The organism is Paenibacillus sp. JT22N7 (assembly GCF_059383875.1).
Genome location: NZ_JBXENY010000003.1, coordinates 1 through 57671 on the forward strand (window position 1 = coordinate 1; position 57671 = coordinate 57671).

Annotated in this window: 55 protein-coding genes and 1 pseudogene (1 of these 56 running past the window's edge); 40 read left to right on the plus strand and 16 right to left on the minus strand. The window is 47.9% G+C overall.

What is annotated here, in order from left to right:
• Window positions 1-114 precede the first annotated feature (114 nt).
• The 3 genes from AC50Y5_RS08305 to AC50Y5_RS08315 are packed head-to-tail and all read right to left on the minus strand — an operon-like array spanning window position 115 to window position 1730.
• Window positions 115-555, minus strand: coding sequence for an HIT family protein (locus AC50Y5_RS08305; protein WP_494859765.1), 441 nt, complete (start codon window positions 553-555; stop codon window positions 115-117).
• Window positions 515-1075 carry a methylated-DNA--[protein]-cysteine S-methyltransferase gene (locus AC50Y5_RS08310; RefSeq protein WP_494859770.1) on the minus strand — a complete coding sequence of 187 codons (561 nt, stop codon included), beginning with the start codon at window positions 1073-1075 and terminating at the stop codon, window positions 515-517. The genes AC50Y5_RS08305 and AC50Y5_RS08310 overlap by 41 nt, the downstream gene beginning before the upstream one ends.
• Window positions 1059-1730: a bifunctional transcriptional activator/DNA repair enzyme AdaA gene (locus AC50Y5_RS08315; protein ID WP_494859773.1), complete on the minus strand. Its 672-nt coding sequence runs from the start codon at window positions 1728-1730 to the stop codon at window positions 1059-1061. The genes AC50Y5_RS08310 and AC50Y5_RS08315 overlap by 17 nt, the downstream gene beginning before the upstream one ends.
• 230 nt (window positions 1731-1960) lie before the next feature.
• Between AC50Y5_RS08315 and AC50Y5_RS08320 the strand changes: the two genes are divergently transcribed.
• The 15 genes from AC50Y5_RS08320 to AC50Y5_RS08390 all read left to right on the plus strand — a co-directional run bounded on the left by AC50Y5_RS08320 (window position 1961) and on the right by AC50Y5_RS08390 (window position 20000).
• Window positions 1961-3943: an ABC transporter substrate-binding protein gene (locus tag AC50Y5_RS08320; protein WP_494859775.1), complete on the plus strand. Its 1983-nt coding sequence runs from the start codon at window positions 1961-1963 to the stop codon at window positions 3941-3943.
• Between the two features lie 252 nt (window positions 3944-4195).
• Complete coding sequence (locus tag AC50Y5_RS08325) at window positions 4196-5752, plus strand: ABC-F family ATP-binding cassette domain-containing protein (protein ID WP_056028269.1); 1557 nt, start codon at window positions 4196-4198, stop codon at window positions 5750-5752.
• Window positions 5753-5911: 159 nt separating this feature from the next.
• Window positions 5912-6370 (plus strand): OsmC family protein, encoded by a 459-nt coding sequence (locus tag AC50Y5_RS08330; RefSeq protein ID WP_494860670.1) that lies wholly within the window; start codon window positions 5912-5914, stop codon window positions 6368-6370.
• Window positions 6371-6537: 167 nt separating this feature from the next.
• Window positions 6538-6954 carry an RrF2 family transcriptional regulator gene (locus AC50Y5_RS08335; RefSeq protein WP_056028266.1) on the plus strand — a complete coding sequence of 139 codons (417 nt, stop codon included), beginning with the start codon at window positions 6538-6540 and terminating at the stop codon, window positions 6952-6954.
• A gap of 102 nt (window positions 6955-7056) precedes the next feature.
• The gene (locus AC50Y5_RS08340) at window positions 7057-7926 is read left to right on the plus strand and encodes an aldo/keto reductase (protein ID WP_494859778.1); all 870 of its coding nucleotides are present in this window, start codon (window positions 7057-7059) and stop codon (window positions 7924-7926) included.
• A 169-nt stretch (window positions 7927-8095) separates the two neighbouring features.
• Window positions 8096-10042, plus strand: coding sequence for an AraC family transcriptional regulator (locus AC50Y5_RS08345; protein WP_056028261.1), 1947 nt, complete (start codon window positions 8096-8098; stop codon window positions 10040-10042).
• A 139-nt stretch (window positions 10043-10181) separates the two neighbouring features.
• Window positions 10182-10598: a GNAT family N-acetyltransferase gene (locus AC50Y5_RS08350; RefSeq protein WP_056028259.1), complete on the plus strand. Its 417-nt coding sequence runs from the start codon at window positions 10182-10184 to the stop codon at window positions 10596-10598.
• Between the two features lie 205 nt (window positions 10599-10803).
• Window positions 10804-11865 (plus strand): HD-GYP domain-containing protein, encoded by a 1062-nt coding sequence (locus tag AC50Y5_RS08355; protein WP_494859780.1) that lies wholly within the window; start codon window positions 10804-10806, stop codon window positions 11863-11865.
• 117 nt (window positions 11866-11982) lie between these two features.
• The gene (locus AC50Y5_RS08360) at window positions 11983-12867 is read left to right on the plus strand and encodes a GNAT family N-acetyltransferase (RefSeq protein ID WP_327204884.1); all 885 of its coding nucleotides are present in this window, start codon (window positions 11983-11985) and stop codon (window positions 12865-12867) included.
• Between the two features lie 100 nt (window positions 12868-12967).
• On the plus strand, window positions 12968-13657 hold the full coding sequence (locus tag AC50Y5_RS08365; protein WP_056028255.1) for a response regulator transcription factor: 690 nt from the start codon (window positions 12968-12970) through the stop codon (window positions 13655-13657).
• 193 nt (window positions 13658-13850) lie between these two features.
• Window positions 13851-14819 (plus strand): ETX/MTX2 family pore-forming toxin, encoded by a 969-nt coding sequence (locus tag AC50Y5_RS08370; RefSeq protein WP_494859782.1) that lies wholly within the window; start codon window positions 13851-13853, stop codon window positions 14817-14819.
• A gap of 168 nt (window positions 14820-14987) precedes the next feature.
• Entirely contained in the window at window positions 14988-15329 is a 342-nt protein-coding gene (locus tag AC50Y5_RS08375) for a hypothetical protein (protein WP_155972687.1), read from the plus strand.
• An 88-nt stretch (window positions 15330-15417) separates the two neighbouring features.
• Window positions 15418-15978: a GNAT family N-acetyltransferase gene (locus tag AC50Y5_RS08380; RefSeq protein WP_056028247.1), complete on the plus strand. Its 561-nt coding sequence runs from the start codon at window positions 15418-15420 to the stop codon at window positions 15976-15978.
• A 94-nt stretch (window positions 15979-16072) separates the two neighbouring features.
• Window positions 16073-19189, plus strand: a complete 3117-nt coding sequence (locus AC50Y5_RS08385) for a hybrid sensor histidine kinase/response regulator (RefSeq protein WP_494859785.1) — start codon at window positions 16073-16075, stop codon at window positions 19187-19189.
• A gap of 40 nt (window positions 19190-19229) precedes the next feature.
• On the plus strand, window positions 19230-20000 hold the full coding sequence (locus AC50Y5_RS08390) for a uracil-DNA glycosylase family protein (RefSeq protein WP_494859786.1): 771 nt from the start codon (window positions 19230-19232) through the stop codon (window positions 19998-20000).
• Here the strand turns inward: AC50Y5_RS08390 and AC50Y5_RS08395 are convergent.
• Window positions 19997-20770 (minus strand): siderophore biosynthesis protein, encoded by a 774-nt coding sequence (locus AC50Y5_RS08395; protein ID WP_494859788.1) that lies wholly within the window; start codon window positions 20768-20770, stop codon window positions 19997-19999. The genes AC50Y5_RS08390 and AC50Y5_RS08395 overlap by 4 nt on opposite strands.
• Before the next feature lie 230 nt (window positions 20771-21000).
• Here AC50Y5_RS08395 and AC50Y5_RS08400 point away from each other — a divergent pair, with 230 nt between their 5' ends.
• The 3 genes and pseudogenes from AC50Y5_RS08400 to AC50Y5_RS08410 all read left to right on the plus strand — a co-directional run bounded on the left by AC50Y5_RS08400 (window position 21001) and on the right by AC50Y5_RS08410 (window position 23284).
• Entirely contained in the window at window positions 21001-21609 is a 609-nt protein-coding gene (locus AC50Y5_RS08400; RefSeq protein ID WP_494859790.1) for a DUF2087 domain-containing protein, read from the plus strand.
• A 103-nt stretch (window positions 21610-21712) separates the two neighbouring features.
• Window positions 21713-22051, plus strand: a pseudogene (locus tag AC50Y5_RS08405) (GNAT family N-acetyltransferase); the annotation flags it as partial.
• Between the two features lie 96 nt (window positions 22052-22147).
• Window positions 22148-23284, plus strand: coding sequence for an SGNH/GDSL hydrolase family protein (locus AC50Y5_RS08410; protein ID WP_494860672.1), 1137 nt, complete (start codon window positions 22148-22150; stop codon window positions 23282-23284).
• Here AC50Y5_RS08410 and AC50Y5_RS08415 read toward each other — a convergent pair.
• The 5 genes from AC50Y5_RS08415 to AC50Y5_RS08435 form a co-directional block, all read right to left on the minus strand.
• Window positions 23274-24368, minus strand: a complete 1095-nt coding sequence (locus tag AC50Y5_RS08415) for a GerAB/ArcD/ProY family transporter (RefSeq protein ID WP_494859792.1) — start codon at window positions 24366-24368, stop codon at window positions 23274-23276. The two genes, AC50Y5_RS08410 and AC50Y5_RS08415, sit on opposite strands and share 11 nt — an antisense overlap.
• A gap of 28 nt (window positions 24369-24396) precedes the next feature.
• Window positions 24397-24651: a hypothetical protein gene (locus AC50Y5_RS08420; protein ID WP_155972681.1), complete on the minus strand. Its 255-nt coding sequence runs from the start codon at window positions 24649-24651 to the stop codon at window positions 24397-24399.
• A 13-nt stretch (window positions 24652-24664) separates the two neighbouring features.
• A complete protein-coding gene (locus AC50Y5_RS08425) occupies window positions 24665-25819 on the minus strand; it encodes a Ger(x)C family spore germination protein (protein ID WP_056028229.1) in 1155 nt (384 codons plus the stop codon).
• A gap of 32 nt (window positions 25820-25851) precedes the next feature.
• On the minus strand, window positions 25852-27405 hold the full coding sequence (locus tag AC50Y5_RS08430; RefSeq protein WP_235532996.1) for a spore germination protein: 1554 nt from the start codon (window positions 27403-27405) through the stop codon (window positions 25852-25854).
• A 118-nt stretch (window positions 27406-27523) separates the two neighbouring features.
• Window positions 27524-28468 (minus strand): serine hydrolase domain-containing protein, encoded by a 945-nt coding sequence (locus tag AC50Y5_RS08435; protein WP_494859794.1) that lies wholly within the window; start codon window positions 28466-28468, stop codon window positions 27524-27526.
• A 282-nt stretch (window positions 28469-28750) separates the two neighbouring features.
• Here AC50Y5_RS08435 and AC50Y5_RS08440 point away from each other — a divergent pair, with 282 nt between their 5' ends.
• Together AC50Y5_RS08440 and AC50Y5_RS08445 are read left to right on the plus strand one after the other, a co-directional pair.
• Complete coding sequence (locus tag AC50Y5_RS08440; protein WP_081418542.1) at window positions 28751-29272, plus strand: PadR family transcriptional regulator; 522 nt, start codon at window positions 28751-28753, stop codon at window positions 29270-29272.
• A gap of 16 nt (window positions 29273-29288) precedes the next feature.
• The gene (locus AC50Y5_RS08445) at window positions 29289-30806 is read left to right on the plus strand and encodes a DHA2 family efflux MFS transporter permease subunit (RefSeq protein WP_056028224.1); all 1518 of its coding nucleotides are present in this window, start codon (window positions 29289-29291) and stop codon (window positions 30804-30806) included.
• 267 nt (window positions 30807-31073) lie between these two features.
• On the opposite strand, the gene AC50Y5_RS08450 is transcribed toward AC50Y5_RS08445, so the two are convergent.
• Window positions 31074-31607, minus strand: coding sequence for an Asp23/Gls24 family envelope stress response protein (locus tag AC50Y5_RS08450; protein WP_056028220.1), 534 nt, complete (start codon window positions 31605-31607; stop codon window positions 31074-31076).
• A 482-nt stretch (window positions 31608-32089) separates the two neighbouring features.
• Here AC50Y5_RS08450 and AC50Y5_RS08455 point away from each other — a divergent pair, with 482 nt between their 5' ends.
• Both AC50Y5_RS08455 and murI read left to right on the plus strand, forming a co-directional pair.
• Window positions 32090-33685 carry a M4 family metallopeptidase gene (locus AC50Y5_RS08455; protein WP_494859797.1) on the plus strand — a complete coding sequence of 532 codons (1596 nt, stop codon included), beginning with the start codon at window positions 32090-32092 and terminating at the stop codon, window positions 33683-33685.
• A gap of 195 nt (window positions 33686-33880) precedes the next feature.
• Window positions 33881-34681, plus strand: coding sequence for a glutamate racemase (murI, locus tag AC50Y5_RS08460; RefSeq protein ID WP_056028214.1), 801 nt, complete (start codon window positions 33881-33883; stop codon window positions 34679-34681).
• Window positions 34682-34784: 103 nt separating this feature from the next.
• Here murI and AC50Y5_RS08465 read toward each other — a convergent pair whose 3' ends face one another.
• Window positions 34785-35132, minus strand: coding sequence for a hypothetical protein (locus AC50Y5_RS08465; RefSeq protein ID WP_494859799.1), 348 nt, complete (start codon window positions 35130-35132; stop codon window positions 34785-34787).
• Between the two features lie 252 nt (window positions 35133-35384).
• On the opposite strand from AC50Y5_RS08465, the gene AC50Y5_RS08470 reads away from it, so the two are divergent.
• Window positions 35385-35699 carry an ArsR/SmtB family transcription factor gene (locus AC50Y5_RS08470; RefSeq protein ID WP_494860674.1) on the plus strand — a complete coding sequence of 105 codons (315 nt, stop codon included), beginning with the start codon at window positions 35385-35387 and terminating at the stop codon, window positions 35697-35699.
• Between the two features lie 61 nt (window positions 35700-35760).
• Here AC50Y5_RS08470 and AC50Y5_RS08475 read toward each other — a convergent pair whose 3' ends face one another.
• Complete coding sequence (locus AC50Y5_RS08475) at window positions 35761-36549, minus strand: M15 family metallopeptidase (protein WP_494859801.1); 789 nt, start codon at window positions 36547-36549, stop codon at window positions 35761-35763.
• 199 nt (window positions 36550-36748) lie between these two features.
• Here AC50Y5_RS08475 and AC50Y5_RS08480 point away from each other — a divergent pair, with 199 nt between their 5' ends.
• From AC50Y5_RS08480 to AC50Y5_RS08490, 3 genes are all read left to right on the plus strand, one after another.
• Window positions 36749-37891, plus strand: coding sequence for a winged helix DNA-binding domain-containing protein (locus AC50Y5_RS08480; protein WP_494859803.1), 1143 nt, complete (start codon window positions 36749-36751; stop codon window positions 37889-37891).
• A gap of 269 nt (window positions 37892-38160) precedes the next feature.
• Window positions 38161-39084 carry a sulfate adenylyltransferase subunit CysD gene (gene cysD / locus AC50Y5_RS08485; protein WP_494859805.1) on the plus strand — a complete coding sequence of 308 codons (924 nt, stop codon included), beginning with the start codon at window positions 38161-38163 and terminating at the stop codon, window positions 39082-39084.
• A gap of 1 nt (window position 39085) precedes the next feature.
• A complete protein-coding gene (locus AC50Y5_RS08490; protein WP_494859807.1) occupies window positions 39086-40735 on the plus strand; it encodes a GTP-binding protein in 1650 nt (549 codons plus the stop codon).
• Between the two features lie 295 nt (window positions 40736-41030).
• On the opposite strand, the gene AC50Y5_RS08495 is transcribed toward AC50Y5_RS08490, so the two are convergent.
• Window positions 41031-42947 (minus strand): glycosyl hydrolase family 18 protein, encoded by a 1917-nt coding sequence (locus tag AC50Y5_RS08495; RefSeq protein WP_494859809.1) that lies wholly within the window; start codon window positions 42945-42947, stop codon window positions 41031-41033.
• A gap of 172 nt (window positions 42948-43119) precedes the next feature.
• Between AC50Y5_RS08495 and AC50Y5_RS08500 the strand changes: the two genes are divergently transcribed.
• The 9 genes from AC50Y5_RS08500 (at window position 43120) to AC50Y5_RS08540 (ending at window position 50323) form a co-directional block, all read left to right on the plus strand.
• Window positions 43120-43977 carry a methyltransferase domain-containing protein gene (locus AC50Y5_RS08500; RefSeq protein ID WP_494859811.1) on the plus strand — a complete coding sequence of 286 codons (858 nt, stop codon included), beginning with the start codon at window positions 43120-43122 and terminating at the stop codon, window positions 43975-43977.
• Entirely contained in the window at window positions 43970-45289 is a 1320-nt protein-coding gene (locus AC50Y5_RS08505) for an FAD-dependent monooxygenase (RefSeq protein ID WP_494859812.1), read from the plus strand. The genes AC50Y5_RS08500 and AC50Y5_RS08505 overlap by 8 nt, the downstream gene beginning before the upstream one ends.
• Before the next feature lie 49 nt (window positions 45290-45338).
• A complete protein-coding gene (locus tag AC50Y5_RS08510) occupies window positions 45339-45956 on the plus strand; it encodes an SRPBCC family protein (protein ID WP_494859814.1) in 618 nt (205 codons plus the stop codon).
• Entirely contained in the window at window positions 45949-47184 is a 1236-nt protein-coding gene (locus tag AC50Y5_RS08515) for a beta-ketoacyl-[acyl-carrier-protein] synthase family protein (RefSeq protein WP_494859816.1), read from the plus strand. The genes AC50Y5_RS08510 and AC50Y5_RS08515 overlap by 8 nt, the downstream gene beginning before the upstream one ends.
• Window positions 47185-47340: 156 nt before the next feature.
• On the plus strand, window positions 47341-48567 hold the full coding sequence (locus AC50Y5_RS08520; protein WP_494859817.1) for a M20 metallopeptidase family protein: 1227 nt from the start codon (window positions 47341-47343) through the stop codon (window positions 48565-48567).
• Between the two features lie 85 nt (window positions 48568-48652).
• On the plus strand, window positions 48653-48922 hold the full coding sequence (gene rpsN / locus AC50Y5_RS08525; RefSeq protein ID WP_494859818.1) for a 30S ribosomal protein S14: 270 nt from the start codon (window positions 48653-48655) through the stop codon (window positions 48920-48922).
• 54 nt (window positions 48923-48976) lie between these two features.
• Window positions 48977-49309, plus strand: coding sequence for a DUF3024 domain-containing protein (locus AC50Y5_RS08530; protein WP_494859820.1), 333 nt, complete (start codon window positions 48977-48979; stop codon window positions 49307-49309).
• An 83-nt stretch (window positions 49310-49392) separates the two neighbouring features.
• Window positions 49393-49728, plus strand: a complete 336-nt coding sequence (locus AC50Y5_RS08535; protein WP_494859822.1) for a hypothetical protein — start codon at window positions 49393-49395, stop codon at window positions 49726-49728.
• A gap of 103 nt (window positions 49729-49831) precedes the next feature.
• Complete coding sequence (locus AC50Y5_RS08540) at window positions 49832-50323, plus strand: hypothetical protein (RefSeq protein WP_494859824.1); 492 nt, start codon at window positions 49832-49834, stop codon at window positions 50321-50323.
• A gap of 119 nt (window positions 50324-50442) precedes the next feature.
• Here the strand turns inward: AC50Y5_RS08540 and msrA are convergent, their stop codons facing one another.
• Together msrA and AC50Y5_RS08550 are read right to left on the minus strand one after the other, a co-directional pair.
• Window positions 50443-50958: a peptide-methionine (S)-S-oxide reductase MsrA gene (gene msrA / locus AC50Y5_RS08545; protein WP_056028160.1), complete on the minus strand. Its 516-nt coding sequence runs from the start codon at window positions 50956-50958 to the stop codon at window positions 50443-50445.
• 109 nt (window positions 50959-51067) lie between these two features.
• On the minus strand, window positions 51068-51529 hold the full coding sequence (locus tag AC50Y5_RS08550) for a 2-thiouracil desulfurase family protein (protein WP_494859826.1): 462 nt from the start codon (window positions 51527-51529) through the stop codon (window positions 51068-51070).
• Between the two features lie 219 nt (window positions 51530-51748).
• Between AC50Y5_RS08550 and nikA the strand changes: the two genes are divergently transcribed.
• The 4 genes from nikA to nikE are packed head-to-tail and all read left to right on the plus strand — an operon-like array spanning window position 51749 to window position 56637.
• On the plus strand, window positions 51749-53278 hold the full coding sequence (gene nikA / locus AC50Y5_RS08555; RefSeq protein ID WP_494860676.1) for a nickel ABC transporter substrate-binding protein: 1530 nt from the start codon (window positions 51749-51751) through the stop codon (window positions 53276-53278).
• A complete protein-coding gene (nikB, locus tag AC50Y5_RS08560) occupies window positions 53275-54213 on the plus strand; it encodes a nickel ABC transporter permease (RefSeq protein WP_494859828.1) in 939 nt (312 codons plus the stop codon). Before nikA ends, nikB begins: the two co-directional genes overlap by 4 nt.
• The gene (gene nikC, locus AC50Y5_RS08565; protein WP_494859830.1) at window positions 54210-55013 is read left to right on the plus strand and encodes a nickel transporter permease; all 804 of its coding nucleotides are present in this window, start codon (window positions 54210-54212) and stop codon (window positions 55011-55013) included. Before nikB ends, nikC begins: the two co-directional genes overlap by 4 nt.
• A 13-nt stretch (window positions 55014-55026) precedes the next feature.
• Window positions 55027-56637, plus strand: a complete 1611-nt coding sequence (nikE, locus tag AC50Y5_RS08570; RefSeq protein WP_494859831.1) for a nickel ABC transporter ATP-binding protein NikE — start codon at window positions 55027-55029, stop codon at window positions 56635-56637.
• Here the strand turns inward: nikE and AC50Y5_RS08575 are convergent.
• Window positions 56594-57484 (minus strand): LysR family transcriptional regulator, encoded by an 891-nt coding sequence (locus AC50Y5_RS08575; protein WP_494859833.1) that lies wholly within the window; start codon window positions 57482-57484, stop codon window positions 56594-56596. The two genes, nikE and AC50Y5_RS08575, sit on opposite strands and share 44 nt — an antisense overlap.
• 118 nt (window positions 57485-57602) lie before the next feature.
• On the opposite strand from AC50Y5_RS08575, the gene AC50Y5_RS08580 reads away from it, so the two are divergent.
• Window positions 57603-57671: the beginning of an amidohydrolase gene (locus tag AC50Y5_RS08580; protein ID WP_494859834.1), read on the plus strand. It continues 1158 nt past the right edge of the window; only the first 69 of its 1227 coding nucleotides appear in the window; the start codon lies at window positions 57603-57605; the stop codon falls past the right edge of the window.

A 57671-nucleotide genomic window follows, 5' to 3' on the forward strand; every position in this document is an offset into this window, starting at 1 on the left:
GAAAAACCTTCCAGCAACTGCAGAGAAGGTTCTTTAGCACGCCTATTTTTAGTATACTGCCAACGCCAAATAAATTTAAGAGAAAAATGTTGACAAGATATTAGCTGGTTTAGCTTAATCGATTATCTGATTATTTTTAAATAAGTACCTAATCCCTTTTCCAGCCATCTTCTCATTGGAATAACGAGGAATAACGTGTAGATGAACATGAAAAATATGTTGACCACCGACATCTCCACAATTCCATCCGATATTGTACCCATCAGGTGAATAATTTTGGTCCACATACTGCTTTACCTTGATAAGCAAGTGATATGTAGCATTCCATTCTTCTTCCGATAAATCAAATACCGACTCCCTGTGTATATGCGGTACAATGATTCCGGCACCTCTTATTTCTTGATTTTCTAAAAGAGAGTAGGTACAGCTATCATTTTTAATTATTATTTCGTGTTTATCTCCATTGTTTGAGATATCGCAATATGGGCATTTTGTCATAATTAACACCTCATTTCTAAAACGATATTGTGCCATGTCGAATGTTCTTTTTCCCATTGATGCGGAGACCCTCCAGCTCCAGTAATCTTGTTTTCATCGCTATTCCACCACGATAGCCAGTAAGTGTCCCATTTTTGCCGATTACGCGATGGCACGGAACGGTAATGAGCACTGGATTTGCGCCAATGGCCGCACCAACTGCTCGAACCGCTGCAGGCTTCTGAATATGGTTGGCAATATCTGAATAGGACCAGGTATGCCCATATGGAATGCTGCAAAGAGCCTGCCATACGGCCTCTTGAAAAGGCGTTCCTTGAAATACGGTAGGAACCGTAAAGTTTTCAAGCGCTCCTTGCAAATATTGGGCTAGCTCAGCCTTATACGGAAGCAGCTTTTCATCATCATGGATCAAAGGGCTATGTGAAAACCGCGATGCAGCCCATTTCGCCAACTCTTCAAATGGCTGGTTTTGTGAACCGACAAAGCAAAGCCCTTCGTCGGTAGCAGCGACGTGCATATTCCAATCTTCATAACTAAACAGCGACCAGTATATGGCCCTGTTAATTGAATTCGTCATTTTGGAGGATCTCCTTTATTTTTGTTATGGCATCTTTACTATGCTGCTGTCGATAGCTTTCGGGTGTGTATCCGGTTTTCTGCTTGAACAGGGTAATAAAATATGGCGTATTGGACAAGCCAACACATTCGCCTACTTCTGCTATGGATACAGGAGAAGATAGAAGCATCGCCTTAGCCTTTTCGATTCTTATTTGCTGGATATAGTCGACGGTTGTTTTGCCCGTTACTTTTTTGAAGGTTCGGTGCAAATGATACGGCGTGCCATGACAAATGGCTGCAAGCGCAGCCAGCGTTAGCTTTTCTTTGTAGTTTCGATCTATATATTCGGTCACCATCGCGATCCATTCTTCATCAGGCAGCCTTTGCCCAGTAGGTTTGCAGCGTTTGCAGGGACGAAATTGGGCAGCCAGCGCTTGTTCAGCGGTTCGGAAAAATCCGATATTCTCTCTATTGGGCGGTCTAGATTTGCAGGATGGCCGGCAAAAGATGCCCGTCGTTTTGACAGCATAATAAAATTGGCCATCATATGAAGGGTCATTTCCTACAATGGCTCGCCATTGTTCTTCAGACACAGGTGCAGGAAGGATTGGCTCGTCCTTATCGCGCAGACTGCGAGGAATCTGATCCAGATTCGCTTTCCATTCATCGGACATGCTCGTTCACCTCTAAGATTAGTATAACCGTGAGCGGGGGTATTTGTGTGTAATTTGGAATGGAATAGCAAGATAACGAAATGACAAGGAGATAGGGGGTCTTTTTTCGTTTGCACCCAGCCAAATCCATTGAGGTTTGCGGATAAATGAATTATAATTTTCGTTGTTGATAATAGTTCTCAATAATTAAAAATGCGGCATAAGATTCTACATAAAAAGGGGCTTATCACTTGACTGTCACGATCAATGAGGAAGAGCATATCCAGCTATGGAATGCTGCTGCTATCAAGGTTATTGACGTAAGGCACTTCACCATGATGCATGGCGAGGAATTGCGGTCGTACCTATTTCCGTCAAGTGTCTTCCTATATGCCATTCGCGGCGAGGCTCAGGTGCTGCTGGATGGGATCGAACATTCCGCGAAGCGATTCCATCTATGGCACGGTGGAAAAGGAACCTGTCTGGATATTTTTCCAACGGAAGCGGAGTTTGAATATTATTTGATCTTTTATAGAGCAACGATTCCATCGACTGGCAGGCGGGAAATCCTGCATCTCATGGAGCGGTATAATCCGTTTCAACTGCAATATAGTTTGGCTCCACTGCGGTCTGCTGTTTTATTTGACAAGGTGGATAATATGCTGAAAGAATGGCAGAGCTCGCGCACGTTAGAAAAATTTCATGTTAAAACGTTGTTTTATCAATTTGTTTATGAACTGCTATGGCAGCTGGAGCAGCAGCAAATTGGCATGAAAAGACCTAATCTCGCAGCCCAGGTCATTCGTTATATTCAGGAGCATTACAGGGAGCCTTTAACCCGGGAATCAATTGCGCAGATTTTTCACTACAGCGTCCCCTATGTATCCAGACAATTTAGACAGGAAACGGGCATAAGCATGATTGATTATGTGATAAAAGAGCGTGTTAACAAAGCCATGGAATACCTGCGCAAAACAGATATGACCGTGCAAGAGGCTTCTGCCAGTGTCGGTTATGACGATGTATCCTATTTCACGAGGATTTTCAAAAAATATACCGGAATGACTCCCAAGCAATTCAAGGATCAGGATAAAGCAAAGAAAGCAGGGTTCGATTATCCTATCATTAGGGTTGGATCGTCCCTTTTCCCGCGCAGGCTGCAACGTTATATTGGTAGTGGATATGAGAACCATTATCGATATAAAAGAGAGGGAGATTTATCGATGTACAGAAACAAATCAGCTATGGGGGTCACTTTACTATTATGTCTTACGCTGCTACTTAGCGCTTGCTCAGGAGCAGGCAGCTCCAATAATGGATCAGTTGCGTCACCTGCACGAGCAGCAACGGCAGATGGAAACGCTCAAGTGCAGGCCTCAGCATCAAACGGTGGTGCAGCGAGCGCAGCGGAAATGGTGACTTATTCGGCAGTGAATGGCGAAGTTAAAATTCCCAAAAATCCGCAGCGTATCGTTATCATAGCGGGCGCCTTTGTTGGCCATTTGCTGGCGCTCGGCATTAAGCCGGTTGGTGCGGGGGAAGAAGCTTTCAACAGCTATACGGAAGGAAAGCTGGATGGGGTCGAAAGTATAGGCGATGGCATCGCGTATGAAAAGATTTTGGAGCTGCAGCCTGATCTCATTATCGTATGGAATGACCCGGCTGTTCTCGAGCAGCTGAACCAGATTGCTCCGACGGTAGTTGTCGATTATGGCGTGCCTGTAAGGCAGCAGCTGCTGGAATTCGGGAAAATGACGGGCCGGGAGGATCAGGCTAATGCCTGGATTACGGCTTGGGATAAAAAGATAGCCGATTACAAACCGAAGGTGCAAGCGGCTGTGGGTGACAAAACCGTTGCTATCTTTGACTCTGGCAGTGCTAAAGAGTTTTATGCTTACGGCAATAAGCTGGGAAGAGGCGGCGAAATTATTTATGGGGAATTCCAGTTGAAGGCGCCGCCCATTATTCAGAAGGAAGCGATCGACAGCGGTACAGGCTGGGCGAAGCTGTCTTTGGAGCTGCTGCCCGAATATGCAGGAGATTATATTTTTATTAACGAGTGGACAGGCAAGGACAATCCAGAGGCTGTTTTTGAAGGCAGCATGTGGGAGCAACTGGACGCAGTCAAAAACAATCGCGTTTTCCGCGAAAAAGGCAGAGGCTTTATGTTCAGCGACCCTGTGTCTTTGGACGCTCAGTTGGCGTTTGTTGTGGAGAGTTTTATTGGGGAATAATGGGTGTTTGACGGGTAGAAGCCAGAACCGTGGGTGTGCGGTTCTGGTTTTTTTAAAATATAGGAAAGTATATGATTTTTCCATCCTTTCTCTATATTTCTCGGAATGAAACGCGCCGCGCCGCCAGAGGACGGCGAAAGCCGTTTCACCTTGGCCCAGATTCTATATTATTTTTAAAATCGGTATGGAGTTGTGGCGCTATAACCTTTATAATTTGACGAGAATACTTTAATAAAGGAATAGGTGTTATTCATGAGCATATTAAATGTAGAGCGGCTGAGCCACGGGTTCGGAGACCGGGCAATTTTCAGCGATGTATCCTTCCGCCTTCTAAAGGGCGAACATATCGGTCTAATAGGTGCCAACGGTGAAGGTAAGTCTACCTTCATGAACATTATCACAGGCAAGCTTCAGCCGGACGATGGTAAAGTTGAGTGGGCAAGACGCGTGCGGACGGGCTATCTGGATCAGCACGCTGTGCTGTCAAAGGGACAGTCGATGCGCGATGTTTTGCGCGGTGCGTTCCAATATCTGTTCGATATGGAGCAGGAAATGAACGATATGTACGGGAGAATGGGTGATGTCTCTCCGGAGGAGCTGGAGCAGCTGCTGGAGGATGTCGGAACGATTCAGGACACGCTAACGAATCAGGATTTTTATATGATCGACGCCAAAATCGATGAAACGGCTCGCGGGCTTGGACTTACAGACATCGGTTTGGACAAGGATGTTCATGATCTCAGCGGAGGTCAGCGTACCAAGGTACTGCTCGCCAAATTGCTGCTAGAGAAACCGGATATCCTATTGCTTGACGAGCCTACCAACTATCTCGACGAGCAGCATATCGTATGGCTTACGCGATATTTACAGGAATACGAAAATGCCTTTATTTTAATCTCGCATGATATTCCGTTCTTGAACAGCGTAATCAACCTGATCTACCATATGGAAAATCAGTCGCTGTCGCGCTATGTTGGGGATTATGAGTATTTCCAGCAGGTGTACGAGGCGAAAAAGCAACAGCTTGAATCCGCCTTTAAGCGGCAGCAGCAGGAAATTTCGGAATTGAAGGACTTCGTTGCACGCAACAAGGCCAGCGTGGCTACGCGTAATATGGCGATGTCCCGTCAGAAGAAGCTCGATAAGATGGACGTTATTGAACTCGCCAGGGAAAAACCGAAGCCGCAGTTCAACTTCAAGCCGGCTCGAACTTCCGGCAAGGTGATTTTTGAAACGAAGGATCTCGTCATCGGCTACGATTCACCACTGTCGAAGCCTTTGAATTTAAGCATGGAGCGAGGACAAAAAATAGCGTTGGTCGGTTCAAACGGGATTGGTAAAACAACGCTGCTGCGCAGCATCCTCGGCCAAATACCGGCTATTTCAGGTTCGGCAAGGCTAGGGGATCTGCTGGAAATCGGCTATTTCGAGCAGGAAATGAAGGAAACGAACAACAACACCTGTATTGAAGAGGTTTGGAGTGAGTTCCCTTCCTTTACACAGTTTGAAATTCGGGCGGCTCTTGCCAAATGCGGTCTGACAACGAAGCATATCGAGAGCAAAATCGTGGTGCTAAGCGGCGGAGAGAAAGCGAAAGTCCGCTTGTGCAAGCTGATCAACCACGAGACGAATCTGCTCGTGCTCGACGAGCCGACCAACCATCTCGACGTAGATGCCAAGGATGAGCTGCAGCGTGCGCTTAAAGCGTATAAGGGAAGCATTTTGCTGATTTCCCATGAACCCGAATTTTATCGCGATATTGTGACGGATACGTGGAACTGCGAAAATTGGACGACGAAAGTGTTTTAAATGGTATAACAGGAATGCAGGGCTGCCATCATAGAGGCGGCCTTTTTTGTGCTGTTTTGAAATTCTCCCTCAGGAAGCGTTATGATAGGATGGAATGGAATGAACAATCTAACCCATGTATCCGAGATTGAATTGAAGATATTGAAAGGAATGAGGGAGATGAAACACCCTTTTCATCTGAAAGCGGTATGGAATGGCGGGCGTAACAGTGAAGGACATATCGATGCCGGCGGATTAAAAACGATTATTTCGATTCCGCAGGAGATGGGAGGGCCAGGAACAGGTACCAACCCTGACGAAATGCTTTTGGGGGCAGCAGCGACCTGTTATTTGATTACACTGGCAGCGATGCTCGAGCGTTCGGATCTTACACCGCAGGAGCTAACTCTGGAGTCGGAAGCGATTGTAGATGTAACGAATAATGTGTTTACGTATGAACGAATCGTACACAAACCGCGAATTGTGCTTAAAACAGATGCATCAGAGGCTGAGCGGACGAAGGCAGAGCGGCTGGCACATAGGGCAGAAGAGTCCTGTATGATATCGAGAGCTGTGGCAGGCAATGTCTCCATAGAGACGCAGCCTACTATTGTGATAACAGGGATTAATGAGGAGTAATGGGCTGAATATTAGATAGCCCTAGCTGTGGTCTGTGTAAGGATATTTTCTCGATAGCCCGCTGCTTCCGCATCTTTAACTTCAATTGCTTAAAAAGTTTTATTGAAAACTAAATATAAATGATATATAGTATGATCAGATCGCCGAACAGTTAGGATGAGTTAAAAATGTCATATTCGACAGCTCTATCGCAAGGAATTGCCATATTGCTCTATATTCACAGCATTGCGGAGGAGAACTGCTCTAATTTTCTATCGACCAAAGTGATTTCAGAGCAATTAAATATTCCGGTTCCGACAACGGTTAAGGTCATCAGGAATCTGAACAATGCTAGGCTGACGGTTGCTAAAGAAGGAGCGAAGGGAGGCATACTGCTGGCAAGGCCGCTAGCAGAAATTACGTTATTGGATGTTTTTCTAGCAGTCGAACCTGGAAAAGCGCTGTTCAAGCTCCATACCGATACCACACTGCAAGGAAAAGAAGTCGACGCAGTCAAACAAAAGATAGCCTTTAGTCTACAAACCGTTGAGATGTCTATGCACAATCATTTGAAAGAAGTGAGGTTAACCGACTTTTTGAACTAAACGACGGTTGCCTTCTCTTTTTTTGAGATAACTAGATATAATGAATATTTAATATATTACATTCCTCTCTTTTAATTTTAAACAACCGAAAGGGGCAATAACATGACTTTTGAAAATAGAGCAGTAAAAGCGAGCAATGGCGTTGAAATTCCGCAATTGGGGTTTGGGGTATACAAAATAACGAAAGAACGAGAATTTGAGATGGCGATCAGCGAGGCTATTCGAATCGGATATCGGCATTTTGATACCGCTAAAATTTACGGCAATGAGCAAGCTTTAGGAAGAGAGATTCAGAAAAGCGGGCTGCCTCGCGAGGCTTTTTTTATCACGTCTAAAGTGTGGAATACGGATCTTGGTTATGAAGCGACCATAAAGGCTTTTGAACAAACTTGCAAAAAGCTGAATGTAGCTTACCTGGATATGTATTTGATTCATTTTGCTGCACCAAATTATTTGGAAGCGTGGCGAGCAATGGAAGATCTGTACTCCGAAGGGAAAATCAAAGTGATTGGCGTTGCAAATTTTGAGATTCAGCATCTGGAGCATTTAATGAAGCATGCCACAATCCCGCCGATGATCAATCAGATTGAGACGCATCCCGAGTTTGCGCAAAATGACCTGCACCAATATCTTAATGAACATCAGATTTTGCATGAGGCATGGGGGCCGCTAGGGCAAGGGAATAAAGCGTTATTGGAGCATCCGGGGTTAAAAAAAATTGCGGCTTATCATCATAAAACAGTGGCGCAAGTCATTTTACGTTGGCACTTGGAGCGAGGCATCATCGTCATTCCAAAATCATCGAGCCCTAAAAGAATGAAAGAAAATAGCGAGATATTTGATTTTGAGCTTACTAGCGATGAATTGGAACAGATCAACCAGCTGAATAGAGGCAAAAGGTATTCGATTAATCCAACCGGTTATATGATTAATCCAATCTATAATAAATTAATGAAGATTTTTATTAAATAATGTAGTCGAATAACAGTATATGAGCGAAGTCTTTAAGAGACTTGCTGAAACTGCTATACTCAGGGCAGGTATGCAAGTCTCAGCCATCCAAGTTAATATAGAAGCCAGTGTCTATTTCTAAAGAGAACGTGCATCAATAAGCGATTACGGAAGGAGTATTTGTCATAGGATGAAGCAGCAAGAAGAGTACAAGCTTTGGAATCACCTACATATTGAACTGGCTGACATCCGTCTGCATGCTCTTTCTGAGGGAGAGTCCAGCATAGGTTACCGTTTGCCTGCAAGTGCTTTTATATTTCTATACAAAGGCAAAGCAACGATACGGATGGATGGAATTATTCATCCTGTTGAACATTTTCATTGTCTGCATGGCTGCAAGGGAATGCGGCTGGATATTGAAGCAGCGGAATATTTGGAATATTATATGGTGCTTTATCGTGGCGAGTTTCCGCTGCGCCGAAGGCATTTTCTGGACAAGGGAGGAATCCCGCCGTTTCAGCAAATATTTGCTTTTGCTCCCGCGCAGCCTATAGGGCTTTATCAGATTCTACAGCGGATGGAGGCTGCATGGAATCGATCGACGGAGAAAGAAAAATTTTTAGCGAAAACACTCTTCTTTCCATTTATTCTGGAAATGCTTCAGCAAAAGCAGCAGCTAGGAATGGACCTGCTTCCTACAGAGGTTGTTAAGCAAGTAGCTCAGTATATGCATGAGCATGTGGATGAGCCATTGACACTGGAGCTGCTAGGGAAGAGGTTTGGCTACAATCCCCAATATTTGGCCCGCAGATTCAAGGAATTGACGATGCACAGTCCGATTGATTATCTAATAGGGCTTCGTATTGAAAAAGCATGTCATATGCTGCAAAACACAGATGCTTCGATTGGTGACATTGCCCAGAGTGTAGGTTATGAGGATGTGTTTTATTTCAATCGCATTTTCAAAAAGAACGTTGGCCTTTCTCCCAGCCATTTCAAAAAAAAGCTGTCGGATAAGGAGGGTGTTCGGTTTAATCCATATAAAAAGTGGGGATTATCCATGTCAGAGTCCATCGCTCCATGCTATAGTGATAATGATAATTGTTATCACTATAAAGAAAAGGGAGAGTCTTATATGTACCGAACATCCAGAAAAAATATGATGGCAGCACTTCTTATCTGTATGGCCTTATTGATTACAGCTTGCGGAGGGGGAAATACGAATCTGCAGTCCCCATCGGAAACCGCCGCTGCTGGCTCTAATTCTTCAGCACTAACTCAGAAAGCGACGCCAATAACAGACACCAAGATCGTGAATACCGCCTTCGGCGAAGTGGAAGTTTCCAAAAAGCCTGAACGCATTGTGGCGATTCAATATTTGAGCAGTCTGCTAGCCGTGAAGGCTAATCCAATCGCCTCTACAACACGCATTATGGATAATCCGTATTTCAACGGTTTAACGGACAATATTGAGATTGTCGGTTCTTCCGGCAGTGATGTTTCCTTTGAAAAGCTGATTGAGCTTAATCCTGATCTGATTGTCGTCATGACCTCGGAGGAGGAAGAATATAAAAAGTACAGTAAAATTGCTCCAACGATTGCCATTCCCTATGGAAACTTCACATCCATTGAGGAGGAAGTTAAGTTCTTTGGAGATCTGCTTGGGCGGGACGAGGAGGCCTCTTCATGGATAGCCGATTATAATGCGCGAATCGCGGCTGCGAGTGCCAAGGTCCAAGCAGTGATACCCGCAGATGCAACCTTTAGTATCATGCAGGAGACAGACAAAACATTAAGTATTTATGGCAGTGAGTTTGGCCGTGGGGGAAAAGTTATTTATGAGAATCTAGGACGGGTATCGCCCCCAGCCTATGATGAAGCAGTTAAGGAAGATAAATACAAGGATATTTCAATGGAAGTATTGGAGCAATATGCCGGGGACTATATCATCCTGACTACGGAGAGGTCATTGGAGGAGCTTCGCGAGGATCCAATCTGGGGACGGCTGGAAGCAGTCAAAAATGGCAGACTTTATGCCTGGTCTAACATTCGCTCTTATTTTATTGACCCGCTGTCGATATTAATGCAGACAGAAGAATTGGCTGATTGGCTGACGAATGCACCACAGAACAAATGATCTAGAATATCGTATTAAAGCTTCTGCCCGTAGTCTGAGCAGGAGCTTTTTTATTTGAGCAGAAAATTAATATGATGTCCTCTAGGGAAGTGAACAGGTGTATAATAATGTAATTAAATAGTTTAGAGGAGTAATTATAATGAGGATTATTGCTGCAAATGATTCGCACTTCGAATATATTAGAAAACATGACCATCACATCTCAGAAAACTTAATCTTACCGAAAATTAGAGGGAATGAGATATACATTTTGCAGAATGAAGAATATCGTATCGTTGGGTGGATGCGGCACAGCTATTTTTGGGACAACACGCCTTTTTTGAATATGATTTGGATCGATGATACCTATCGAAGTAAAGGATTAGGGAAGAAAGCCGTTCTTTTTTGGGAGGATGAAATGAAGAAGCTCCGTTTTAACTTGGTTATGACCTCTACTTTAGCAAATGAAGAGGCTCAGCATTTTTATAGAAAATTAGGTTATCGAGATTCAGGGTGCTTAATACTTGAAGATGAGCCTCTGGAAATCATACTTACTAAGAGGCTTTCTAATTTATGAATCGGGTCTTAATACCTAGAAGGATAAACACGGGTATGATTATAAAGTCATGATCTAACTAATGATTAATTTTAGAAAAATAATCCTTAAAGATCATTTTCATTATTTTTCTAATGTATTCCAGATATATTTCCGAATATTTTTTTATCCTGTATTCAGGAATCCATATTAGAGAATAGGTAATCCACTTAGGGAGGAACTATCATTGTTAGTTAAAGATTATGAACAATTAATCGGTAAAATACTAACGAAAAGCATCCGCGATACAAAGGGAACGCTTTTAATCAGAAAGGGAACTATTCTTCTAAAAAGTCACACCGAGAGACTTGCTAAATTTAAGATCCAAATCGGGGAAGTCACAACTATCGATGCGAATGCTTCTGAGCTGAATCAGGAAATTTCTGATCATACACCGAAACAAAAGCCCTCCTTCCGAGATTCATATGAAAGGGCTAAGCAGCATTTTAACGATATGGATCAGTTCGTTCGTCAAAACGGAATTGTTCCTGTCGAGGAGCTTGAACGGGAAGTTCTTCCCTTTATAAAGGAAATAGCGAAGCGATATAATCTATTTCAGTTATTTTCCGAGCTTAAGGAACAGGACGATTACAGGTACAGGCAATGTATAGGAACGGCCGTTATTGCGACCTCCTTAGGTAAGCGGCTTGGTTTGAAAGAAAACGAATTGGATATGCTTACAACTGCGGCGAGTCTCTATGATATTGGACTGGTCAAGCTGCCAACTGCAATCGTTTCCAAACAGTCAAGGTTAGACACTCATGAATACGCGATTTTAAAGCAGCATACCATTCTCGGAAACGAGCTACTACTCCAATCGGGCGTTGAACCTCGGGTTGCTCTGGTCGCTCTTCAGCATCATGAACGAGAGGACGGCAGCGGTTATCCAAGTGCTCTGAAGGGGGATGAGCTGGATCGTTTTAGCAAAATTGTAGGTTTGACAGATTTCTATATGGCTATCATCTCAGAAAGACCTTATAGGGCTGCGCTGCAATTTTTTGAAGCCATCGAAGAAATTCATCAACAAATTATTTTAAATCGCTTTGATTCGGTAATTGGGCTCACGCTGCTGGATATGCTGCTCTCCACCCAAATCGGTTGTGAGGTTGTTTTATCGGACAACAGACGAGGAACTATTTTGCTGAACAACTATAACTACCCGACTCGACCATTTATAGCGCTTGAAAACCACGAGTTTATTGATCTTAGCAAGTTTGATGATATTAAAATCATTGAAATTGTCGGATAAGAGGATTGGCATATAAATTAAGTATTACGCGGGGGGCCAAGAAGGCTCCTTATTTTTTTATGGTTTGTATGTGTTAAAATAGATAGTATTTGAGCTCAATGAAAGGTTTGATTTAACTTGGAAATTAGAATCATAGAGAAGGAGCAAGCTTGGCAATTGCGTCATCAGGTCATGTGGCCGGATAAGGATTTTGATTTTATAAAGCTTAAAGAGGATGGCGAGGGCACTCACTATGGACTTTTTGAAGAGGAAGAACTGGTCTCAGTGGTGTCCATTTTTATTCATGGCGTTCAGGCTCAGTTTAGAAAATTTGCTACTCTATCCCGTCATCAAAATAAAGGCTATGGAAGCAAACTTCTGAATTACGCACTCAGTGAATCAGAGCGCCTAGGCGTTAAACGGATATATTGCAATGCAAGAATGGATAAAGCAACGTTTTATGAGAAATTCGGGCTTTCTAAAACGGACGCCACCTTCAGTAAAAGCGGCAAAGATTATATTGTGATGGAACGCCACATAAAAGGAGAAATGAATATGAGTCAAGACGAGCTTTTTATGAGAGAAGCAATTAAGCTTTCTAAGCTTGCGGTTGAGCACGGAAACGAACCTTTTGGAGCGATACTCGTTAAAGACGGGGAAATTGTATTTACAAATGAAAATCAAATTTATTCAGCAACCGACCCAACTTTCCATGCAGAGGCTGGGCTGCTGCGGCGATTTTGCGAAGAAACCCACATTACGGATTTGCATGAATACACCTTATATTCGAGCTGTGAGCCTTGTTATATGTGCAGCGGTGCGATGGTTTGGACAAATGTGGGGCGACTGGTTTATAGCGCGAGCAACATGGAGTTGTGCAGTATATTGGGCGAGCAGGGAAGTCCTTGCTCTCAAATTGTATTTGAAAATTCTCACCATAAGCCTGATATCACAGCTGGGATATTACGGGAGGAAAGTCTTAGTATATTGGCTGCCTATTTTTCGCACAACACAAAAGGCTGAAACATTCCAGTAAGCTTCGATTGGAGAAACTAACTTCATCCATACGCCAACCCTGCCATTGCTGCCAAAAGAAATCCTACTCCCCCAAGGAGGCCTAACCTTGCAAACGATTATGATCGTCGAAGACGAGCCGGCTATTTCCCGCGTTTTGGCGGCGTATATACGAAAGGCAGGCTTTGCGAGCATTATTTTTGACCGAGGGAAAGAGGCGGTGGAGAAGCTGGCCGTGCTTCAGCCCGCGCTTATTTTGCTTGATGTCATGCTGCCGGAAATGGATGGCTGGGAGGTGCTGCAGGAAGTACGGCGGCGCAGCGTCTGTCCGGTCATTATGCTCACAGCTAAAGGGGAGATTGGTGACCGCCTGGCTGGGCTGAACAGCGGCGCAGATGATTACATCACCAAGCCGTTCGAGCCACAGGAGGTGGTAGCACGGATTCAAGCTGTATTGCGCAGAGGTACGCATGCATTAATTGCGGGAAATCAGATCCAGTACGGCAGTCTGAAAATCAATTTAAACGACAGAAGCGTTTATTTGAATGAAGTATGTCTATCGATAACGCCGAAAGACTTTGCACTGCTGCATTTTTTAATGGAGCATCCTAATCAAATTTTTAATCGGGAGCAAATGATCGAGCAGGTATGGGGAATTGGCTATGATGGGAGTGACCGGGCTGTGGATCATGCGATTAAACGCTTGCGACAGGCGCTGCTGCATTTGCCTCCAGAAGAAGGAGAAATTCGTACCTTGCGGAGAACGGGGTACCAGTTTTATACCAATCATGAAAATTAATCCCTTCTATTTTTTTGCCATACGCCTGACACATTCTACCTTTATTCTGTAGTAGCTAGATCCTCTAAGTGATCTACTCCAAGATGTAGCTAATGATAAGAAGTCAAAGAGCTGCGAGCATCCACGATTGCAAACGTTGAATAGATGACTACGGGGAAGCTTTATCAAATCGAGTGGAAGGTGGATGAAGGTTATGGCGGATGTAATTGAATATCAGGTAATTGTTTCTAAGGCGAGGACTTCGGATAATAAGCTGCTTGTTATTACAGCGGCTGAGAGTGGGGAAGGCATAACGATATTGCCACAGGTGTACGGAAATGAACATCAATTGTGGGAAAAAAGAAAGGTGCGCGCTGGAGATGACAATGCCTATGCGCTCGTTAACAAAGCGACGGGCAAGTGCATTGGAAGAAAGGACTCCACGCAGGGCTCAAAGATTTATCAGGCGCCCGTTACAGAAGCGGACGTCAATGGTCTCATGGTATGGCGTGACGACAATGTTGCGGGAACGCACAATGCGATTAACAGCTATGTGGATTGGGAACAGAAGCTCAATATTCCTGGCAACGGCCCATTTAAAAGCGGCGACTCGCTTGTGACGTGGGAATGGTGCCACGGTCAGATCAATGAATTATGGGTTTTCGTACCCGATCGCAAGAAGATTACGGTCAAGAAAATGGAATTTCAAATGGACAGCTCAATTGTGATTAATAGTGTGCCGATCGTAGCAGCCAAACAGCTTGTGACCAACCATTCGAATATCCAGCAAACGCAGCAAGTTACATTGAAATTTTCCAAAAGCCATACGTATAATTTCAAATGGGAGAGAGGGCTCAAGGTATCGGAAACGCTTGAATTTAAAGCAGGGCTGCCGCTTGTAGGCGATACGGGTGTGAAAATCTCGGTAGAGGGCTCGCGCAGCTATTCGGAAACCAAGACACAAGACGAGTCCCAGGAGGTTTCGCTGCAGGTCCCAGTCGTTTTGCCAGCAGGTGCAACTATCGAGGTTTCCGCTATTTTATTGCAGGGCGTTATCGATGTGCCCTATACGGTGACGTTTGAAGTGGAGTACCCGAATGGGAAAACAACCGAAACGGCTTCAGGCAAATATACCGGCGTGAACACGTTTACCGTTAATACCGAGTATAAAACGATCGTATAGTTTATGTATTCCATGCCATCATAATATAAAGATGAACGATAGCAGGCAGAAGGAGGCGGTGGCCTCTTTTTGCCTGCTATCGTTTTTTTTGCTCCGTAAGGAAAGGGGTAGTTCCTGCATATAAATTAAGTTAAACTAACATTCAAAAGGAAATTGAGGTGAATGCTTATGTTCTATATAGTGGTGTTAACCTTAATTGGACTGCTCCTTTCAAGCTTGGTGCCCATGGGTGCGATTTTGATCTGGAGCATCACTTTTGCTATAGTGATTTTGAATTATCGCAAAACCCTTCACATCCACAAAAATTTGCAGGAAATTAGAAGCCATTTAGGTTTGATGGGCAAGGAAGAAGCAGAGGATTTTAAAATTGAGGCAGAACTGAATAAAGTCAATCAGTTAAGCGAGCAGCAAATCAAAGAAATTAATGAGGAAATTGAACAGCAATTTGCTGAGCAGCTTGAAAAACAGGATGAGAAGAAAGACGATACGCCAGACAAAAAGGATAAGTAATTTATTCATTGAGCGTCTTATGTTATAGTAAACTCCTATTCCATGTACATAGTTATAACTACAAAAATTTCTACTAACGAGGTGCACAATGGCAAGCTTAAAAATATTAAATCCGTCCGTTAACGACGACATATATGCTTTTCAAGCGGGTCCCGAGGACGAGGAGGCGGTACGTGAGCTGATTATGGAAACGGCTCGCTGGCTTAGCAGCATGGGCTCCACGCAGTGGGGCGGCCTGCTTCAAGGTGAGGATAGCCATAATCTTGCGGGAGCGATTGCGCGTGGCGAGGTTTTTGCGTTTCGCAAAGCAGGGGAAGAGGGGCTCGCGGGCTCGGTTATTTTACAGCAGCAGCCTAGCGAATGGGATCGTAAGCTTTGGGGTGATACGGAAGTGGGCAAGGGAAGCGCGATCTTTTTGCACCGGTTAGTCGTTAATCGTCAGTTTTCCGGCAAGGGACTTGGCAGCGAAATGATGGCTTGGGTTGAAGGGGGTATCCAGTATTCCGGCAAAGACCGGATCAAGCTGGATTGTATCGCAAACAATGAGAAGCTTAACCGCTTCTACAAGCAATGTGGTTATACGTACAAAGGCGAAGCGAGTGGCTGGAGCATTTATGAAAAGCTGCTTCCAGATGTAAAGGTTCATTGAACAACGGCTGTTTATTAATAGGTCAAAAGTAATTCTAATGGAGGCAGGCTAACGAGAAGGGATTCAGCAAAATCTGTCGAATATCTGTGAAATTATGCTAACTAAACGAAAAATAATTCTCGTCACCGGCCTGTTCCTCTGTCTGCTCATATCGATCCGTTTAATTTGGATTTATATGACCCTCCCTCCCGATCATCCTGCGATCGTGCAAGGGCAATTGGATTTGCGGGGGTATAACCTGGCAGACTCGGAGGCCATCAGGCTGGATGGCGAATGGGAATTTTATGCTCATCAATTACGAATACGCGGCCCAGAAAATGCGGAAGCAGCCAAAGGGCAGGCGTTCATTCAGGTGCCTGGAAACTGGAATACGGTGTTATCCCCGCAGGCGGATTCAGCGTATGGTTACGGAACGTATCGTCTGCGTATATTCATCGATTCAGTTAAAAGCCAAACGTACGGCATCCGCTTGAAGAACATTCCGTCGGCTTCCGCCGTGTATGTGGACGGAGAGCTTGTGGCTCAAGCAGGACAGCCAGCACCAGAGGAGGAAGGCTACATAGCACGCAACGTGCCTTATTCAGCGTCCTTCATATCCGACAAGCCAGTGATCGATATTGCTATTCAAGTCGCGAACTATGATTCAGCGAGCTCGGGAGGCATTCTTGGCTTCATTTCATTTGGCACGGAGAAAGTGGTAAGCAAGGAAACGGCAGTTAGCCTCCATTTGCAAATAATAGTCGTTATTATTTATTTACTGCATACCGTGTATGCTTTTATTTTGTATTTTATTGGCTTGCGGCAGCGGGGCTTGCTGTTTTTCGCCGGCGCTATGTTCTTCTCTGCACTTTGGCTCCTAGTATCGGATGATATGCTGCTGATGGTCTGGCTGCCAATGAACAATGATTGGAGCTTAAAGATCCAGTTTCTTTCCTATATGGGTGCTGCAATATTTATGCTGGAATTTACGAAGCGCTTATTAACCGAATACCGGAATGTGCGAATTTTTCGCTGGTATACATCGCTCGGCATGTTGTTTGCGGTATATGTGCTGTTTGCGCCAGCCTCTTATGTATTAGCGGTAGCTGGCTTGCTCGGTATTTATATTTTGCTTCCCTTCCTCGTCAATCCGGTCATCACCTTGCGAACCGCGATGAGAAGCGATAAGGATGCGATTGCGCTGCTGCTCGGTGTGGCTGCGATGTCGAACAATATCATTTGGAGCGTTGCGAAGGATACAATTGGCGTAGAAAGCTCCTACTACCCAGTCGATCTGGTCGTCTCTTTTCTCGGGTTCGTAGCGTATTGGTTTAAGCAATACATTCATACCTTCGCCCAGTCGAAGCAGTTATCCGAGGAGCTGCAGCAGGCGGACAAGCAAAAGGATGATTTTCTGGCGAACACGTCCCATGAGCTGCGAAATCCGCTGCACGGCATGCTGAATATGACGCAAATTGTGCTGGATAGAGACAAGCAGGCGCTCAGTGATCAAAGCGTGAAGCAATTGGAGCTTATTTTAACGGTCGGCCGCCGGATGTCATTTATGTTGAATGATCTGATAGACTTGACCCAACTGAAAGAACAGCGTATTCGGCTGAATCGAGGCAGCCAGCAGGTACAGAGCGTCGCTGCTGGCGTAATCGACATGCTCCATTATATGGTGGAAGGCAAGCCTATTCGCCTCGCGAGTACGATTCCAGATGTATTTCCCCATGTCCTTGCGGATGAAAATCGTCTCATTCAAATTTTGTTTAATCTGCTGCATAATGCGATTAAATTTACGAGCGAAGGACATATTGCGATTCATGCCGTTCAGCAGGGGGGAATGGCGTACATAAGCATTGCCGATACAGGCATGGGAATGGATGAGGAGACGCAGCGCACGATTTTTGAACCGTATGAGCAGGGAGATTCGGGCATGACCGCTGCACCTGGCGGCGGAATTGGGCTTGGACTTAGCATTTGCAAGCATTTGGTCGAGCTGCATGGCGGAACGCTTGAGGTCCGTTCGCAGCCGGGGCAGGGCTCGATGTTTACTTTTACGCTGCCGCTGGCAGAAATGGGTGCTGCCGTAGAAGTGAGTAGCGACCATGACCATGAGCTGCTGCCGTCTGTTCCAGCTGCAGAAATGCTCGTTGCCGCTGCCGATGTCACAAACACAGCCTATCTAGGGGAGCAATCGCTAGAGCACACTGGCGATAGGCCTCTACCAACCCAAGCGAAAGATCGTCCAGCTATATTAGTGGTAGATGATGACACGGTTAATTTGCAGGTGCTCGAAAATATGCTTGGCGTGCGAGATTTTGACATTGTGTCGCTCACAAGCGGCAAGGAAGCACTAGCTCTGCTGGATTCGAGAAAGTGGGATTTGGTTATTACCGATATTATGATGCCTCATATGTCGGGATATGAGCTCACGCGCCTCATTCGCGAGCGTTATGCGCTCTCGGAGCTGCCGATTCTTCAGTTGACCGCACGCAATCGGGCGGAGGATATTGCCGCAGGCTTCCAGTCGGGAGCGAATGATTATGTAACGAAGCCGTCTAATGCGCTGGAGCTGAAATCGCGGGTAATGGCTTTAATCCATGTGAATCGATCGATGAATGAACGCCTTCGTATGGAAGCGGCCTGGCTGCAGGCGCAAATCCAGCCCCATTTTTTACTGAATTCGTTGAATGCGATTGCGGCTCTGAGTGTAATTGATTTGGACAAAATGCATGTGCTGCTCTTGGAGTTCAGCAACTACTTGCGGTCGAGCTTTGATTTTAGAAATTCAGAGCAGCTGATTCCTCTGGAGCGGGAGCTGGATTTTGTCCGTTCCTATTTATATATTGAGCAGCAGCGCTTCGGCAATAAATTGCAGCTACATTGGCAGGTGGAGGCCAGTCTGAAAAGTATGCTTCCGCCGTTGACGATCCAGCCATTAGTCGAAAATGCGGTGAGGCATGGCGTGATGAAGCGTGCTGCGGGCGGAAGTATTTCAGTGCAAGTGTTCGAACGCGATGATCAGGTGGAGGTTGCGATAATAGACGACGGTGTCGGCATGGATGCGGAGGTATTGGATAAGCTATTGGATAGAAGTTCCAGCGAGCAGCAGGGAATTGGGCTGCTAAACGTGGATCGGCGATTGAAGCAAATGTATGGACAAGGCTTGTTTATTCAAAGTGTATCTGGCCAAGGTACAACTGTGTCATTTAAGGTGATGAAGTAAGCAGGAGGGTTACAGCGGAATGGAGAGGAGAGGTTTGCCATTGTCTTTATCCACTGAGTATTTGCACTATGAGCCGTTTATTAAATCGCTGCCGCTGAAGTCTCGATATGAGCCTGCTGATTTGCTCGTTCCGGATTTGTTGATCGACCGAGAAGGGGAGGTTGAAATGTTCTATGCTCCTCACAACGAATACCGGAACAGCTCGGCGAGCCTTTTAATTGTCGGCATCACGCCCGGCTGGACCCAGATGGAGCTGGCCTACCGGACGGCAAAGCTCGCTTTGGAGCAAAATAAACCGGCGGACGAGGTGTGCAAAGCTGCCAAAATCGCCGCCCGATTTTCCGGTGCGATGCGCCGCAACCTGATGCAAATGCTGGACAGCCTGAAGCTGCCGGAGTATTTTGGCCTTCCAGACAGCGAGGCTTTGTTTGCTGAAAATAATCCGCTCCTGCATACGACTTCGCTGCTCAAATATCCGGTATTTGTAGCTGGGAAAAACTACACGGGGCATAAGCCCCCGCTTGCTGGCAATGCTTTCCTGCATAATTATGCGCTGAAATTTATTAAGGCTGAGCTAAAGCTGTTGCATAAGCCGCTTATTATTCCTTTGGGCAAAACCGTGGAAACGATGCTTAAAGAGCTTGTTGGCAGCAAGGAACTGGGGAATACGCTAGAGGACAAGCACTGCTTGTGGGGATTTCCCCATCCTTCCGGAGCCAATGGCCACCGACACAAGCAGTTCGCTGATGCGAGAGAGCAGATGGAGGCGAAGGTCGCCGCTTTTGCTGCTGAACGAAGTGGGCTGGCTTAGGTGTATTCAAAACAAATGACGGCCTTGCGCAGCTCTTTATCATAGAACAAAAATACATTATCCGCGCCATAAGCCTGAAAATAATATCCGGTTAAGGAGCCGATATAATCAAAGACTTCCCCGTTTGCTTTTTTGGGAACATGAAATAGATTGGTGTTTTCAAACTTGCGGAGCTCTTTTATCGATTCATTATATTTTTGCATAAATTCTTGGGCTTCATCGGACATAAAGGCGATATCGTCCCATATGCCATTAATTTCGGGATAGCTTAGTCCCCACCCATCCGCTTGCTTCTTGTTAAAATCCGCTAACAGTTCCTCAGCAGAGGCGAATTGTTCGCTAAATCGGGAGTAAGGGTAAATCTTCTGATTGTTTTGGTAATATTGCTTGCGGATATGATAATCCAAATCATTTTGCGCATAGGCAGCCTTCAAATCCTCATCGATTTCACTGTCTGCTGAATGCTCCTGCTGATGCAAGGTGAAGTAATTCCAGTCTGCCTCAAATTTATATTTCCCATCTATTACATCAAAACCTAGCATATCTTCTTTCGTGAAAAGGGTATGGTAGTTTTTCGTGCTGTCACCCACACAGCCATCATAAATTTCCTTGGCTGATATAATATGCAGCCACTCATCAAGCTCGGGATCGATGCATTTTAAATGAATCGAGCAAAGGGGCAAAAAGTGCTGGCGATGCTTTTCAATATCGTCATAGAAAACATCCTCATAAGCGGGAAACGGCTTAATAAAGGCTTCAGGAATGTTCATCCGGCAGTGTACCTCCGACCTGTTGGTTAATTTGTGGTTATGAAATGGATTCTACTCTTATAGTAAACGATCAGAGCTGAAAGCAAAACAGGCCGCCTAAAAGATTCACATAAATGTCCTAGTCTGTTGACTTTGTGAATCTAATTAGGATATCATCTAATTAGATAATTATTAAATTAGATATGAGCTAAATAAGACGCGTCTGACATTCGGTCTGGAGGTGGAAGTAGATGCAATTGGACAAAGTAGTCGCTTACCATAAAGCGCTTGCAGATCCAACCAGGATCAAACTATTAATTTTGCTATCGGAAGGAGAGCTTAATGGCCAGGTTTTAGCCGAAAAGCTAGGTGTCTCTCCAGCTACGATAACCCATCATGCTGCAAAGCTGCGTGAAGCAAGCTTGATTAATGAGCGAAGAGATAAAAATACGATCTTCTTTTCTTTAAATCACTACTTCATCAAAAGTAGTGCCACTGCTGCTGCGGAGTTAATTTACAAAAACACAAAAGTAAAAGGAGGTGGGGATATTTTGGAGGATGACAAAAACAAGCGGCTTCAGCAGTCTGTCGTTAAAAACTTTTTCACATTAGACAATAAATTAAAGCACGTACCCGCGCAGCTTAAGAAAAAGCTGATCGTATTGGAGCACCTAGTGTCTCGACTTGAGACCGGGCGCAAATACAGCGAAAAGGAAATCAATGCATTCATTAAAAGTTATCATGAAGATTTCGCCACCATACGCAGGGAATTTATCATGCACCAATTCATGTTCAGAGAAAACGAAATTTACGAATTGAACCCGCCTGAGATGTGGGCGAAATGGGAAAATCTAGCGTGAGAATATGCTCTATTTTAAGCTAAAGAAGGTGTAGAAGCTGATTCACTTAAAGTTAGTATCTGATCCGCTCTCGACAGAAAGTATAAACATTCAAAAGGCGATTATGAATTCACAGCCTCTGTTTAATCTCTTAGTCCTTGGTAAACGACTCCAAACGGACGAAGAGATTAGGGAAGAAAACAAGAAAAATCTCGAACATGGCGAAAAAATGTTTCACTTGATTGAAAATAACGAATGCGTTGGAATTATGACGTATCTTCCGCAAAATCCTAATGATCATCATCCGTGGATTGGACTGCTTATTATTCATAAGGAGCATGAAGGGGCAGGAATCGGAACGCTTGCATTGAAATTGTTAGAAGAAGAATGGGTAGAACAGTGCATAGACAAAGTCAGACTTTGTGTTCAGCTTGGCAACCATAACGGGGCTTCATTTTGGAATAAGAATGGGTTTCATAAAATCAGCGATGGTTTGGACAATCACAATAATCAAATTGATATCTACGAAAAAATTTATAGAAATGAGGAGGAGTGTGTGATGCCACAAGTGGTTCGCTTAAAGGTACATCCGTTATCCGATATCGCTCATCTTAAGGTTCATGGCCGGACGACTGGCCAACTTGATCCGTTAACGTTATTTTGGACGGGAAGCTCGGTGGAATTAAATGCGCAAGGATCTGAGCTTTGGGTTGAAGTCGAGGTGAATTACGACCAGTATGAGCCTTGGATCAGCATCCTGATTAACGGTGTGCCGGTCAGCAGACAAATGTTAACGGCGGGCAGGTACTGGATTTGTATTTTTAGAGGCATGACTAAGGCCGCCATTAAAAATGTTCGTATCGTAAAGGATGTACAGGCGATGAGCGCGGATTCGGGCTGCCTCCTGCAGATTCACGCTGTGAAGTTTGACGGTGAATTTACATCGATTGCAGCCAAACCCTATCGCATCGAATTTATAGGCGACAGCATTACTTCTGGAGAAGGGACCATCGGAGCGAAAGCGGAGACGGACTGGATTCCGATGTGGTTTAGCGCCATTGACAATTATACGGCGATGACAGCGGAAGCGCTGAATGCTGACTACCGTGTCCTTTCACAAAGCGGATGGGGCGTACTTACGAGCTGGGATAACAACCCGCATGCCAATCTTCCTGATTATTACGAACAGGTTTGCGGTCTTCTTACTGGGGAGAACAATAAAGCTTTAGGCGCGCACGAAAAAAATGATTTTGACTCCTGGCAGCCGGATGTCGTCGTCGTGAATTTGGGAACGAATGATGACGGCGCTTTTCATTCTCCGGAATGGGTAGATACAGTTACTGGCAAAGCTTACAAACAGCGGTTAAAGGCTGATGGCACGTATGACGAAGAGGATTTAGCGGCAATTGAGGAGGCAGCGGTGAGCTTTCTAATCAAAATTAGAAAATATAACCCAAATGCCCCTATCATATGGGCCTACGGCATGCTGGGTCAACCGATGATGCCGGCTATCTACCGTGCTGTAAATGCTTATCGGATGCAAACAGGGGATAAGCAGGTATCCATTTTTCAGCTTCCCAATACGACGGATGACACATTAGGCGCAAGACAGCATCCCGGCAGATTAGCCCATGCGAAAGCAGCCAGTGAGCTGGCGGGTTATATCAAAGAAGTTTTGCGTTCCTCTAAGCCTTAGTCGGGCGAAACATTGCTACAACCATTACCACAAGCAGCGGAACGAACAGCACCAGCCCCGTCCATATCGGATGAATTTCTGTGACAATGCGAGCCCACTGGGTGTTGCTGTCATAAGTGACAAGCCCCATCAGAAAACCCGCCAGTGCCAGCGGCATAATGATGACATTGTTGTCCTTTATGCCGCAAAGCTTGGCCATAAAGAGGCTGAGCACATAGAGGGAAAGCGTAGCTTTCATATAAGAGCCGAGAATGAGCGACATGCCGATAACGGACTCAATGCGTTGGATTATTTCCTGAAATTCAATAAGCCGGGCTACGGAAAACAGCATATAGGGCCCCGCCCCTGCAACCGGACCGAATACCATTAATGCACACACCGTCACAGCGCAGAGTACTAGCAAGCTGGCTGCGAAGGAGATGGACATCGTCGTCATCAGCTTCTTGTTCAGCTTGTGCCCTGCGGCGAAGGGCAGCAGCATGCCGAATAAAAATACTTCGGAGAACGGGAAGCCGAACGTATAATAGGCTCCAGCCGCTACAGGCGTCAGTCCTTTAGGCAGCAGCGGAAGCAGCTGCTCAGGACGGTATTCAGGGATCGCAAACAGCAGTACGATGAAAATGAAAAAGGATGTTAATAGCATAATCAGAGTGAACATTCGTGCAATCACTTCTATTCCTGCGCGGGCCGTCACAGCAGAAATGATAAAAATAAGGGAAGTAAAGGCGTACATCGGTGTTTCCCTCATCATCGCCCCAATCATGAACTGGCCTACGCCTACAACAATAGCTGCCTGCATTTGCAATAAATACGAGATAGTCAGCAGCCCTAACAGCACCGTCAGTACGTTGCCAATCATCTTGCGGCTGTAATCAATGTAATCCTGGCCGGGAAATCGGCGATTTAAATACAGCAGCATCATTAGGATGCCAAACCCGATCGCTCCAGACAGCAGCAGGGAAAGCCAAGCGGCGGCACCTGCTTTTCCAATCAGCGGGCCAGGCACAAAAATAATCGAGGAGCCGGTCAAGAATACGAATAAAAGCACGCCCATTTGAAAAGAACTGACCTTTTGTTTATTCAAGCTGATTCTGCTCCTTTCCTCGCCCAACCTAGCCTTTCACCCCCAGCATGCTGCTAATCTGTTTGGCAGGCCCGCCCAATAGCTGCTCAACGACGTCGAAATAATCGAACCAGTCTTTGTTCAAGACATAATCTATACTCATATACAGGCATGCCGCTGTAATAAATGAATAGAGCCAAACTGCGGGGCCTTTCATCTTCCCGCGTAGAGTGAGGCTGTCATACAGCAGCATGCCCCCGAATAAAACTGTAGCAATCAGTGCCCGCTCCCACATCAACATCATCCTTCCCGCCTTGCTACGATGCAGGTTTGCTGTTCATCGTCCCGCCCGTAACGAGTTTAAACTCTACCTTCACATCAATCGGCAGCTCCGCAAAGCGCTCATCCCAGTCTGGCTGAAGCTTGTGCCACGCCCCCGGGCTCTGGCGGTATATTTGGTTGCCGATGCCGATAACCTCCAGCTTATTTTTTTGCAAAAATTTTAACGTCGCTGAAGTTTGTCTCAATAGAGCAGCGCTAAATTTTTCGAGGAAGGCTTGCTCATCCTTTTTGGAAACAATAGCTGTGCATTTTAGCTCTGTAATGGCTAGCTCCCCTTTAATTCGGTAGCTGACTATGGGATTTCCATCCTTCATTGTTACTTTGCTTGCTGTACGCAGAGCCAGCACTTCCGCTGTTTCTTTCTCGCCCTTCATGCCTTCGCAAGGAATCTCCAGCACACCGGAATGGTATTCATTTCGTAAAGCGAGCAGCCCCTCTACCTTATCGGGAGGCATTACCTTCTTCATTTTTCCGTTCTTGATTAAGGCAAGCCCCGCTGTGGACAACGTCTGCTCCGGATTAGAATTTCTGTAAACATAGGAGATTACCGTGTCTGGATGCGCGCTTTCCTGTTGAAGAAGCAAATCGAGCAGGGAGGTGTCCATTGTTTTCGCCGCATTGAGATAGGAGAACTCTTCTGTTCGAAGAATTTGCTGCGCTGTCGTCTGCTCAATGAGCGGCTGCTTCTCGAGCAGCTTGTGAGCGGGTCCTTTGGATATAAGCAGCTTGACGCTGCTGCGCGGTTCATGGTCACGATAAAAAATATCGAGTGTTTTTCCGAGATCCTGATTTCTCGCCAGCTTCTCACCGACGATAATGACTCGCGTATGGCTCCATTGGGCTTTACGGCCCAAATGGATCGGAATATCGCGTATCGCCTCCATTACGGTATCATCTTGCGTATGAATGCTTACGCTGGACGTTTGCGTGGTTGCGGATTTGCCGGTTTCTACGGAGGCGGGACGATAAATTTGGGTGAGCATTTCGATTTTTCCGTCCTTCGTTTCGTCGAGGGCAACGCCCATCACAAAACCGCGCTCGGTCAGCTCGTATTTGCTCCAGCAGCCCGTTAGCAGCATGAAACTCATGAATAGAGAGGCAATCAGTAAAATGCCGGTTTGTTTTTTCATGCAGATCCCATCTCTTTGATTTTTTGAGCTTCTTAATGCTTATGCAAATTTTGCGGCTTGCGCAGCAGCTTTTTGAGCGAGATTCTCATAATGACATCTCGAAGCTCGACCAGCCGAAAAGGAGCGAGCGGAGCCATATAAGGCTGACCAAGCGACCTAAGCTTGCACAGATGCAGCAAAATGAACAAGAAGCAAATCATCATGCCGAAGCCCCCGAGCAGCGCAGCGCAAAGCATGAGCGGAAACCGCAAAATACGGAGCGCAATCGCGATGCCATATTGCGGAATAGAGAAGGAGGCGATACCCGTCAGCGCCACCACGATAACCATAATCGGTGATGCAATTCCTGCACTAATCGCGGCATCTCCAATGACAAGGGCTCCAACGATGCTCACAGCGGAGCCGACAGTCCGGGGCAAGCGAACGCCTGCCTCACGCATAAGCTCAAAAAAGAACTCCATCAGCAGCGCTTCGAAAAAGGCTGGCAGCGGCAGACCCTCGCGTGCATTCAATACTGCTAATAGAAGCACGGTAGGAATCAGCTCAGGATGAAAGGTAGATAGCGCAATATAAATGCTTGGCAGCGATAAGGCGATAATAAAAGCGAGAATGCGCAGCCAGCGAATCATCGTAGAGATGATCGTCCGTTGGTAATAATCCTCGCTCGATTGGAAAAACTCGGTGAACAACCCGGGACAAAGCAGCATGCCGCCTGTTCCCTGCACCAGCACGACGATTTTTCCCTTTAGCAAACCGGCTACAGCCATATCGGTTCTTTCTGTATAACGATGCTGAGGAAAGGGGGAGTAGCTGGAATCTTCAATAAGCTGCTCAATATAGGACGTTTCCAAAACATCTACCGTCTTAATGAGCTCCATTCGCTTCTTAAACTCGGCGAGCATCTCAGTATCCACTTTGCCTTCCAAATATCCGAAGGCGACGGTTGTGTTGGTATCGCCGCCACCGCTCATTAGCTCAATTTTGAATTTTGGCGTCTTCAGCCGCAGCCGCAGCAGTCCTAAATTTTTCTGCAAGTTTTCAACGGTGCTTTCCCGCGGCCCTTGCACGACCGATTCATTGACGGGCTCATTGACCTGTCTTGTCTCAACGGACTGGGCTTTAAAGCTGAGTGCCTGATTCCAGCCGTCGAATAAAATCAGCAGCTGTCCGCTGGAAATACCGTCTACGACAGCATCTAAATCGTTTACGAGCTGTACTTTTTTACCGGAAGGGCCATGATTCTCGAAAAAAAAGCGGACGTCCTCAATGCCAGCTTCCATTCCAGGTCCGACCTCATGCGTTACAAGATCCTGCAGCGATATTTTCATATAGTTAATGGTATCGTCTTGAATAAGCGAGCTGTAATAGATCGAGCATGCTTTATGCAACATATCGGGACCGTAATGCCAATGCATAAAGATGATGTCGGAGCTGCGGTCAAAGACAGATTCCAGATAACGAAGATTATCCTCCAGTATGGAGGTGAGCGGATGCTTCCCATCGCCACTGCCTGATTGACCACTTTGTGGTACGGTTGGCATCGTTTCCTGGGTGCTTGTCCCCGTATGGCTATTCTCGGTTGTCATGTGCGTTCACCTAGTTTCCATGTCCTGGTTTCTTACATTTACCAGTATGGCTTGCCGCCTGGAAAACTATACGACATAAAAAGACAACGCCCGCAGGGGAGTTGTCTTGATTTTTAAATTATTGCTGCGCGAGCAGCGGGGCAATGTGATGACGGAAAACATCTGCGGGAGGCTTGCCTCTTTTTAGCCTGTCATTGGTGATGACTGCGACGATATTGAGGCGGGGGATGACGGTAATCGTCTGTCCGCCGAAGCCTAAAGCATAATAAAAATCGAAAGCAGAAGGCGAAGCGGATTCCGAACTTGCAGCAAAAGAATCGACCCACCAATGCCAGCCGTACTGGCCAGGGCGAGGAGATTCAGCGGCTATTGCAGGATAGACGGAGCGCTCTATTAAAGTTTGGGGGATAAGCTGCTGCCCATTCCATGTACCTTGCTGCAAATACAGCTGGCCCAGCTTCAGCATATCGGCTGGAAGCAGCCGCAGTCCAAAGCCGCCTGTATGAATGCCCTGCGGATCATGCTCCCATTCATATTGGGAAATGCCTAGCGGCTGGAACAGGTAGCGTTCGGCAAATGCAGCAGTGGTCATCTCGCTTGCTTGTACGAGAATGGCAGACAGCATTTGTGAGATGCCGGAGTTGTATTCCATGCGCGAGCCAGGCTCATCCGATAACGGCTGCTCCAAGGCAAATTGAATCCAGTTTGACGTTTGCGTCATGCGGGGGAAGGAGTTTTGTCCGCCGAACTCCGTCCAGTTGAAGCCGGCAGACATCGTCAATAGATGCTCCAGCGTAATCGTTTGTTTTCGCGGGTCAGAATCTTCGGCAAGCTGGGGGAAAAATAAAGCGGCTGGCGTCGATGCCTCTGGCAGCAGCTGCTTGTCCATCGCGATACAAATCAGGGCAGAAACGACGCTTTTTGTACAGGAATTAACTTTTGCAATTTCTTCTCTCGTACGATCATTTCGGTAATGCTCGATAATAAGCTCCCCATTATAAGACACCAGGCAGCTCCTTAAGTCCAGCGGCTCAATAGCCGGGAGCAGTGATGACAGGTTCATCTGTATTTCCCTACTTTCCTCATCCATCTCGTTCTTTCGATTATAGGGGGTTAGCGGAAAAGAAACAAATGGAAGGATGAGCGATTAGGTACGGGCTCTCTGATTCCCGCTTTGTAATTTAAGGCTGGCTGCTGAATGCATAACGAATTTAGCCATGAAGCTGCTTGACTACTGTTCATATTGTTCATCGATATATGATTAAAATTCATATATTGAACTGATATATACTTTATGTTAATATAAACTTGCGTAAAGAGATTTGCAAAGAAGGTGGGGAATTTTTTGAACAGCCAAGATGTGATTTTAGGAATTTTAATGGATGAAAATTGTTCGGGCTACGAAATCAAGCACAAATTTGAAACGCTGTTTTCGTATTTTTACAATGCCAGCTATGGGACGATTTATCCGACGCTCGGCAAGATGGAGAAGCAGGGATTAATTACGAAGGAGAGCATTTTGCAGGATGGCAAGCCAAATAAAAATGTGTATACGATTACGGAAGCGGGCCGGGAACAGTTTATGCTGTATTTAAAAAGCGATATCCAGGCTGTGGAAACGAAATCCGATTTTATGGTGAGGCTCGTTTTTGGAAAATGGGCAGATCAGGAGCAAGTGATTCAATGGCTCGAGAAAACGATTGCCAAACAGGAGGAAGAGATTGCCCAATTAACGGCTGATTATGCAAATTGGAAACCCAACATGAATGCCACCCAAGAACTGTGTATCACAATCGGTATTGCCAATCAGGAGAGCTCCCATCGAATTTTAGTAGAAGGATTGCAAAAGCTGAAAGCTCAATTATAAGGAGAAGGGGTTCAACATGAACAAGGAAAAAACAGGGCTGATCGTATTGGCAATGGCACTCGGCCTGCTAATGTCGTCTCTCGACAACACGATTACCTCTGCGGCACTGAGCCATATTATTAAAGACATTGGCGGATTTGAGCAGGTCAGCTGGGTATTTACCGCCTATATGCTCGCGTCAACGAGCATGATGCTCGTTTTTGGCAAAATGTCCGATTTATTCGGCCGCAAGCTATTTTATCTCATTGGCATATCGATATTCCTCCTTGGTTCAGCCTTATGCGGCATGGCGCAGGATATTACTCAACTAATCGTGTTCCGTGCTATTCAAGGAATTGGTGCGGGAGCGCTGCTGCCGATCAGCTTTACGATCATTTACACGGTATTTGCCGATCCGAAGCAAGCTTCCAAAATGGCCGGCGTTTTTGCAGGTATCTTCGGCTTGTCTTCAGTTGCAGGACCGCAAATCGGGACGCTGTTATCAGAGGCGTGGGGCTGGAGATGGTGCTTTTACGTCAATGTTCCGATTGGGATCTTGTCCTTCCTTGTATTGCTCTTTGCCCTCAAGGAATCCCGTTCGGAGCGAAAGCCAAAAATCGATTATTTAGGTACGGCTTTCCTCATTATTTGCACCATCTCCTTGATGCTCGCTTTGGAGTGGGGTGGGAAGGACTACGCCTGGACGTCTTGGCAAATTTTATCGCTGTTTGCGGTGTCGATTATCGTGGGCATGCTGTTTATATCCGTTGAGCTGCGGGCAGAGGAGCCGATATTGCCATTAGTTTTGTTCAAAAATCGGATGGTCGTCGGGCTATGTCTCGCCTGTCTCTGTCAGGGAGCGATTATGTTTTCGGCCATTGCTTATTTGCCGATTTTCTCAACTGCCGTATTAGGGCAGGAAAACTCCAACGCTTTGTTGACTCCGATGATGGTTTCGTTAATATCCGGAGCGGTTTTGTTTGGCTTTTTGCAATCCAAATTTGCTTATCGAACGCTTATTGCTTTCACAATGACAGCGGGAGTTATCGTCAGCTACTTGCTCAGTACGGTTAGCCATGATGCTTCCAAGTGGTATATGATGGGTCTTATGATACTGCTTGGGCTCGGAGCTATCGGCCCTTTGATGAGCATGTCACAGACAGCTATGGCGGCAAGCGTGGAACGCAAATACATCGGTATTAGCTCGTCCATCGTTGGTTTCTGGCGCAGCATTGGCGGCGTTCTCGGCGCATCAATCATGGCGACCATAGTCAACAATAACTTGAAGACGCTGCTGTCGGATGGAGCGGCTGAGCACCATATTCCACAGGATCAGATTGCGACGCTGGCGAATCCAGAGCAACTTGTGCGAGGGGCCGGCAATGTTCCGCAAGATATTGTTGCTTTCGTGCGTGATTCTTTGGGAACCGCGATAAACCATGGATTTATGCTAAGTATTGTCTTCGCTGTTCTTGGCATTGTGGCGGCCTTCGTTGCAGGCCCAGGCAGGCAAAGCATTCCTAATGCACAATCCGCTGCCAAGCAGGCTTCATGAGCAGGTTAACTAAGCTGTATAGTTCCAGAGCCTGAAGGTAAGGTGGTCGCATGAGGTTTAAGGTCCAATATGATGGTTTGGGAACAACAAGAACGACGAGCGTTGGGCTCGCCGTTCACCTGGAGGTATTGAATTGCTGCCGGGGATTTTGAAGCAATAGCAGCTTAAAGGATTTATAGCGAGCTCAATAAATAAAACAAGCCTTTGCATTCCATTTGGAACGCGAAGGCTTGTTTTATTTCAAGAGAAGTACTGCCAAGTGTTATCTTAGTACATTGCGAATATCGCAGCAAAAATAAAGCCACCTACGCCAAGCACCGTCAGAAACAGTGGAGGAGCGGATAAAATAATGCCTGCAATCGCCATGCCTTTGCCGCTGGAGGAACGTTTGGAGGCCAAACCGAATATAAATCCGAGCAGGCTGAAAATGAAAATGAGAATAGCAGAAATTATGACGCTTGCCATTCCAGCTGTATCACTGGCATATGGATTTAGTGCCGTTCCGATAAAACTAAACAAGCCTCCAACGCACAGCAATACGCTGATAATGCCAAAAATAAGCGATATAATCGCTAAGGCCAGCCTATTTTTTGGCTGATTCTTGTTCGCTGCTGGTGCAGCCTGTGGTGCGGGTTGCCCAGCAGCTGGAGGAGCGGCTTGACGTGCTGCTGCAGTTGCTTGTCCGGCAGCAACTCGCGGATTGGCAACTGGCCGCCCTGTTTGGGCACTGGTAGGTCGCGCTGCCGAGGGTTGCCCAGGTCTATAGGTCGTCGTTCCTGGTCTTCTAGGCGGTGTTTGCAAGAATAGGACTCCCATCTATAGTTATATAGTCTCTCTATACCTTTCAACATTCGTCAAAGTTTTCCAAAATCCTTTTTTGGGATAATTATTTTTTATTTATATTATTTTATATTAGCTTGCTACTAAACTAGACTGCCATTAAACAAGAATAGATTTAGTAAACGCCATGATTATGGGAGACAAAGAGCAAATGAATTAGCGTAATCTAACATAGAAGGTTAGAAGAAATTTCCAAAAATCTCAAAAAAAGCTTCACAAATGATAGACTCTCGTAGTAATATGAAATCAGCTCCAAGGGTTTGCAAATATTTCCTTATTAGGTGGGTGATAGGTTTGAACTTGACTGCCAGCAAAAAAAGGTAAACGGTCCGTCGCAATCGTCTCTCATCCCAGATAACAGCTTTGGCATCCGCCTGAATGAACAATCAACAGGAATTCGCTCGCACTTATAACCTAGTATTCATATTGGAGGAGTGTATTTTATGAAAAAGAAAGTAGCTTCTATTGTTGCAGGTATGCTCGTATTTGGTTCATTCGCTTCGATTGTCGCAGCGGAAGAAAATAATGATTCAAGTGATTTTTTCGCTGATTCCTCGCAAATTTTCATTACGGCGCCTGATTGGGTAGCTCCTTTGGCTGTATCGCCTGAGGAAAAGGTATGGGGCTATTTGGAAAGTGTAAGAGACCAATTGAATGTTGGCGAAGAGGGCAATATTCGTGATCATTTCCGTATTGTAGAACAGCAGACCAATAGTTCAACGGGAACGATCCATTTTAGGCTGAGCCAATATGCATCAGGCATTCCTGTATATGGTGCCGATCAAACGCTTCATGTTGACAGTGAGGGGCAAGTGACTTCACTGCTTGGAAGCGTTGTTGAAAATGTGCAGGACAAGCTTCCGCAAACGATCGCTCCGGTCATTCCGATTAGCGAAGCAGATGCGATTGCCGCTGCCGAGGCTGATGTATCGCAGGAGTATGGCACGCTTGGCGAGCCGCAAACGACTCCTAAAGCAGAATTATATTATTTTGTGCAGGATGGCGAACCGGTGCTGTCTTATATTACAGAAGTGAACGTGCTGGAGCCTGAGCCGCTGCGGGTTAGATATTTTATCGCGGCAGAGACAGGCAGCGTATTGTTTAAATATAATATTTTACATGAAATAACAGGTTCGGGAACAGGTGTGAACGGCGATAGCAAAACGTTTGAAACGAGGCTCGTGGGTTCCTCTTATCAGCTGTACGATGCAACGCGCGGGGGTGGCATTGCAACCTACAATGCAAATAATGGAATCTCGCTACCGGGGACGCTCTTCTCCCGATCAACGAACATTTGGACGGATGGGGCTGCTGTTGACGCTCATGCTTATGCAGCAAAAACCTATGATTATTATTGGCAGAAATTCGGCCGCAACAGCTTGAACAACAATGGTCTTCAGCTCCGTTCCACCGTACATTATTATACGAACTATAACAATGCCTTCTGGAATGGCGTACAAATGGTGTACGGCGATGGCGATGGCGTAACCTTTAAGCCGTTGTCTGGCGATTTGGATGTAGTTGGTCATGAGTTCACGCATGGCGTAACCGAATATACGGCTAATTTGGAGTATTACGGCGAGTCGGGAGCTATTAACGAATCGATCTCCGATATTATCGGCAATTCCATTGAAGGGGATAACTGGCTGATCGGGGATGATGTATACACGCCAAACATTCCAGGCGATGCGATTCGCTCGCTTGCTGATCCGACTTTGTATAATCAGCCCGCACATTACAGCAACCGCTATACGGGTTCCGCTGACAATGCCGGCGTGCATATCAATAGCGGCATTAACAATAAGGCGTTTTATTTGCTTGCACAAGGCGGAACGTTCAGTGGGGTGAGTGTTACGGGTATCGGCAGGGAGCAAGCGGTACAAATTTACTACAATGCGCTGGTGTACTATTTGTCGACCTTCTCTAATTTCTCCGCTACGCGTGCAGCAGTCATCCAATCGGCAACAGAGCTGTACGGCGCAACTTCTACGCAAGTAGCATCGGTTAAACAAGCTTATAATGCGGTAGGCGTATATTAATAGAATAGAAGTACAATGAAATAGAATAGGAAAGAAAGGCCAATCAGAAACTTCTGGTTGGTCCTTTTTATGGAAAAAATTTATAAGCTACATCATGAAAAGCTGCGCATTATCTTCTTGGCTGCTCTTGCCTATAACCAACTATCGCGCTATGCTTGTATTAGTATTTATTACATAAGTTAAGGATCGATAAAAATGAAAATCGGATTTTTGGATTCGGGCATTGGAGGTCTAACCGTCATGGCAACGGCGATTCAAATGCTTCCTGCCCAGGATTATCTTTTTATGGCTGATAATTTGCACGTGCCCTATGGAACGAAGTCGAAGGAAGAAGTCAGAGCCTATATTTTGGAGGCCGTTGAGACGATGGTTGGCGAGGGGATGGATGCGCTGGTTGTAGCTTGCAATACGGCCACTAGTATTGCTGTTGCCGAGCTGCGAACGATGTACTCTTTTCCTATTGTCGGTATGGAGCCGGCAGTCAAACCAGCCGTTGAGATGAACCGCAAGACAGGGAAGAGGGTGCTGGTGTTCGCGACACCGTTGACGCTTCAGCAGCCAAAATATTATGCCCTTGTCTCACGTGTGGACGATGAGGGGATAGTAGATTCCTTGCCCCTTCCAGAGCTCGTCCATTATTGTGAGGAGCTGCAGTTTGACAAAAGCATTATGAGCGACTATTTCCGCTCCAAGCTTGCTGACTATGATTTGGACCGTTATGGCATGATTGTGCTGGGTTGTACCCATTATCCTTTCTACAAAGGGCTGCTCCGCGAAATATTGCCGCCGCACATTCAAATTATAGATGGCAATGTGGGAACGGTAAAACGTCTTATGGCGCTGCTAAGCCGTGTTGGCATGGTAGGCGGCGTACGAAGCGGCAGCGTTCGCTTTATGTGTACCGGCAATGATGCTGCTTACATTGAGAAAATCCGTACCGCATTCGAATTGATTAGCGAGAGCAGCGTACAGAATGAAGAAATTATGAAAGAATAATGATGGAATAATAAATGAAACAGTCTAAAGCTGATGCCTTCTGCAAGGGGGCGGCTTTAGGCTGTTTGCTTTTTCCTCGTGTAATGCTTGGGAGAGAAAGTACTCATTTGAGCTTCGTAATCCAGAAGCCAAGCACGACGACGGCGAGCCCGGCGATCGTTTTCCAATTGGGCATTTCCCGCAAAAACATCATGCCAATGATGACACAGACCAAAATTTCAATGCCTTTCGACAAGGTGAGGGCGAAGGTCAAATTGCCAAACCCTTTATACATAAATTTGACGCCGAAGCCAATCATGACATTTGCAGCAAAAATGATGGGCAGCAGCTTGAACTGGTACCAAATCGTGGCCCAGAAAACGGGATCAATATGCTTGCTTTGATAAGCGAATACGGCATTCACCGCGAATAATCCTCCAAGCAGTAGGGCGACAGCATAAACGAGCAGCATGCGTTTGCGGCTCCTTTCATTCATTAATTCCGTTGCGATTATATGTTGCCCAAGGGAAAGATTTTTAAAAGGAGGCAATTAAAAAAAGCACAAAAGCAGCCCTAAACGAATCAGCCCTGTCGTTTCCCAAGAGGAAAGAGACAGGGCTTTATCGAACGGATGACAGCTTAGCACATCCCGCTGAAATAATGCAAGGAATAGTTTGAAAATCGGGCATTGAAACATCCCACAGGATATGGTACGTTGGGCAGTATGAGAACGATGAGAGTACCAGAAGCCAATGAAATGAAGCTCACAACGGTGCTTCACGCGCTGAGCGACCCTGTGCGGCTTAAAATTGTTTTATGTTTGGCTCGGACAGGAGAGAAAAACTGTTCTTCTTTCGAGGTCGAGCATCTGTCCAAATCGACGTTGTCGCATCATGTCAAAATACTGCGCGAAGGAGGAATCATTCAGCCGCGAATTGAAGGCAAGCAGCATTATTATTCGATTCGTCGGGATAATCTGGACTTATGTTTTCCAGGGCTGCTGGATTCCATATTGGGAACGGACGAGCAGTATATTTGAGAGAATTTGAGGGGGAGCATACAAAAAAAGCGGCCGCTTGGCCGCTTTTTTTGTATGTCCATTAACGTTTCCCGGATACCGGAACCGCATTGTAGTATTCATCGAGCGTAATTTCGCGCTCGTTCAGCTCTTTAGCCAGCTCCTTGCCGACGTAGCGGATGTGCCAAGGCTCATATTTGTAGCCGGTCAAGCTGTCTTTCCCTTCGGGATAACGAATAATGTAGCCATACTCCCATGCATGATCAGCGAGCCAGCCTGCTTCAGGCGTACCCGCAAAACAATCCTCCGCAGCACATTTGCCATCTGCCCCCGTAACATCAATTGCAAGTCCGGTCTGATGTTCACTCGTACCTGGAAAAGCGCTGTACATGCGAGCGGCTTCTTCGCCGTCTTTTTTCACATAATTGTCGAACAGTGTTTTTTGGCGATCATAAGAACGGTAGCCGGAAACGCCAGCGAGCTGAATGCCATCACCAGATGCTCCGGCGAATAATTGCTCCAAAGCGTCAGCCGCTTCCTTGCGCAGCATGCGCTTGTCGATTTTCTCAGTGAAGGTGAACGCTACATCGGGATATACCAAATCCTGCGGCTCATAGCCTTCAGGCAAGCTGTATTGCTTATTTACGAGCACGACGGCTGCAGTAGGGTTCGCTACGACAAGCAGATCGTCAACCGTACCTGACGTTTCCTGCACGGCGGTATCCCCCGCTTCCCCAGCAGCATCGGTATTCGCATTATTCGCTGGCAATTGGCTCGCTATAGGCGATACGGTTTCCTGCGCGCCAGTGCAGCCAAAGGCAAACAGCAGCAGCAGAACCGTCAAAGCTTGTCCTGTCCTTTTCATCCTCATGTTCAAAAACGCCTCCTCATGTGATCCCTATGACGAATTATAACGGGTACTTGTTTCGAAATATGTAGAAAATGTATCAAAATTGTAACATTTTTATCCGTAAAAGCATGAGCGTGTTTCAGTCAAGCTGAAACACCGTTCGTACCCTGTGGTAAAATGGAAGCAGAAATGCACGCATTTTGTGCAAGAGGGGTGCCGGATGAATATAAACAGGATAGCAGGGCTTCGGCTGCAAAATCAAGGAATCGCATCAGCTGAAAGCAATTGGTCGCCTAAACAGGTAGTAGGGCAGCTCGGTGCAGTGCAGGCCCAGGATTATATGCAGGCCATGTGGGCGATTGGCCTGCGCTCGCCTGGGGCGACATTGTCCAAGGTGGAGCAGAGCATTAAGGACCGCGAGATGGTACTGACCTGGACGCAGCGCGGAACGATTCATTTTGTGCCAACAGAGGATGTATTATGGCGGTTGTCCCTTGCTGCTCCACGCTTGCTTCAGCAGTCAAGACGGCGGAGGGAGCAGCTGGAGTTAGATGATGCTACACTTGCGCGCAGCGAAAGCTTGATTCGCAACAGGCTGCAAGGGGGAGTACAGGTTTCGCGCGGAGAACTGCTAGAGCAATTGGAGCGGGCGGGCATACGCACGGACAACCAGCGGGGTTATCACATTTTATGGCATAGCGCCTATAAAGGGCTGATTTGCTTTGGACCGATAAGCGGCAAGCAGCAAACGTTCGTTTTGCTTGATGAATGGGTGCCAGATGCGCGGCAATTGACGCGTGAACATGCGCTTGCCAAGCTCGCTTTGCGCTATTTTACCGCTCATGGCCCTGCTACCGTTCATGATTTTGCCTGGTGGTCAGGGATGACGCTTGGCGATGCAAGGGAAGGGCTGGAAGCCATAAAAGGCCAGCTGGATAGGGAGCGAATCGACGGCAGTGACTATTGGATGGTAAAGCAGACAGATGGTGCTTGGACAGAGCAGGGGGAAAAGAGGCCTTCGAAGGAGGAGAAGCAGGAAGACAAAGCTTCTGCCGTTTATTTGCTGCCGGGCTTTGATGAATATATTTTAGGCTACAAGGAACGCAGCGCCGTGTTGAAGCCTGAAATTGCCCCGCGGATTGTTCCTGGCAATAATGGTGTTTTTCTTCCGATGATTGTGATAAATGGACAAGTCGTAGGCACTTGGAAACGAACCGTTAAGAAGAAGGGGATTGATGTCGTCATTCATCCCTTTGAGCCTCTTGATGAATTTAAGGAGGGCATTGAACAGCGTGCAGAAGCTTATGCGAAATTTATGGAGCTGCCGCTGGGGAAGCTGGCGTTTGAGCAGGTGGTTAAGTAAGGTGCAAAAAAATTACGTCTTCAAAGCGAGCGAGAGCTTTCAATAATTCGCAGCAAATCATAGCTTGATGCACATTTTCCCTACATTTTTTCTAAAATGGAATTATCCAATCCAATTGTGTGTAGTTCCATTGTGCTTTTTGATGAAAACGGATGGATTAAAAAAATAAAAGATTTCACTTTATTCCACTTTGCATAAAAGTGAAAATCTGATACGATATATATTATAGTCTATAGATTTAGTAAGGATTAAAGGGAGGCACTTTTTTCATGGACAAATTGATGCTTGATTCCATAGATGCAATGACACATCTGGATCAACTCGAGGCTGAGGCGATTTATATTATTCGAGAAGTAGCGGCGGAAAGTGAAAATCCCGTGATGCTGTACTCGATCGGTAAGGATAGCTCTGTGATGCTGCATTTGGCGCTGAAAGCATTTTATCCGGAGAAGCCGCCGTTTCCTTTCATGCATATTGATACAACGTGGAAATTCAAAGAGATGATTGAATTCCGCGACCGCAAGGCGAAAGAATTCGGAATCAACATGCTTGTTCACTCCAATCAGGAAGGGATTGAGCAAGGGATCAACCCCTTCGATCATGGCTCCGCCTATACGGATATTATGAAAACCCAAGCCCTGAAGCAGGGCCTAGACAAATACGGATTTACAGCTGCTTTTGGCGGTGGAAGACGTGATGAGGAAAAGTCACGTGCGAAGGAGCGGATTTTCTCATTCCGTAATAAAAATCATGCCTGGGATCCGAAAAACCAGCGGCCGGAAATGTGGAAGCTTTTCAACACAAGAATTAATAAGGGTGAAAGCATCCGCGTATTCCCGATTTCCAACTGGACAGAAAAAGATATTTGGCAATACATTCGCAGAGAGAACATTGATATTGTTCCGCTCTATTTAGCGAAAGAAAGGCCTGTCGTTAATCGCGATGGACAGATCATCATGGCGGATGATGAGCGGATGAAGCTGGGGGCCGGTGAGAAGATTGAAATGATGAAGATGAGATTTCGCACATTAGGCTGCTATCCGCTGACTGGCGGCGCCCAGTCAGATGCGGACACGCTGGATGCTATTATTGAAGAAACACTTGGTGCGGTATCATCCGAACGGACAACAAGGGTGATCGACCAGGAAGAAGCGGGAAGCATGGAAAGACGTAAACGGGAGGGCTATTTCTAAGATGAAGAGTCTGCTTAAATTTATTACTTGTGGCAGTGTGGATGACGGCAAATCCACATTGATTGGACATATGCTTTATGAGGCTAAGCTTTTGTTCGCCGACCAGGAGAGAGCATTGGAGCTGGACAGCAGGCTGGGCAGCCGCGGCGGTAAAATTGACTACTCCTTGCTTCTTGACGGGCTGATAGCCGAACGTGAGCAAGGGATTACGATTGATGTCGCTTATCGGTATTTTACGACGGATCACCGTTCGTTCATAGTAGCGGACACGCCGGGGCACGAAGAATATACACGCAACATGGCCGTAGGCGCATCTTTTGCGGATCTTGCCATTATTCTGGTGGACGCAACGAAAGGGATTATTACTCAAACGAAGCGCCATACCCGGATTTGCGCCCTCATGGGGATTAAGCATCTGGTGTTGGCGGTAAACAAAATGGATTTGGTGGATTTTGATACGAAGATTTTTGATGAAATCAAAGAAGACTTCTCTCGCATCTCCGCTGAATTCCAGTTTGAAAGCATTCAGGTGATCCCTGTTTCTGCAACAGAAGGGGATAACATTACGAAGAAATCGCCGAATACGCCTTGGTACAAGGGTCTTCCTTTGCTACCCTATTTGGAGGGTGTTGATGTTCATTCGAATGATGACGTGAAGCCGTTTATGATGCCCATTCAGCGGGTATGCAGGCCAGACCACACATTCCGCGGATTCCAAGGTCAGATTGAAGCCGGCAGCATCGCAGTTGGCGATGAACTGACAACTCTGCCTAGCCGTGAGAAGGCGAAGGTTAAACGAATCTTTGTAACAGACCAAGACAGAAATTCGGCTCATGCCGGACAACCTGTCACAATTCAATTAGATCGGGAAGTCGACGTTTCACGAGGTTGTGTATTTACGAAGGACAATCAGCTCCAAGAGGCCGACAGCTTTAGCGCCACGATTCTTTGGATGGATGATTCTGTCCTGACGCCGGGAAAAAATGCTCTGGTGAAGGTAGGTACAAAGGTTCTTCCTGGTACTGTGACGGCGATTAATTACAAAATTGATATTAATACAGGCAATACAGTTACAGCCGATCATGTGGTTAAGAATGAAGTGGCTAAATGTGAAATTTCATTATCGGATGGTATTGTTTTTGATGCGTTTGAAAAAAATAAAAGCATCGGTGGATTTATTCTCATCGATCGTGTAACGAATATGACATCCGCTTGCGGCGTCATTGACGAAGCTCTTCAAAGCTCTGATAGTGCGGGCCAGATCGATACGGAAATCACAAGAGATGTTCGTGCCCAGCAAAAAGGACAGCAGCCATTAACGCTTTGGCTTCCTGGATCAGTTTCGGGCAACTTGGCTCTTGCGAAGGGAATCGAGAAACGGTTGGTAGCGAGAGGCTATCATACGATGCTAATCGATAACAGCTTAGGAGAATCTGTGCGGCAAATCGCGGGTTATGCGACATTGCTAAATGATGCGGGACTTATTGCATTGGTACTGGCCGGTTCTGCGAACGACAACGATCAAGCCATTGCGCAAGAAATAATCGGCCAAGCCTTTTTGCCAATCGATGTTGCTGTAAACAGCTCTTCGATCGAGGAAGCGGCCAATGATGCCGTAAAACGTGTTGTGAAGGCTCTCATTCAAGTATAGTTTCTTGTTGAATTCGGTCAGGATATCAAGAGAAGCCTAGAACGGTTAATATAAAACCGTACTCGAGAAGCCGCCCTCCCACTAATTGGTGGGCGGCTTCTCCTGCTTATGTATATAAGATGTTATAGGATTCTCATGTAGAGGTAGTATGTGATGAGTAGTATAGTATGATAGGCCAGCAGCTTCAAGGATTTAAGTGTAGCCAAACTAATACAGTTTTCATAAAAAAAGGTCAAGCCAAGGGACTATTAGCCCGTAGCTTGACCTTTCTCAATAATTAAGTAAAAAAAACAAATTATTTCAAACGCAGCATCATCGTCCACAAATCGGCGCTTTCGTAGCCAAGGCGCCACGCTGCAACACCTGCGAGATCATATTTTTTCGCCATATTGATGCGGGCTTGCACGGTTGAAGCGGTCTCTGCCCAGAATACGTAGGTGAAACCATCTTTTACATACGTGTATTTCGTTTGACCGGATGCTACATCCGGCGTAGCTACAGCGTTCGTATCTTTAATGAGCTGCGGCACTTCCTTCATATAAATCGCACGATTACTGATGAGGACACCCGAGTTGTCCAGCTTCCACTCGCGAACGTAGAAAGGAATGCCGAGCATCAGCTTTTTGCGGGGAATGCCGTAATCCAGAAACTGTTTAACTCCCTCTTCAGCCCAAGCCAAGCTGGATACGGAGCCCGCTTCCGGGCCTGTGCTCCAGTGCTCGTCATAAGCCATAATAATAATCGTATCGACAATGCCTGACAGTGCAGTGTGGTCATACGCCGTTGCCTGATTCCAGCTGGCGCTGCCGCGCGGCAGGTCGATCGATACTTTCATGCCTTTGGCATGAACAGCTTTCGTGAGTGCTTTAACAAAAGCGGTATAGCTTGCCCGGTCTGCTCCAGCTACCTCTTCAAAATCAATATTGAGTCCATAGACGCGAAGGGCCGCAAGCTTGGTGACAAGGCTGTTAATGAAAGCAGACTGAGCTGCCGAATTGGCAAGAAAGGCACTCGTCATCTTTTTATCAAACTGGTTGTGCAGGAGCGGCATGACGAGAATGCCCTGCGCCTTCAAGGTACTGGCCGTCGCCGCATCGGACATATCGTTCAGCTTGCCACTCGCATCGCCTAGCTCGAACCAAGTCGGTGAATCAATATCGAGCCCTTGTGTCCCCGCAACATGCCCCAAAATCGTCTGGCTGTTCGAAGAGCCATTCCAGCCCATATAAATCAGCTTTGTGACATTGCTCCATAATACTCGTCCATCCGCGTTACGAACGGTGGCGTTCGCGTAGCTTTTGGCGAGTGTGACGGCGGATTCTTTGGTGTGTACGCTTTTAATGATTTTATCGTTTTGATAAACGGATAAATAAGGCTTGTTGGTCCACCAGACGACGTTATTGTATACGACATCGGCGCCTGCATATTTTTTGGCAAAGGGTATCGCGGCTTCCATACTAATAAAAGCTTTTACGGTTTTGCCGTTTTGCTGTACTTCATAGCTGCGTACATTTGAGAAAACGACCTTGCCTTTCGCAGTATTGGTTACTTCACTGCCCTCTTGCTTAGCTGCTGCTTGAACAGCGTCATAGAGGTAAGCGTATGTTTTGGTGCCGGAAATTTGCCCGCCATCCTTCGTGATCGTGTACACGGCTTTGCCTGCACGCTGCTCTTTCTTTTGCGCAGCCGTCACATTGTCCCATACCCACTCATTCGTGGAACGTTTAATAATATGGGCATTGCCCCAATTGGCAGCTTCCTTCTTAGCGGCTGCAAGATTAGCAAAGCCCCAGCTGTTTTTCGTATTTTCGCCCTGATAGAGCTGGAATTTGGCATAAGATTCGTACACCCAGCCCGGCTGCTGCAAATCTCGAATATGTACTTGACCTAGCTGCTTCGCTGCGGCCTGTGCTTGCTCGTAGGTGCGATATTCCCATTTGGGATTGGAGGCGCCGCCTTGATATACCTTATACCTCGGGAAATTGTCCCATACCCACACCCGGCCCGCTATTTGCTCGACATGGCTGTAGGCAAAGCTCTGGGCATAGGCAATCGCCTGCTTCTCGGTTGCAAACTCCTTGAGCGACGCATCGTTCTGATACACCCGGTACTTCGTCGCGGAGCTCGCGGCCATGCTGCTTCCCGCAGCAAAAGCCTGGCTCAGCATAAGCAGCACCAGCAAAGCGGTCAGCTTTCTCATTTTGAATTTCATAATCGTTCTATCACTCTCCTCTAGTTTCTCTACTCTATTAGACGCAACGGGAGGCTGGAGGTTGCGAAGACAGCTGCCTTATTCCATCAGGTAAAAAAATGAAATAAATATGGGTGGATAAAAAAGGTGGAAAACAATAACAATAAGGACAGCAAAGCAGGAGGTGGCAGTTATGAAGCGGCTGTATGCGAAGGAAAAGCTCGACGAGGAAGAGGTGGAGCTGGAGGAGCTGGAGAGGAGTCTCTCCGAGGTATGGCAGGTCAATCGTTATTTGGGCGGCAATCCGGTGCTGTTCAAGCATCTGGAGCGGCTGCTCAGACAGACGGCTATCGCGCGGCGGGCACAGGAGCTGGAGCTGAAATTTGGGCAAGGGGCGGGGCTAGAGCAAAGAGCAGTACTGGAGCAAAGAACAGGACTAGAGCAAGGAGCAGCGCAGAATTCGCAAGGAAAACAGAGGGGATGGACCGGGTCAGGGCCTGGTTCTGTGCAAGGCGATAGGGTGAAAATAAAGCTGCTCGATGTGGCGACAGGGCTAGCGGATATTCCGATGGCTTTAGAGAAATGGTGCAGCAAGCGCGGTATGGCAGTCGAAATTGTCGGCGTCGATATCCATCCTAAAATGGTGGAGCTTGCGGGGAAACGCACCGCTCATCAAAAGGCCATTCAGGTACTGCAAGCGGATGGTACGGCTTTGCCATTCGAGGATAACAGCTTTGACATCGTGTTTAGCAATTTGGCGCTGCATCATTTGGATGACGGGGAAGCGAGCCGCATGCTGGGGGAAATCGACCGGGTAGCGCGGGTCGGCTGGGTCGTAACCGATTTGGAGCGGCACCAGCTGGCGCTGCTGTCCGCACGGATGCTCGCGAAGTTCATCTGGCGCAGCCCGGTGACGAAGCATGATGGGCCAATGTCCGTCCAGCGCTCCTATACCGCGAAAGAAGCGAAGGAACTGCTGGCACAGGCCGGTGTTCCCGCCGTCGTGCATCGGCATTTTCCATTTCGCTTGGCGCTTGTATGCCATGCATGACGTTATCATTGTCGGTGCGGGGCCAGCCGGCAGCGTACTGGCAGCACTGCTAGCTGCCTCGGGTGTAAAGGTGCTGCTGCTGGAGCGAGAATCGCTCCCGCGGCGCAAACCCTGCGGCGAGTCGCTGAATCCAGGCGCAGTCGCCGCGCTTATGCGCGTGCTGCCCGCTGGCAAATTTGCAGCGATCCGCAGCAGCATGGAGCATTCGCTCATCCATGGCTGGCGGCTGACAAGCGGGAAGGCGGAGCTGCTGGCAGCTTTTCCCGCAGGCCAATTCGGAATGGCCTGCGCCCGCGAAAAGCTGGATTATGCGCTTGCGCTGCATGCTTGCGAGGCCGGTGCGCAGGTCATTGAACAAATGCGGGTGCAGCGCCTTATTTGGGAGAAGGGCCGAGTGGCTGGCGTCGTCGCATATTCCGCAGCGGGGACAGCTGCCGAATTTCGGGCGCGCCTCATCATTGGCGCGGATGGCATTCGCTCGGCAGTGGCCCGCTGCGCGGGGCTGAGCAGCTTCGGCCCGCTGCGCAAAACAGCGTTCACAGCGCGAGTAAGCGGTGTGCGGGAGTTGCAGCCACGCGTTGAGCTGTTCACCGGGCGCGGCATCGTTGTTGGGCTGGCGCCGATTGGCGGCGGCGAAGCCAATTTGACGCTGGCGCAGCTGTCAGGGAGCGGGAGTGCGGCAGCTTTAGCCGCAGATTTGAAAGAAAGCGGAGCAGTTAAGAAAGTAGCTGGTCATATGGATACGGATAGAGATACAGATACGGAAATTGCGATGCTTGAAGCCGCATCGTTCAAAGTCAATGCAAGGGGAAAAGCTCCTGATTCTGCTGAAGCGGGTAACAGGGCTGCTTCTGTTGCGAGCAAGGAGAGGCGCAGCGCTTGGCTTCTGGGAAAAGCAGGAGAGCTGCCTGAGCTTGCCGAGCGCTTGCAGGGGGCGGCTTGCACAGGCGAGGTGCTCGCTTGTGGGCCGTTTGACCGCCGGGTGCGGGCAACGCAGCAAGGAGGGCTGCTGCTCATAGGCGATGCCGCAGGTTATTACGATCCGCTGACAGGCCAAGGCATTTACCGCGCGCTTAGCAGTGCTGAGCTTGCTGCGCCGCTGCTGCTGCAAGCGCTGGAGAGCGGCAGCGATGCGCCGCTCGTTCATTATGCAGCGATTCAGCAAAGCCGCTTCGCTCCAGCTATTCGGCTGCAGAAGCTGATCGAATGGACGAGCAGGCATGAGCTGCTGTGGCACTCCGCTTTGCGCGGACTTGGCTCGCTGCCAGCCGCCCGTAGCCGCCTTGTAGCAGTGATTGGCGATTGCTTGTAAAGATAGGGTTGCTTGTAAATTGATGTACATACAAGGAGGACTGAAATACATGCATACCTACAACGAGGTAACGATGCGCTGTGAGCCGTTGACCGCGTTCCACTATGCACGGAAAATCGAAAATTGGCCGCAGCTGCTCCCGCATTATCGCCAGATCCAGTTCCGCTATGGCGGCAGTGAGCGGGGAGGGCTCGTCAAAATGGCTGCTGTTCGGCCGTTCAAACGGTTTCAGTGGCCGGTATGGTGGGAAAGTGAAATGGTAGTCAGCGAGGAAGAACTGATGGTTGGCTACCGCCATGTGCGCGGTGTGACGAAAGGCATGGAGGTGGAATGGCGCATTGTACCGGCTGGCGAGAAGGTTTCCGTATCGATCGTGCATCGCTGGAATGCTCCTCCATGGAGCCGCAGGCTTTTCGCCAGTTTTATCGGCAATTGGTTCGTTTATGCCATTGCGGAGAGAACGCTGCAAGGCTTGAAGCAGCAGGCCGAGCTCGAAGCCGCGCTGGATGCCAAGAAACAAGCCATACAAGAAGAACACCCTGATTCCCAGCAATGGACGGATCTGCAATGGGAGGCACTGAGAGAGCAGGTAGCTGAGCAGTTTGCAAACGAAGCAGCAGAGCAAGCCATTTTTCAACAAAGAGAGGCAGGTGGGCGCAATGGCTAATGCGATTAAAGCGGTCATAACGGGAATAGGCTGTGTAACGCCGATTGGCGCAGGCGTGGAGCAGTTATGGGAAGGTCTAGTTCGGGGGAAAAGCGCAGTGAGGGAAATTGAGCGTTTTGTACCGGAAGGGCTGCGCAGCCGAATAGCTGCACAAATTCCAGATTTTCAAGCGGAGCATTATATGGATAAAAAGCGTGCGCATCGCATGGACCGCTATTCGCAGCTTGCCGTTGCCAGCGGCGCTCTGGCGCTGCGCGACGCTGGTCTGAATCCCGCCGATCTCGATGCGGATCGGGCGGGCGTATTTATGGGCAGCGCACTGGGCGGCATTGCCTATGCGGAAGAGCAGTGCAGCCGCTATCATAATGGCGGCTTCCGGGCCGTATCGCCGACGCTCGGATTTTCCGTCTTCGGCGGCGCTGCCTCGTGCAATCTTGCCATGGAATTTGGCATGACAGGCTTAAATGAGACGAACGCGATGTCCTGCGCGTCCGGTGCCGTCGCCATTGGCCGGGCGCTGCAAGCGATCCGGCGCGGCGAAGCGGACGTCATTATGGCGGGCGGCTCGGAAGCCCCGCTTGCACCGCTCTCCTTCGGCGCCTTCGACATGCTGCGGGCGATGTCTACTCGCAATGAATCGCCGGATGTGGCAAGCCGGCCATTCGACCGCAATCGCGACGGCTTCGTCATGGGCGAGGGCAGCGCCGTGCTCGTTATTGAAGCGGAGCATCATGCAAGGGCGCGAGGGGCGAAAATATATGGCGAGCTGGCAGGCTTCGGACTGACTAACGATGCTCATCATATGAGCGCACCGCTGCCATGCGGCACGCAGGCAGCACGGGCCTTGCGCCAGGCGCTGACGAGCGCGGATATGGCGCCGCAGGACATTAACTATGTCAATGCCCACGGCTCTTCGACGCTGCTCAATGATGTGACGGAATCGCGGGTCATACGCCAAGTGTTTGGCAATCATCCGGTAGCCGTCAGCGGCACGAAAGGCTTGTACGGTCATCCGCTTGGAGCGTCAGGCGCTATTGAGGCGGCCATTACGCTGCTAGCACTGCGCAATGGCTGGCTGCCGCCAACTACGAATTTGGACGAGCCCGACCCAGAGGCGCAGCTAGATTTGGTCGTCAAAAATCCTCGTGCGGTGAAGTCCGCTGCTGCGGTGTCCAACTCCTACGGCTTTGGCGGAGTCAACGCCGTGCTTGCTTTTCGCCAGTATTAAAATGTACCGGGCATTGACTTATGGCTAGGGCATACCTATTATTGAAAATAGAGTTGACCGTACAAGCGGAAACATCCTTTTACAAGGGATGTTTCCGCTTTTTTGCGTATGTCGATCTAGGATAAAAAAAGATTTCTATATAAGGAGGCCATTATTATGAATGCACAAGCTGCTCTTGCCTATGTAGACACGTTGCGGGAGGAATTGATCGCACTGCGCAGAGATTTTCACAAGCATCCCGAGGTATTATTCGAGGTGGACCGAACAGCAGAAAAGGTAGCGGATTATTTATCGGAATGGGGCTTGCAGGTTCAACGGCATGTCGGAAAGCATTTTGGCAAAGGCGTTGTAGGTATTCTCACCAGCGATAAGCCGGGACCGACGATCGTACTGCGAGCAGATATGGACGCCTTGGCGATCACGGAGGAAAATACGTTTGCCTATCGTTCAACAAGCGAAGGGGCTATGCATGCCTGTGGGCATGATGCCCATATGACGATGCTGCTCGGAGCAGCTAAAACGCTCAGTCGGCACAGAGACATATGGTCCGGAACGATTAAGTTTGTGTTTCAGCCTGCGGAGGAAAGTGCGCTTCCTAGCCCAATAGATGGGCGGATGATAAGCGGAGGCCGAGATATGATCGAGGCTGGGGTGCTGGACGGCGTTGACCTTTGCTTTGCGCTGCATGTGTGGCCCGAGCTGCCTACAGGCGTTGTTGGCATACATCGCAAGGAGGCGATGGCGGCATCCTCGCATTTCCATATCGCTTTTCAAGGATTGAACGGTCATCATAGTACGCCGCATTTGGCTGTAGATGCGCTGTCGATGGCGGTGCAATTCGTTTCTGATGTTAAATTTGCGCTTGCAGTGGAAACGGACCCATGGGAGACGAAGGTGTTCGCATTCGGTACGTTGCACGCTGGTACTGCGATTAATGCCATTGCGGGGGAAAGCAAGCTGAGCGGGACGTATCGCGTTTTTCACCCAGATCTGACTGCACAAATACATCAGTTGCTGGAAAAGAGAGCAGATGCCGTAGCCAGTACATATGGCGGCACCTATACGTCGCAATATCGGCTAGGAACGCCGCTGCTTAATGATGCAGAAGCCGTTCAACTGACTGTTCGGGCTGGGCGAATCGCCTTGGGTGACGATAAGGTTGTTATTTTGGACAAGCCTAGCCTTGCTGGGGAGGATTTTGCGCTGTATGTACACGAGGTGCCGGGAGCATTCGCGTTTATTGGCATAGCCAACCCGACAGCCAAAACGGTGTATCCGGTGCATCATCCCTTATTCGATATAGATGAAGAGGTGCTGACGGAAGGGGCAAAGCTGTTCGTGCAATGGGTGCAGCAGGCGGGGGAGGAGTATGTGAGCCAATAAGGCTTTCATACCCCCTTTCCAAAACCTAGCCCATGCGTTATAATAAATCGTAAAGTTTACGAATAAACAAAAGGAGACGACAAGAATGGCTAAAAAATCAAAAGTAGTTAGGGAAAGAAAAAGACAGGAGACGGTTGCGCGTTATGCCGAGCTTCGCAGGCAGCTCAAGGACAACAAGGATTATATCGGACTGAGCAAGCTTCCGCGCGACGCATCGCCAACCCGGCTGCATCACCGCTGCGAGCTGACGGGCAGGCCGCATGGCTACTTGCGTAAATTTAAAGTGTCGCGTATCGCATTTCGCGAGCTTGCCTACAAAGGGCAAATTCCCGGCATCAAGAAAGCAAGCTGGTAACGTAGGTAAGCCAATATAAAAGGAAATGAAAATTTGTTCGAAAGGGGGGAGGGCATGGACCCATTTACGACCCGCAGGCTGGAAAAAATACTGGACGGCTACATTAGCCGTAAAATCCCCCCGAATGTGCGTTCAGCTGTTCGTTTAACCTATGAGTGGGAGGGTAATCGGCTTACTTTGACCGAGGAGCTTCCGGATTTTGAAAATCGGATATGGACAGGAGCACCTATCGTCCAGTTCCAATGGAAGCAAAGCCAGTGGCATGTGTATGCCACTGACGGCAATGGCGGCTGGAGGCCAGCATCCGCGATTGCACCGCATCCTCATTTCGAGCAGCAGCTGGAGCAGGTTGAAATCGATCAGGAGGGCATCTTCTGGATTTCTTAAACGCAAGGCCACCATTTAGCGCAATGGCCCGACCGCTATGTCGGGCTTTTCACGTGTAACATGAAACGAAGGAGCTTCCCAATATGAGCAAAAATCAGGGCAATCACCGCCTGCCAAGAGCCAAGGGAACGGATATGGCTAGCTTTTACAGCCCGAAGGATTGTGCGAAAAAGGTGAAACGCATCGTGCTGCCGCCGATGAATCGGCAAATCGTAGAAGAGTTTTTCACGATTATGGGCATGAAGGAGAAGTTTGAGGAGCATGATGTGCCGATTCCGAACAAAGTTGTCATGTACGGGCCGCCAGTCTGCTTGCTGGGTGCAGCTTTGCGGATATGGAGCAAATCGTGCTTAAGGCAAAGCGTAAAGCGATTATTGAGGGCAGCTCGCTGCTCCAGTCTCATATACAAGAGGCCTTGACCGAATATAAGCCGAAAATCATCGCGGTGTAACGTAAGCTTTTTTGAGTAATGATAAGGGCAGACTCGGCGTATGCCAAATGTATCGAGGAAGGTGAGAAAGCATGTCGCAGAAGACAATTCTAGACTGCGAAGCGGAAAAGGTAATAAGCATGCATACCGCACAGCGCTGGCAGCAGCGTGAGCGGGAGCTGCACAGCTGGCTGGAGCGTGAAAAAATAACGAAGCGGCCAAAGCAAACGCTGCTGCTGGGGCATGTCGCGATCGATGCGGAGCTGCTTCCTGCGCTCACGCTGCTTAAGGAGCAGGGCATACCGACGGAGTTTTCATGCGCTGGCGTTAGTGCGCTGGATGAGCCGGAGGATCATTCTTTGTACGCATATATTACATTTCCGGCTTGTGAGCAGACGGAGCGTTTCATTCAGCTGGCGATGCAGCGGATGAAGCATCGTCTGCTCGTAACGTTCGAGCCGGCTCGGAACCGCTATGACCTGTCCTCTTTTTATATTGGACATAACCGGTCTTTTTGCTTGCTGATGCTGCGCTGTGCCCAAGCTGTCGCTGTAGCTAATAAGCAGCAGCGGGCAAATGGCTAGCAAGGAGAGAACTCCAATGCAGTCTAACGTATGGTCTACGAAAGCAAGCCTGTAAAGCCAAACACCCCGCCAGCAATTTCCTGACGAGGTGTTTGATGTTCATGCCGCTATTACAAGCTTTATTTCCACTTTTGCTCAATAAACTCGTCGCGGCCTGATTGTGCGCGATCCTCTTTGTAATGCTTCGGATTTTTCTTGTGGAAATTTTGATGATACTCCTCCGCCACATAAAACGTATCTGCCGCCCGAATTTCCGTTACGATCGGTTTGTCGAAGCGTCCGCTGCTCTCCAGTTCCTGCTTGGAAGCGAGCGCCAAAGCCTGCTGCTCTTCATTATGATAAAAAATCGCCGTGCGATACTGGCTGCCGCGATCTTGAAATTGTCCGCCTTCATCTGTCGGATCAATTTGCGGCCAATATAGCTCAAGCAGACGCTCATAAGGAAACAGCTGCGGATCGAAGGCAATTTGCACAACCTCGGCATGTCCTGTTTCGCCTGTTTTCACCTGCTCATAAGTCGGATTCTCCTGATGACCGCCCATATAGCCAGAAATAATACTATGAATGCCTGGCAGCTCCTCGAAAGGGGTAACCATACACCAAAAACAGCCGCCCGCGAATGTTGCATATTGCATAACATACTCCTCCTTGACGCTTATAAAAACTTGATAGGCTAAACTTTAGCCTGTCTGCATTAAAAATTCAATTGTGATCAGCCTTTGCAAAAGGCAATGGCGTTCATGTTCAAGGGAGCGTCAGAGCCTGCAGCCCATCTTCAGAAACGACCTTGATGCCATGCTGGCGGAGCAGCGCTGATGTCACGCCATTTCCAGCTTTCTTTTCACCCGAAAATTGTCCATTGTAAATCATTGTACTGCCGCAGGAGGGACTGTTCTCTTTAAGCACAACTACTGTGGCTTCTAATTCAAGCGCTTGGTGAAGCGTTTCATATGCACCTTTTATATAGAGGTCCGTCACGTCCGTACCTGATTTGTCGATGACAGAGGCTGTGCCAGCTAACACATCCTCCCCATTCCCGCCTACAATTTCTGCTGATTCCCGAGGGGTGGAGAAGCCCCCAAGCAGCTCTGGACATACCGCTATCGCTTGCTCATCATCCAGCAGCTTGCGAACGGTTTCGTCTAAACAATCCGTCCCGTTATATCTCACCTTCATGCCTGCGAGGCAGGAGCTTACGAGGATCATGGGAACGCCGCCTTTCTGTTTTGCATAGTTTAAAATCTCTAAATTTGAGCATAGCACAGCATGTTTGTGCTGTAAATGAACGATGGCTTGGCTTATTATTGTCACATTTTCCGCGCTTCAATAGCTCGATCGGGCTATTACCATTCATAGCTTCTTAAGGTACGATGAGGCAGGTAATCTTGTATCATTTGAAAATATGGAGGTAAGCTTACATTGCCTATGCGAAAAATCATTCCCTTATTTCTTCTCATTAGCTTGCTGCTGCTCGCGGCAGCCTGTTCGAACGGGTCAAGCACGAACGGAGAACAAGCCAAGCCGCCCGAGAAGGAGCTGACCTTCCTTTTTAACTTTGCGAGCCAAACGATAGACCCCCATCTGGATTATACCCCGCTCCGAGCAGGTGTCGTGGAAACGCTGGTCAAGCTGGGCGAAGACCTTCAAATCCAGCCTTGGCTGGCGGAGGAGTGGAGCACCTCGGATGGGCAGCGTTGGACGTTTAAAATCCGGGAGCAGGTTACGTTCCAAAATGGCAAGGCGCTCGATGCGGATGCCGTCAAGCTATCACTAGAACGGGCGATGGAGCAAAATCCGGGCGTGAAGCAGGTTTTGAAAATCAAGCAAATGGAGGCGAGCGGACAAAGCCTGCAAATTACGACGGAGCAGCCGTTTCCCCAGTTTCCGTCAGAGCTAGTACATCCGAATACAGCGATTATTGACGTATCTGCACCGGAGCCGGATAAAAAGCCAATTGGAACCGGTCCGTTTCAAGTCGCCGCGTTCACTTCGGGCAGCTCGCTAAAGCTGGATCGCTACGAGGAATATTGGGACGGTGCAGCAAAGCTCAGCCATGCGACCTTCAGCTTTAATGAAGATGCCAATGCCCGCTTGTCAGCGCTTATGGCTGGGGATGTAGATATTGTGTACCGGCCGCCAGTAGAAAGCATCGAAACGATGAAAAGCGACGCCAGCCTGCATTTGGATTCAGTCGTCAGTTTGCGGACGCATGAGCTTATTTTCAATACGAACCATGCGGATTTTCAAAACAGCTACGTTCGCAAAGCTTTCGATGCGCTCGTCAATCGCGATGAACTCAAGGACGACATTATGGGCGGCCAAGCGACGGTCGCCAGCGGTCCTTTTTTGCCACAATTTCCGTTCGTGCCCGCCTATGACCCGAAGGAAAGCGGAGTGGACGCTGCTCGCAAATGGTTTAAGCAAGCAGGCTATGAGGTCGAGCAGGGCAAGGTGACCAAGCGGGGCCAGCCGCTTTCCCTAAAGCTGGTAACGTACGCTTCCCGTGCGGAATTTCCTTTGTTGGCCCAAGTGCTGCAATCGCAAGCGAGAGAGCTTGGCATTACCATTACGATCGCACAAGTCGATAAATATGAGGATTATTTGCTCGAGAAGGACGATTGGGATTTGGGCACCTACAGTCCGTTAATTGCGCCGCGCGGGGATGCGAGTTATTTTCTAAATGTAGCCTTTAAGCCGGAGGGCTCGCTGAATTTCGGTAAAATCAACGACCAAGATCTGAGCGCTTGGATTGAGGAACTGGATCAAACGGTGGGCGTGAATGAGCGCAATGCTTTAATCAAACAGGCGCTTACCCGTATTGATGAAGAAACGTACTATTCCTACCTTGTACATCCGAATACGCTCGTTGTGTACCGGGATAAGGTGAAAAACTGGGTAACGAGTAAAAGCGAATATTATATGCTGACGAACCAATTGGATGTGGAAGGGAAATGAGCATCGTTTGGAAAAGGGGTGTAGAGCTTGTCCTGTTTATTTTGCTGCTCTCCTTCGTCAGCTTCTTGTTCGTCAAGCTTGCTCCGGGAGATGCCGTTAAGCAAATGCTTCGCTCAGATGACGTTGCCATCACAAGCTCAGAAATCAAGCAACAGAGGGAAGAGCTGGGACTAAACGAGCCAGTATTGGTTCAGTATGGCAACTGGCTTGCCGGGCTGGCACAACTCGATTTGGGAAAGTCGTACATGACGAATCGGCCCGTAAGCGAGGAACTGCTTCGTAAAATGCCAGTAACGCTGCTGCTTGCCGGGAGCTCGCTGCTCATTTTATTGCTCATTGCGGTGCCGCTGGGCGCTTTGTCGGCCCTTTATCCCAACCGATTCATTGACCGCGCAAGCCGTCTCCTTGCTGTAATGGGTACTTCTATCCCTAGCTTTTGGCTAGGGCTTCTTTTAATAGAAGGGCTATCCGTAAGGTCGGGCTTATTGCCGTCAATGGGAACGGGGACGCCCTGGCATCTTGTGCTGCCTTCGCTGACGCTCGGTCTGACGATGTCAGCCGTTTATGTCCGCTTGATTCGTTCCAGTCTTATGGACAGCTTAACGCAGGATTTTATAAGGGGAGCACGGTCGCGCGGCATTGGCAGCAGAAAAATTTTGCTCCGCCATGCTTTTCGCCATGCGCTTACGCCTGTTGTGACGATGTTCGGTGTCAGCATAGGCAGCTTGCTTGGCGGCACGGTTGTCATTGAGGTGCTGTTTGCTTATCCGGGCATGGGCAAATTCATTGTGGATGCCATTCAGAGCAGAGATTATCCGGTCATTCAAGGTTATATGGTCGTGATGGGAATTGCCGTAACGCTTATTCATTTGCTGGTAGATTTGGCGAATCATGCTCTAAACCCGGAAATGCGTTTGAAAGGGGAGAGCCGATGAAAAAGGTAAGCCTTGCAGGATATATGGCCCTGCTGTTTTTTGCTGTGCTTGTTTTCTCGGTGTTCCTCGTTCCGCATGATCCGTATGCAGTGAATCTTCATGACCGCTTGCTGCCGCCGAGCGCACAGTATTGGCTCGGAACAGATGGACTGGGCAGAGATCTGTTTTCGCGCCTGCTCATTGGAGGGCGGAATACGATAGGCGCGAGTCTGATCGTGCTTGTGGCAGCGCTGAGTATCGGTATTCCTGTTGGTCTGCTGTCGGGATATGCGGGCGGCTTCGTGGATCGCCTATTTATGCGGGTGTCGGATTCCTTCCTCGCCTTCCCGGATTTCATGATTGCCATTGTGTTAAGCGGCCTGCTAGGGCCGGATATATTCAATCTAATCATTGCCATTGCGGCGGTCAAATGGATCGCTTACTCGCGCATCGTGCGCAATAGTGTTAGGTCTGAAAAACATAAGGATTATATAGCGATTGCCCGCTTGAACGGACTAAGCCCGCTCCATATCGTGATCAAGCATTTGCTGCCGCAAACGTTCAGTAACGTCATCGTCATTGCTTCGCTGGATGTGGGCAAAGTCATTTTGATGATTGCGTCTTTTTCCTACATTGGACTTGGCGTTCAGCCGCCATCACCAGAATGGGGAGCGATGCTGAATGAAGGCCGCGCCTATTTTCACCAGGCCCCTTATTTAATGCTAGCACCGGGACTTGCCATTATGCTCGTTGTCCTACTGTCCAATGCGTGGGGTGACCGGATACGCGATCGGCTGGATGTGAAACGTAGCAGAGAGTAAAGGAGAACAAGCAATGAGCATATTGAAAATAACAGGACTTAGCTTAAACGCAGGGCAGCAGCAGCTTGTTCATGACCTTCATCTATCTATTGAAAAGCAGCAATGGCTTGCTTTAATTGGTGAAAGCGGCAGCGGAAAAACGCTGACCGGCCTCGCGATTGGCGGCTTGCTGCCTCATGCTGTGCGCATGACGAAAGGGCAGATTTTGTTCGAGGGGCAATCTCTTTCAGAGCTTCCAGCCCAACAACTAAGCGGCTTGCGGGGCAAGGAGATTGCTTATATTTTTCAAGACTATGCGGGCATGTTCAGTCCCTTTATTCGACTCGGGAAGCAGCTGGATGAGACGCTGCAAGCGCATAGCCGCTTAGGCCGCAAGGAGCGGAAAGTGCAAATATTGTCCAGCTTAGGCGAGGTGCGTCTGCCGGCAGAGCGCGTATATAACAGCTATCCCTTTGAGCTGAGTGGCGGACAATTGCAGCGGGTCTCCATCGCAGCAGCGCTGCTGCTTAAGCCAAAGCTGCTTATTGCCGATGAACCAACGACTGCGCTGGATTATGCAACGGGAGAGGAAATACTCCGTTTGCTCATGGAGATGAAGGAGCGAATCGGCTGCACTATTCTGTTTATTACACATGACTTAAAGCATGTCAGGCGTTATGCGGATGAAGTGGCTGTTATGCGCGAGGGCTGTATGCTGGAATCGGGTAATGTGCGGGCAGTGCTGGAAGCGCCAACCCATCCCTATACGAAGCAGCTTCTTGCGGCTGAGCCCAGCTCATGGTCATCACCAACCGTAAAGTCTGAACGAGAACTGATGCTACAGTTACAGCCAGTAGACGCCCAGCAAACGATGCGGGAGCAGGGGGGGAGTCTAGAGGCCAGCAGAGCGAATAGCTTGCTCGTCGCCCAAAATCTAGTCAAAACATACCCGAAAGGCAAAGGCATGAAGGTGCTGGATCAAGTATCTTTTACGCTGAAAGCAGGGGAATGTTTAGGGCTGGTCGGTGAGAGCGGCAGTGGTAAAAGCACATTGGCTAGATGCTTGATGCTTATGGAGCCGCTTGACCAAGGCCTGCTCCTATTCCAGCAAATGCCGCTGCATAACCGGAAAGCTGCTGCGAGGTCGTTCATAAGCGGACGTATTCAAGCGGTATTTCAAAATCCGGCAGCCAGTTTAAATCCGAGGCAGATGATTGTGGATTCGTTAATGGAGCCGCTCGATATATTCAAGGACAAAGCACCTGCATTTTTAGGTGATAGCCGATATAAACGGGATGAAGCGGCTGCTCTGTTGCTTGATAGGGTTGGACTTCCAGCTAGCGTCATGCGGCAATATCCCCATGAGCTGAGCGGAGGCCAGAAGCAGCGGGTATGCATAGCCAGGGCGATCAGCATTGCGCCTGACTTTATTATTTTGGATGAGCCGACCGCCAGCCTGGATATGATTATCCAAGCCCAGATTTTAAAGCTACTGCAGAGGTTGCAGCAGCAGCTTGGTTTTGCCTGCTTGTTTATTTCGCATGATTTGGCAGCCGTACAGCTTATGTGCAGCCGTATTATGGTGCTGGAGCATGGGAAAATCACAATCGAAGATGAACGATTTCCTGCTTCATTAATTCGATAAAGCGTTGTGCTGCTTTGGTCAAATAACGGTCTTTTAGCCAGATGAGCCCAGTGGCAAAATGCAGTTCACTGTCTGAAATGGCAAACGATTGAATGTCATAGCCTTGATGCAGCTCAAGAACGGACTGCGGCACAATGGTTGCTCCATCCCCGTAGGCTACCCACTTCAACAATAGGGAAATATCGGAGCATTCTCCGATCACATTGGCTTGCAAGCCGCGTTCGGTAAATTGCTGAATAATGCTTTTATATAGTCCAAGCCCTTCCGCACTAGGTAAAATAAGTGGATAACGCTGAATATCATGGTAGGAGCATTTGTCTGCGGGATGCAGGACATTGCTCGCGGTCAGGAAATAAAAGGGCTCCGAAGGAAGCTCCAGCACTTCGAATTCAACTAGCTCCAGCGGAAGCCGCACGATTCCAAGCTCAATGGAACGTTCCTTGAGCAGCCGGACAATTTGGGCCGATTCATTTTGCTGGATTTTATAAGTGATGAGCGGATAGGCTTCCTTAAACATGTGCAGCAGCTGTGGTAAAACGACGGATGACAGCGTATTAATTCCCAGCATTAATTTGCCCCGCGTACCGCTGCCAATTTCCTTCACCTCCAGCTTGGTCTCTTCGAGCGTTTTTGTTAAAAATAAGGCACGCTTATATAACGCCTCTCCAGCGTCAGTAAGCTCCAGCCATTTCCCGCTTCTTACAAAAAGCTGCACCCCGAGCTCTTCCTCCAGCCCTTTCAGCTGCTGCCCGAGCGGGGGCTGTGTCATATGCAGCCTTTCAGCGGCCGCTGTAATTTGCTTCTCTTCTGCGATCGCGATGAAATAACGAAGCTGGCGAATATCCATTCGGTTAATCCTTCCCGTTCCAAACGAAAAAAGTATGGAAAACGAATTTTTTAAATATTTTTAGTATAGTGAATGCTATGTTACCATAGTTTTAAGCGGATAGGAAAGCGGGGCTGACATGGTGAATACATCTTATTGGTTAACCAATGCAAGGCTGGAGCAAGGGTATGAGTTTGAGGCTGGCCAG

Excerpts from the sequence above, each read along its gene's own strand:
- AC50Y5_RS08305 (WP_494859765.1), bottom strand. The coding sequence starts at position 555 with ATGGGAAAAAGAACATTCGACATGGCACAATATCGTTTTAGAAATGAG.
- AC50Y5_RS08310 (WP_494859770.1), bottom strand. The coding sequence starts at position 1,075 with ATGACGAATTCAATTAACAGGGCCATATACTGGTCGCTGTTTAGTTAT.
- AC50Y5_RS08315 (WP_494859773.1), bottom strand. The coding sequence starts at position 1,730 with ATGTCCGATGAATGGAAAGCGAATCTGGATCAGATTCCTCGCAGTCTG.
- AC50Y5_RS08325 (WP_056028269.1), top strand. The coding sequence starts at position 4,196 with ATGAGCATATTAAATGTAGAGCGGCTGAGCCACGGGTTCGGAGACCGG.
- AC50Y5_RS08330 (WP_494860670.1), top strand. The coding sequence starts at position 5,912 with ATGAAACACCCTTTTCATCTGAAAGCGGTATGGAATGGCGGGCGTAAC.
- AC50Y5_RS08335 (WP_056028266.1), top strand. The coding sequence starts at position 6,538 with ATGTCATATTCGACAGCTCTATCGCAAGGAATTGCCATATTGCTCTAT.
- AC50Y5_RS08340 (WP_494859778.1), top strand. The coding sequence starts at position 7,057 with ATGACTTTTGAAAATAGAGCAGTAAAAGCGAGCAATGGCGTTGAAATT.
- AC50Y5_RS08345 (WP_056028261.1), top strand. The coding sequence starts at position 8,096 with ATGAAGCAGCAAGAAGAGTACAAGCTTTGGAATCACCTACATATTGAA.
- AC50Y5_RS08350 (WP_056028259.1), top strand. The coding sequence starts at position 10,182 with ATGAGGATTATTGCTGCAAATGATTCGCACTTCGAATATATTAGAAAA.
- AC50Y5_RS08370 (WP_494859782.1), top strand. The coding sequence starts at position 13,851 with ATGGCGGATGTAATTGAATATCAGGTAATTGTTTCTAAGGCGAGGACT.
- AC50Y5_RS08375 (WP_155972687.1), top strand. The coding sequence starts at position 14,988 with ATGTTCTATATAGTGGTGTTAACCTTAATTGGACTGCTCCTTTCAAGC.
- AC50Y5_RS08380 (WP_056028247.1), top strand. The coding sequence starts at position 15,418 with ATGGCAAGCTTAAAAATATTAAATCCGTCCGTTAACGACGACATATAT.
- AC50Y5_RS08385 (WP_494859785.1), top strand. The coding sequence starts at position 16,073 with ATGCTAACTAAACGAAAAATAATTCTCGTCACCGGCCTGTTCCTCTGT.
- AC50Y5_RS08395 (WP_494859788.1), bottom strand. The coding sequence starts at position 20,770 with ATGAACATTCCTGAAGCCTTTATTAAGCCGTTTCCCGCTTATGAGGAT.
- AC50Y5_RS08400 (WP_494859790.1), top strand. The coding sequence starts at position 21,001 with ATGCAATTGGACAAAGTAGTCGCTTACCATAAAGCGCTTGCAGATCCA.
- AC50Y5_RS08410 (WP_494860672.1), top strand. The coding sequence starts at position 22,148 with ATGCCACAAGTGGTTCGCTTAAAGGTACATCCGTTATCCGATATCGCT.
- AC50Y5_RS08420 (WP_155972681.1), bottom strand. The coding sequence starts at position 24,651 with ATGATGTTGATGTGGGAGCGGGCACTGATTGCTACAGTTTTATTCGGG.
- AC50Y5_RS08425 (WP_056028229.1), bottom strand. The coding sequence starts at position 25,819 with ATGAAAAAACAAACCGGCATTTTACTGATTGCCTCTCTATTCATGAGT.
- AC50Y5_RS08430 (WP_235532996.1), bottom strand. The coding sequence starts at position 27,405 with ATGACAACCGAGAATAGCCATACGGGGACAAGCACCCAGGAAACGATG.
- AC50Y5_RS08435 (WP_494859794.1), bottom strand. The coding sequence starts at position 28,468 with ATGAACCTGTCATCACTGCTCCCGGCTATTGAGCCGCTGGACTTAAGG.
- AC50Y5_RS08445 (WP_056028224.1), top strand. The coding sequence starts at position 29,289 with ATGAACAAGGAAAAAACAGGGCTGATCGTATTGGCAATGGCACTCGGC.
- AC50Y5_RS08455 (WP_494859797.1), top strand. The coding sequence starts at position 32,090 with ATGAAAAAGAAAGTAGCTTCTATTGTTGCAGGTATGCTCGTATTTGGT.
- murI (WP_056028214.1), top strand. The coding sequence starts at position 33,881 with ATGAAAATCGGATTTTTGGATTCGGGCATTGGAGGTCTAACCGTCATG.
- AC50Y5_RS08465 (WP_494859799.1), bottom strand. The coding sequence starts at position 35,132 with ATGCTGCTCGTTTATGCTGTCGCCCTACTGCTTGGAGGATTATTCGCG.
- AC50Y5_RS08470 (WP_494860674.1), top strand. The coding sequence starts at position 35,385 with ATGAGAACGATGAGAGTACCAGAAGCCAATGAAATGAAGCTCACAACG.
- AC50Y5_RS08475 (WP_494859801.1), bottom strand. The coding sequence starts at position 36,549 with ATGAGGATGAAAAGGACAGGACAAGCTTTGACGGTTCTGCTGCTGCTG.
- AC50Y5_RS08480 (WP_494859803.1), top strand. The coding sequence starts at position 36,749 with ATGAATATAAACAGGATAGCAGGGCTTCGGCTGCAAAATCAAGGAATC.
- cysD (WP_494859805.1), top strand. The coding sequence starts at position 38,161 with ATGGACAAATTGATGCTTGATTCCATAGATGCAATGACACATCTGGAT.
- AC50Y5_RS08490 (WP_494859807.1), top strand. The coding sequence starts at position 39,086 with ATGAAGAGTCTGCTTAAATTTATTACTTGTGGCAGTGTGGATGACGGC.
- AC50Y5_RS08495 (WP_494859809.1), bottom strand. The coding sequence starts at position 42,947 with ATGAAATTCAAAATGAGAAAGCTGACCGCTTTGCTGGTGCTGCTTATG.
- AC50Y5_RS08500 (WP_494859811.1), top strand. The coding sequence starts at position 43,120 with ATGAAGCGGCTGTATGCGAAGGAAAAGCTCGACGAGGAAGAGGTGGAG.
- AC50Y5_RS08505 (WP_494859812.1), top strand. The coding sequence starts at position 43,970 with ATGCATGACGTTATCATTGTCGGTGCGGGGCCAGCCGGCAGCGTACTG.
- AC50Y5_RS08510 (WP_494859814.1), top strand. The coding sequence starts at position 45,339 with ATGCATACCTACAACGAGGTAACGATGCGCTGTGAGCCGTTGACCGCG.
- AC50Y5_RS08515 (WP_494859816.1), top strand. The coding sequence starts at position 45,949 with ATGGCTAATGCGATTAAAGCGGTCATAACGGGAATAGGCTGTGTAACG.
- AC50Y5_RS08520 (WP_494859817.1), top strand. The coding sequence starts at position 47,341 with ATGAATGCACAAGCTGCTCTTGCCTATGTAGACACGTTGCGGGAGGAA.
- rpsN (WP_494859818.1), top strand. The coding sequence starts at position 48,653 with ATGGCTAAAAAATCAAAAGTAGTTAGGGAAAGAAAAAGACAGGAGACG.
- AC50Y5_RS08530 (WP_494859820.1), top strand. The coding sequence starts at position 48,977 with ATGGACCCATTTACGACCCGCAGGCTGGAAAAAATACTGGACGGCTAC.
- AC50Y5_RS08535 (WP_494859822.1), top strand. The coding sequence starts at position 49,393 with ATGAGCAAAAATCAGGGCAATCACCGCCTGCCAAGAGCCAAGGGAACG.
- AC50Y5_RS08540 (WP_494859824.1), top strand. The coding sequence starts at position 49,832 with ATGTCGCAGAAGACAATTCTAGACTGCGAAGCGGAAAAGGTAATAAGC.
- msrA (WP_056028160.1), bottom strand. The coding sequence starts at position 50,958 with ATGCAATATGCAACATTCGCGGGCGGCTGTTTTTGGTGTATGGTTACC.
- AC50Y5_RS08550 (WP_494859826.1), bottom strand. The coding sequence starts at position 51,529 with ATGATCCTCGTAAGCTCCTGCCTCGCAGGCATGAAGGTGAGATATAAC.
- nikA (WP_494860676.1), top strand. The coding sequence starts at position 51,749 with ATGCGAAAAATCATTCCCTTATTTCTTCTCATTAGCTTGCTGCTGCTC.
- nikB (WP_494859828.1), top strand. The coding sequence starts at position 53,275 with ATGAGCATCGTTTGGAAAAGGGGTGTAGAGCTTGTCCTGTTTATTTTG.
- nikC (WP_494859830.1), top strand. The coding sequence starts at position 54,210 with ATGAAAAAGGTAAGCCTTGCAGGATATATGGCCCTGCTGTTTTTTGCT.
- nikE (WP_494859831.1), top strand. The coding sequence starts at position 55,027 with ATGAGCATATTGAAAATAACAGGACTTAGCTTAAACGCAGGGCAGCAG.
- AC50Y5_RS08575 (WP_494859833.1), bottom strand. The coding sequence starts at position 57,484 with ATGGATATTCGCCAGCTTCGTTATTTCATCGCGATCGCAGAAGAGAAG.